At 57.4% G+C, this 57,671-nt stretch carries 51 protein-coding genes (1 of these 51 running past the window's edge); 17 read left to right on the plus strand and 34 right to left on the minus strand.

Translation table 11 applies throughout. The annotated features are described in order from the left end of the window. The 18 genes from BLO80_RS20580 to BLO80_RS29545 form a co-directional block, all read right to left on the minus strand. Positions 1-131, minus strand: a 131-nt coding sequence (locus BLO80_RS20580) for an Asp-tRNA(Asn)/Glu-tRNA(Gln) amidotransferase subunit GatC (protein ID WP_139197074.1), incomplete at its 3' end; no start/stop codon positions are given. Between the two features lie 567 nt (positions 132-698). Next, positions 699-1,448: a metallophosphoesterase family protein gene (locus tag BLO80_RS20585; protein ID WP_092334253.1), complete on the minus strand. Its 750-nt coding sequence runs from the start codon at positions 1,446-1,448 to the stop codon at positions 699-701. 41 nt (positions 1,449-1,489) lie between these two features. After that, entirely contained in the window at positions 1,490-3,154 is a 1,665-nt protein-coding gene (locus BLO80_RS20590) for a CTP synthase (protein ID WP_092334224.1), read from the minus strand. A gap of 44 nt (positions 3,155-3,198) precedes the next feature. Beyond that, positions 3,199-4,485 (minus strand): diaminobutyrate--2-oxoglutarate transaminase, encoded by a 1,287-nt coding sequence (gene ectB, locus BLO80_RS20595; RefSeq protein ID WP_092334227.1) that lies wholly within the window; start codon positions 4,483-4,485, stop codon positions 3,199-3,201. Positions 4,486-4,539: 54 nt separating this feature from the next. Beyond that, positions 4,540-5,211: a metallophosphoesterase family protein gene (locus BLO80_RS20600; RefSeq protein WP_092334229.1), complete on the minus strand. Its 672-nt coding sequence runs from the start codon at positions 5,209-5,211 to the stop codon at positions 4,540-4,542. After that, positions 5,208-6,812, minus strand: a complete 1,605-nt coding sequence (locus BLO80_RS20605; protein WP_092334231.1) for an alkaline phosphatase family protein — start codon at positions 6,810-6,812, stop codon at positions 5,208-5,210. The genes BLO80_RS20600 and BLO80_RS20605 overlap by 4 nt, the downstream gene beginning before the upstream one ends. Then, the gene (locus tag BLO80_RS20610) at positions 6,809-7,390 is read right to left on the minus strand and encodes an AAA family ATPase (RefSeq protein WP_092334233.1); all 582 of its coding nucleotides are present in this window, start codon (positions 7,388-7,390) and stop codon (positions 6,809-6,811) included. The genes BLO80_RS20605 and BLO80_RS20610 overlap by 4 nt, the downstream gene beginning before the upstream one ends. 2 nt (positions 7,391-7,392) lie before the next feature. Next, positions 7,393-8,439: a hypothetical protein gene (locus BLO80_RS20615; RefSeq protein ID WP_092334235.1), complete on the minus strand. Its 1,047-nt coding sequence runs from the start codon at positions 8,437-8,439 to the stop codon at positions 7,393-7,395. Between the two features lie 63 nt (positions 8,440-8,502). Continuing rightward, on the minus strand, positions 8,503-9,657 hold the full coding sequence (locus BLO80_RS20620; RefSeq protein ID WP_092334237.1) for a hypothetical protein: 1,155 nt from the start codon (positions 9,655-9,657) through the stop codon (positions 8,503-8,505). Continuing rightward, a complete protein-coding gene (locus BLO80_RS20625) occupies positions 9,650-10,873 on the minus strand; it encodes a hypothetical protein (RefSeq protein WP_092334239.1) in 1,224 nt (407 codons plus the stop codon). The genes BLO80_RS20620 and BLO80_RS20625 overlap by 8 nt, the downstream gene beginning before the upstream one ends. A 29-nt stretch (positions 10,874-10,902) precedes the next feature. After that, the gene (locus BLO80_RS20630; RefSeq protein ID WP_092334241.1) at positions 10,903-12,774 is read right to left on the minus strand and encodes a PEP/pyruvate-binding domain-containing protein; all 1,872 of its coding nucleotides are present in this window, start codon (positions 12,772-12,774) and stop codon (positions 10,903-10,905) included. Between the two features lie 17 nt (positions 12,775-12,791). Further along, positions 12,792-13,337 carry a dCTP deaminase gene (locus tag BLO80_RS20635; RefSeq protein WP_092334243.1) on the minus strand — a complete coding sequence of 182 codons (546 nt, stop codon included), beginning with the start codon at positions 13,335-13,337 and terminating at the stop codon, positions 12,792-12,794. After that, positions 13,334-13,852: a dCTP deaminase gene (locus BLO80_RS20640; protein WP_092334245.1), complete on the minus strand. Its 519-nt coding sequence runs from the start codon at positions 13,850-13,852 to the stop codon at positions 13,334-13,336. Before BLO80_RS20640 ends, BLO80_RS20635 begins: the two co-directional genes overlap by 4 nt. Before the next feature lie 177 nt (positions 13,853-14,029). Next, positions 14,030-14,953 carry an EamA family transporter gene (locus tag BLO80_RS20645; protein ID WP_092334247.1) on the minus strand — a complete coding sequence of 308 codons (924 nt, stop codon included), beginning with the start codon at positions 14,951-14,953 and terminating at the stop codon, positions 14,030-14,032. 64 nt (positions 14,954-15,017) lie between these two features. Further along, positions 15,018-15,758, minus strand: coding sequence for a sulfite exporter TauE/SafE family protein (locus tag BLO80_RS20650; protein ID WP_092334249.1), 741 nt, complete (start codon positions 15,756-15,758; stop codon positions 15,018-15,020). Between the two features lie 50 nt (positions 15,759-15,808). Continuing rightward, entirely contained in the window at positions 15,809-17,080 is a 1,272-nt protein-coding gene (locus BLO80_RS20655) for an ATP-grasp domain-containing protein (protein ID WP_092334251.1), read from the minus strand. Between the two features lie 837 nt (positions 17,081-17,917). Then, positions 17,918-18,771, minus strand: a protein-coding gene (locus tag BLO80_RS20660) for an IS5 family transposase (protein WP_092340972.1) whose coding sequence is annotated in 2 segments (ribosomal slippage) — positions 17,918-18,427 and positions 18,430-18,771 — 852 coding nt in all. Because the reading frame shifts where the segments join, the coding sequence is not laid out codon by codon here. A gap of 225 nt (positions 18,772-18,996) precedes the next feature. Then, the gene (locus BLO80_RS29545; RefSeq protein WP_139197076.1) at positions 18,997-19,491 is read right to left on the minus strand and encodes a hypothetical protein; all 495 of its coding nucleotides are present in this window, start codon (positions 19,489-19,491) and stop codon (positions 18,997-18,999) included. Between the two features lie 863 nt (positions 19,492-20,354). Between BLO80_RS29545 and BLO80_RS20675 the strand changes: the two genes are divergently transcribed. Both BLO80_RS20675 and BLO80_RS20680 read left to right on the plus strand, forming a co-directional pair. Continuing rightward, the gene (locus BLO80_RS20675; protein ID WP_092330788.1) at positions 20,355-21,812 is read left to right on the plus strand and encodes a hypothetical protein; all 1,458 of its coding nucleotides are present in this window, start codon (positions 20,355-20,357) and stop codon (positions 21,810-21,812) included. A 359-nt stretch (positions 21,813-22,171) separates the two neighbouring features. Beyond that, positions 22,172-22,813 (plus strand): TetR/AcrR family transcriptional regulator, encoded by a 642-nt coding sequence (locus BLO80_RS20680; protein WP_092330791.1) that lies wholly within the window; start codon positions 22,172-22,174, stop codon positions 22,811-22,813. A 6-nt stretch (positions 22,814-22,819) separates the two neighbouring features. On the opposite strand, the gene BLO80_RS20685 is transcribed toward BLO80_RS20680, so the two are convergent. The 4 genes from BLO80_RS20685 to BLO80_RS20700 form a co-directional block, all read right to left on the minus strand. Continuing rightward, positions 22,820-26,383, minus strand: coding sequence for a molybdopterin cofactor-binding domain-containing protein (locus BLO80_RS20685; protein WP_092330793.1), 3,564 nt, complete (start codon positions 26,381-26,383; stop codon positions 22,820-22,822). Next, positions 26,376-26,885: a (2Fe-2S)-binding protein gene (locus BLO80_RS20690; RefSeq protein WP_092330796.1), complete on the minus strand. Its 510-nt coding sequence runs from the start codon at positions 26,883-26,885 to the stop codon at positions 26,376-26,378. Before BLO80_RS20690 ends, BLO80_RS20685 begins: the two co-directional genes overlap by 8 nt. A 107-nt stretch (positions 26,886-26,992) precedes the next feature. After that, positions 26,993-27,433, minus strand: coding sequence for a MarR family winged helix-turn-helix transcriptional regulator (locus tag BLO80_RS20695; RefSeq protein ID WP_092330798.1), 441 nt, complete (start codon positions 27,431-27,433; stop codon positions 26,993-26,995). 101 nt (positions 27,434-27,534) lie between these two features. Beyond that, entirely contained in the window at positions 27,535-28,587 is a 1,053-nt protein-coding gene (locus BLO80_RS20700; protein ID WP_092330801.1) for a 2,5-dihydroxypyridine 5,6-dioxygenase, read from the minus strand. Positions 28,588-28,900: 313 nt separating this feature from the next. On the opposite strand from BLO80_RS20700, the gene BLO80_RS20705 reads away from it, so the two are divergent. The 5 genes from BLO80_RS20705 (at position 28,901) to BLO80_RS20725 (ending at position 33,710) form a co-directional block, all read left to right on the plus strand. After that, a complete protein-coding gene (locus BLO80_RS20705) occupies positions 28,901-30,049 on the plus strand; it encodes an FAD-dependent monooxygenase (RefSeq protein WP_092330803.1) in 1,149 nt (382 codons plus the stop codon). After that, positions 30,046-30,855, plus strand: coding sequence for an alpha/beta fold hydrolase (locus BLO80_RS20710; protein WP_092330806.1), 810 nt, complete (start codon positions 30,046-30,048; stop codon positions 30,853-30,855). The genes BLO80_RS20705 and BLO80_RS20710 overlap by 4 nt, the downstream gene beginning before the upstream one ends. A 15-nt stretch (positions 30,856-30,870) precedes the next feature. Continuing rightward, on the plus strand, positions 30,871-31,623 hold the full coding sequence (locus tag BLO80_RS20715) for a maleate cis-trans isomerase family protein (RefSeq protein ID WP_092330808.1): 753 nt from the start codon (positions 30,871-30,873) through the stop codon (positions 31,621-31,623). A gap of 11 nt (positions 31,624-31,634) precedes the next feature. Continuing rightward, positions 31,635-32,258, plus strand: coding sequence for an N-carbamoylsarcosine amidohydrolase (locus tag BLO80_RS20720; RefSeq protein ID WP_092330811.1), 624 nt, complete (start codon positions 31,635-31,637; stop codon positions 32,256-32,258). 144 nt (positions 32,259-32,402) lie between these two features. Continuing rightward, positions 32,403-33,710, plus strand: coding sequence for an MFS transporter (locus tag BLO80_RS20725; protein WP_092330813.1), 1,308 nt, complete (start codon positions 32,403-32,405; stop codon positions 33,708-33,710). Positions 33,711-33,958: 248 nt separating this feature from the next. Here BLO80_RS20725 and BLO80_RS20730 read toward each other — a convergent pair whose 3' ends face one another. Together BLO80_RS20730 and BLO80_RS20735 are read right to left on the minus strand one after the other, a co-directional pair. Further along, positions 33,959-34,666 (minus strand): NUDIX hydrolase, encoded by a 708-nt coding sequence (locus BLO80_RS20730; protein WP_092330816.1) that lies wholly within the window; start codon positions 34,664-34,666, stop codon positions 33,959-33,961. Beyond that, positions 34,656-35,213: an adenylyltransferase/cytidyltransferase family protein gene (locus tag BLO80_RS20735; RefSeq protein WP_092330819.1), complete on the minus strand. Its 558-nt coding sequence runs from the start codon at positions 35,211-35,213 to the stop codon at positions 34,656-34,658. Before BLO80_RS20735 ends, BLO80_RS20730 begins: the two co-directional genes overlap by 11 nt. Positions 35,214-35,395: 182 nt before the next feature. On the opposite strand from BLO80_RS20735, the gene BLO80_RS20740 reads away from it, so the two are divergent. The 4 genes from BLO80_RS20740 to nudK are packed head-to-tail and all read left to right on the plus strand — an operon-like array spanning position 35,396 to position 38,756. Next, positions 35,396-36,043 (plus strand): nicotinamidase, encoded by a 648-nt coding sequence (locus BLO80_RS20740; RefSeq protein WP_092330821.1) that lies wholly within the window; start codon positions 35,396-35,398, stop codon positions 36,041-36,043. A 9-nt stretch (positions 36,044-36,052) separates the two neighbouring features. After that, positions 36,053-37,282 (plus strand): nicotinate phosphoribosyltransferase, encoded by a 1,230-nt coding sequence (gene pncB, locus BLO80_RS20745; RefSeq protein WP_092330824.1) that lies wholly within the window; start codon positions 36,053-36,055, stop codon positions 37,280-37,282. 1 nt (position 37,283) lies between these two features. Next, a complete protein-coding gene (gene nadE, locus BLO80_RS20750; RefSeq protein ID WP_092330826.1) occupies positions 37,284-38,117 on the plus strand; it encodes an ammonia-dependent NAD(+) synthetase in 834 nt (277 codons plus the stop codon). A 42-nt stretch (positions 38,118-38,159) separates the two neighbouring features. Beyond that, the gene (nudK, locus tag BLO80_RS20755; protein ID WP_092330828.1) at positions 38,160-38,756 is read left to right on the plus strand and encodes a GDP-mannose pyrophosphatase NudK; all 597 of its coding nucleotides are present in this window, start codon (positions 38,160-38,162) and stop codon (positions 38,754-38,756) included. Here the strand turns inward: nudK and ftrA are convergent. After that, on the minus strand, positions 38,713-39,738 hold the full coding sequence (ftrA, locus tag BLO80_RS20760; protein ID WP_092330831.1) for a transcriptional regulator FtrA: 1,026 nt from the start codon (positions 39,736-39,738) through the stop codon (positions 38,713-38,715). The genes nudK and ftrA overlap by 44 nt on opposite strands. 131 nt (positions 39,739-39,869) lie before the next feature. On the opposite strand from ftrA, the gene BLO80_RS20765 reads away from it, so the two are divergent. Beyond that, positions 39,870-40,859 (plus strand): aspartate-semialdehyde dehydrogenase, encoded by a 990-nt coding sequence (locus BLO80_RS20765; protein ID WP_092330834.1) that lies wholly within the window; start codon positions 39,870-39,872, stop codon positions 40,857-40,859. Positions 40,860-40,910: 51 nt separating this feature from the next. Here BLO80_RS20765 and BLO80_RS20770 read toward each other — a convergent pair whose 3' ends face one another. Continuing rightward, positions 40,911-43,124: an LTA synthase family protein gene (locus BLO80_RS20770; RefSeq protein ID WP_175459529.1), complete on the minus strand. Its 2,214-nt coding sequence runs from the start codon at positions 43,122-43,124 to the stop codon at positions 40,911-40,913. Between the two features lie 336 nt (positions 43,125-43,460). Here BLO80_RS20770 and BLO80_RS20775 point away from each other — a divergent pair, with 336 nt between their 5' ends. Then, positions 43,461-44,363 (plus strand): LysR family transcriptional regulator, encoded by a 903-nt coding sequence (locus BLO80_RS20775; protein WP_092330839.1) that lies wholly within the window; start codon positions 43,461-43,463, stop codon positions 44,361-44,363. Positions 44,364-44,488: 125 nt separating this feature from the next. Beyond that, positions 44,489-45,115: a glutathione S-transferase family protein gene (locus tag BLO80_RS20780; protein WP_092330842.1), complete on the plus strand. Its 627-nt coding sequence runs from the start codon at positions 44,489-44,491 to the stop codon at positions 45,113-45,115. Between the two features lie 152 nt (positions 45,116-45,267). On the opposite strand, the gene BLO80_RS20785 is transcribed toward BLO80_RS20780, so the two are convergent. The 8 genes from BLO80_RS20785 to BLO80_RS20820 are packed head-to-tail and all read right to left on the minus strand — an operon-like array spanning position 45,268 to position 54,271. Further along, positions 45,268-46,398, minus strand: coding sequence for a glycosyltransferase family 4 protein (locus BLO80_RS20785; RefSeq protein ID WP_092330844.1), 1,131 nt, complete (start codon positions 46,396-46,398; stop codon positions 45,268-45,270). Beyond that, on the minus strand, positions 46,399-47,529 hold the full coding sequence (locus BLO80_RS20790; protein ID WP_092330847.1) for a glycosyltransferase family 4 protein: 1,131 nt from the start codon (positions 47,527-47,529) through the stop codon (positions 46,399-46,401). Further along, a complete protein-coding gene (locus BLO80_RS20795) occupies positions 47,520-48,887 on the minus strand; it encodes a glycosyltransferase family 4 protein (RefSeq protein WP_092330849.1) in 1,368 nt (455 codons plus the stop codon). The genes BLO80_RS20790 and BLO80_RS20795 overlap by 10 nt, the downstream gene beginning before the upstream one ends. After that, a complete protein-coding gene (locus BLO80_RS20800; protein WP_092330852.1) occupies positions 48,884-50,149 on the minus strand; it encodes an ABC transporter ATP-binding protein in 1,266 nt (421 codons plus the stop codon). Before BLO80_RS20800 ends, BLO80_RS20795 begins: the two co-directional genes overlap by 4 nt. Then, entirely contained in the window at positions 50,149-50,946 is a 798-nt protein-coding gene (locus BLO80_RS20805) for an ABC transporter permease (RefSeq protein ID WP_092200260.1), read from the minus strand. The genes BLO80_RS20800 and BLO80_RS20805 overlap by 1 nt, the downstream gene beginning before the upstream one ends. Beyond that, complete coding sequence (locus tag BLO80_RS20810) at positions 50,946-52,388, minus strand: mannose-1-phosphate guanylyltransferase/mannose-6-phosphate isomerase (RefSeq protein WP_092330855.1); 1,443 nt, start codon at positions 52,386-52,388, stop codon at positions 50,946-50,948. The genes BLO80_RS20805 and BLO80_RS20810 overlap by 1 nt, the downstream gene beginning before the upstream one ends. 3 nt (positions 52,389-52,391) lie before the next feature. Further along, a complete protein-coding gene (gene gmd, locus BLO80_RS20815) occupies positions 52,392-53,360 on the minus strand; it encodes a GDP-mannose 4,6-dehydratase (protein WP_092330857.1) in 969 nt (322 codons plus the stop codon). Next, positions 53,357-54,271 (minus strand): GDP-mannose 4,6-dehydratase, encoded by a 915-nt coding sequence (locus tag BLO80_RS20820; protein ID WP_092330860.1) that lies wholly within the window; start codon positions 54,269-54,271, stop codon positions 53,357-53,359. Before BLO80_RS20820 ends, gmd begins: the two co-directional genes overlap by 4 nt. Before the next feature lie 426 nt (positions 54,272-54,697). Here BLO80_RS20820 and BLO80_RS20825 point away from each other — a divergent pair, with 426 nt between their 5' ends. The 3 genes in view from BLO80_RS20825 to BLO80_RS20835 are tightly spaced (each overlapping or abutting the next) and all read left to right on the plus strand, a layout consistent with a single transcriptional unit that may run on beyond the window. Next, positions 54,698-56,329: a glycosyltransferase gene (locus BLO80_RS20825; RefSeq protein WP_092330863.1), complete on the plus strand. Its 1,632-nt coding sequence runs from the start codon at positions 54,698-54,700 to the stop codon at positions 56,327-56,329. Next, on the plus strand, positions 56,323-57,615 hold the full coding sequence (locus BLO80_RS20830; protein WP_092330865.1) for a glycosyltransferase: 1,293 nt from the start codon (positions 56,323-56,325) through the stop codon (positions 57,613-57,615). The genes BLO80_RS20825 and BLO80_RS20830 overlap by 7 nt, the downstream gene beginning before the upstream one ends. Then, positions 57,612-57,671, plus strand: the beginning of a protein-coding gene (locus BLO80_RS20835; RefSeq protein ID WP_092330868.1) for a class I SAM-dependent methyltransferase. It continues 810 nt past the right edge of the window; only the first 60 of its 870 coding nucleotides appear in the window; its start codon is at positions 57,612-57,614; its stop codon lies off the right edge, out of view. The genes BLO80_RS20830 and BLO80_RS20835 overlap by 4 nt, the downstream gene beginning before the upstream one ends.

The raw sequence follows: 57,671 nt of genomic DNA on the forward strand, positions 1-57,671 counted from the left end.
ACCGCCTGCATCTCGTCGACCAACCCTAGAATGCTGTTCAGGGCAGAAGTAATGTGTGGAAGATCGGCTTCATTGAGGCCCAGACAGGCCAGATGCGCGATTTTTTCCACGTCGGAGCGATCAAGTGCCATGATTTTTTCCAATGGAAAGCGAATGGAATGAGCTGTATGTCAGATTGCGGACCGCTGAACCCCTGGAAATGCTCGCAAGAGCGCATCTTCGAGGGCCGACCTCGGAAACACAGAAAATTTAGCACATTGGCCTCTTGCCCAAATTTCTGTCTTTAAAGGTGCTCGCCCCCTTCAAGCAGCAGGCTCCCTGGCAGTCGGAATTTCTTGTTCCGGTTTTAGAAGGCTAAACATCCTGATCAGTTTTTCACGATGCTTCTCTATCCAACGATTGCCATCTTAAGAGGGTCGTCAGGTACTGCCAACCTTGAACAACTCACTGTCGCCACAGTGTGAGTGTTGATCGTCAAAGCGAAAGCACTCGCCGCTTTGAAACTGCTCCAACGGCCATCCGGAGCCTGTACTGCATCAATTTCCATCCAGGATGATCCGGGATAAAATGGCCTGACAAACAATCGCCAATCCGGATGATCGCGCTTAATCTTGTACTCTCGAATACCTACTTCACGAATCATTATTCTGAGTTCGTCCTCACTTATCCATATCGCCATCCTACACCTCACTATTGGCTCAGCAAGACGCACTTTTCGTCACCTGGCCCGTCTGTAGCCACAGAGCCCAATCATCCCGTCCATTGCTACGCGCAGTAGCTACCGCTGCATCGACGCGATATTCGACCAAACGATGCTGTGCAACCCAGCCGGAGTTTCTTTTTTCGAGAAGACAATAACGAGCATGCGGGCTTCCGGTCTGAACGCTGTAATCATAGGGGGGGCCCTCTGTGTAGGCCTGCAGACCGACACTGCCGGGATTCACTACCAAACTGTTGCCCAACGCCAGAACCCTTGGGATATGGGAGTGCCCACACAGATAAAGGTTGTAGGACTTTCCGTGAAGATGCCTATCAACATACGCACCGTCTGCGCGAACCAAGGCTCCTCCATTCCAATATTCGAGCAGACAGGTTGTATCGCTCTGCGGCGTACCATGAAACATCAATACGTCCTGAACAGGCGAGACAATCGACGGCAGGCTTCTAAGCCAGTTATGGTGCCGATCTGTGGTATGCAGAAACGCAAAATAATCGGAGTGCCCACCCGGCGTTTGAGCGCAGTCAAGCAATTGCCTTTCGTGATTTCCCTTTATATGAACGCCATCCATTGCCATGAGAATATCGGCTGTTTCTGCCGGTTCCAAGGGTCCTGAAAGTATATCGCCCAAGTTAAGTATCAGATCCACGCCCTGCCGACGTATGTCGTCAAGCACTGCTTCCAGCGCCCACACGTTACCGTGAATATCAGATATTGCAGCAATTCTCATAGCGCCCCCACCCGTATAAACGAAGCGATCGCTGCGTCCCTTCATGCTACAACCGCGCACTGCTCGACCTGATTAAACCGCTTGTGAACTAATGCAGCCTCAACGAAGGACCTGAACAAAGGATTGGGAGTCGAGGGTGTCGAGCTGAACTCCGGGTGGAACTGAACGCCAATGAACCACGGATGATCAATCAATTCCACGGCCTCACAAAAGCGTTTGTCATCAGCAGAATGTGCCGATATACGCAGACCTGCCTTGACCAGGTCAGGCAAATATGACGGCGTCACCTCATACCGATGGCGATGCCGCTCTAACGCTTCACTGCGACCATAAATCTCACTTAACAAACTTGAAGCCTCGATGGTGAATTTATGTGCCCCTAATCGCATGACACCATTTGTATCAACATCCGGCGTCAATACCGAATTAGAATCAGCTCGAGCTCGACTAATCAGGGACACAACGGGGAAGCACGTATCCGCACATAACTCGGTGGACGAGGCTCCCTTCCAGCCCGCTACGTTCCTGGCGAACTCAGTGACCGCAAGTTGCATACCGAAACAAATGCCAAAAAACGGTTTACGGCGGGTTCGCGCATACTCAATGGCGCGGAGTTTACCCTCAACCCCCCTTGGCCCAAAGCCACCGGGCACCAGTATTGCGTCCATCCCGTCGAGGACATGGAGGTTATCTTCGTTGAGCTGTTCGGAGTCTACAGGATGGACATTGACTTTAGCGCGGATATGAATACCCGCATGAATCAACGCTTCGTTAACAGACTTATAGGCATCGGTAAGGCTGACGTACTTGCCCACCATCGCGATATTGACTTCATGTGTGAAGTTTTCTTTTTTATAAATCAGAGTCTCCCACTTAGAAAGGTCTGAGTGCATGGTGGTCAGGCCAAGCTTTTTGCAGACCAATTCATCGAGACCTTGCCGATTAAGGAGACCAGGTACTTTGTATATGGAATCAACATCAGTACATGAAATAACTGCTTCGCTTTCGACGTTACAAAAGAGTGCAAGCTTTCGCCGTTCCACTTCCTGGAGCGGATGGGACATCCGACAGATCAAAACATCTGGTTGAATGCCGATTTGTCGGGCTTCTTTCACGCTGTGTTGAGTCGGTTTGGTCTTGATCTCACCCGCGGCCTCAAGGTAAGGCACATAAGAAAGATGCACAAAACACGTGTCCATACGTCCGCAATCCAAGCGTATTTGCCGAATAGCCTCCAAGAAAGGCTGCGACTCGATATCTCCGACAGTGCCGCCGACCTCGACTAGCGTCACCTCCGCATCGCCAGCGCCAGCATATATCCAACTTTTAATCTCATCGGTGATATGGGGGATGACCTGAACGGTCATCCCCAGATAATCTCCACGCCGCTCTTTGGCAAGCACCGAATTATAAATCTGCCCGGTCGTAAAGTTATTTCGTTTACTCATGCGGGCAGTAATAAATCTCTCATAATGGCCCAAGTCCAGATCGGTTTCTGCGCCGTCTTCAGTAACAAAGACTTCCCCATGCTGCAAAGGGCTCATCATTCCTGGATCGATATTGATATACGGATCCAGCTTCACCAGCGTCACGCGGATGCCACGTGACTCCAGAAGCGCCGCTAACGAAGCCGCGGCGACGCCTTTACCGATCGACGAAACAACCCCACCCGTAATAAATACAAATTTCCGACTTGAATTATCCATACATCACCTCGGCATGCAGTTTAGGTATCAAGGTCTGAGTCGACTCAGGAAACCGTCGCTGATATCTCTCGCACGGAAAATTGATGCTGAACATTCTTCAAGGCGGCCTCCAGAATAACCAGTCCCTGCTTCAGAGCCTCTTCTTTAATGGTGATACACGGCAACAACTTGACGACTTCGTCTCGAGGTCCACAGGTTTCGACAATCAAGCCATTACGAAGGGCTTCAGCTTGAACGAGAGCCGCAGTTTCAGGATTGTCAAAACGCAATCCCCGAAGCAATCCACGCCCTGCCAGTTCGAATGAAAATGTTTTAGGCAATGCCACGCGAATCTCTATCAGCAGTTCATCAAGCAGATTGACTCTGGTCGTCAACCCCTTCACAAAGTCGGCACTTTTCCAGTAAGTTTCAATCACTGCCCTGGCCGCTACGAAAGCAAGGTTATTACCTCTGAAAGTACCGTTGTGCTGCCCTGGCTTCCAGATATCCAACTCCGGTTTCATCAGGACAACAGCGATGGGCAATCCGATACCGCCCAGTGATTTAGAAAGGGTCACGATGTCTGGCACAATCCCGGCCTCTTCAAAACTGAAGAATCGACCACTTCGGCCACAACCCGTCTGGATCTCATCTGCGATCAACAGGATACCGCGCTCATAGGCAATACGGCTCAAGCGCTGCATCCATTGGATGCTGGCGGTATTGAGTCCTCCTTCCGCCTGAATTGACTCAAAAATGATTGCAGCGGGCAAATCCACGCCACTGCTAGGGTCATCCAGCATTTTCTCAAGCAATCCCAGCGTGTCGACTCCAGGCATATAACCTTCGAAAGGCAATCGCGTCACTCCACCCAGAGCGATGCCCGCTGCATCACGCTTTTCACGATTACCGGTCAGCGACAATGCCCCTAGGGACAGGCCGTGATAAGCATTGGTGAACGCAATGACGTTGCTCCGCTTGGTTTTCATACGAGCTATCTTAAGAGCAGCCTCTACGGCATTAGCACCGGTCGGCCCGGTAAACTGTATCCGATAGTCAAGGTTCCTGGGAGCCAGGATGACATCATTGAATGACTTCAGAAAATCTCGTTTTGCAGTGGAGTACATATCGAGGGTAGATACGATACCGTTCGATTTCAGGTAATCGACAACAGCCGAAACTGCGCACTCCGGATTATGACCATAGTTGAGAGAGCCTGCGGCGGAAAAAAAATCTATGTAATGTCGTCCGTGTTCATCCATAACCTGATGGCACTGCGCCGTATGCAGAACCATCGGAAACGAACGGCAGTAGCTACGAACATTTGACTCAAGCGTTTCAAAAATTTCCATGCACTCAACTCCACTGAATTAACTTAATGACTCCGAAGTATCGGAGCGCTGTATTTAACGCTGAAGAAATCGATCGTGAACAACGGAGATCCCGGATGGGGTTTCATTTAATAGTGCGTAATCAATAATTCCGTCATAATCGGCACCATGACGACCAATGGCTCCTACGCAAACATGTAGAACGTCATTCACTCGGTGTGAAAATGGCCGATGCAAATGTCCTGTTATGACAACATCTGCTGACACCTGAGCCATACGCTGCCCCCATTCTTCGGCTGTACAAGTAAGAGTGAGACCCTTTTCGATATCGCTAGGAGAAGCATGCGTCACGAAGCAAGATGATCGTCCATATTCAAATAACAAAGTTCTTGGCATGCCTTGAATGAACGCGATCTCGGAATTACTTAAGCTCGACCGAAATGCCAGCATGGTCGCCTTTTCCCGAAGGTTCTCCTCATCTGCGGGCTCCCACGCATCGAGCCAGCCAGAAAAGAGATAGTCCTCGGTATTACCTTTAATAAAACCGGTGGCCGGTAGACTCATCACCAGCTCAAGTACGGCTCGTGGGTCCCGCTCCTCCATCCCTGTCCAGAACAGGTCGCCCAAAAAAAGGGGGGGGCACTGTATGCCGTTGCACTTGATCCGCTCCAGAGCCTGCAGCAAGCCATCAACATTCCCATGGACATCGCTGAGCAACGGGATTGCATTTTCAGAGAGCCATTTCATGCGCCCCCTCCAATCAGGCTGCGCCTGGCCGTCACGCCTAGTTCCCAAGTCTCAAAAACCGAGCACTGTTGCAGCAACCCTCCACGCATATCACCAATAAAACCGAAAAGTGCTGCATCGGCCCCGTATACACAGTGATCCCCTGTTTTGCGACTGGGCACAATCGGCACATCTTTGATGTCAGCCTTGGCTTGGGTCAGAACCGGTGACTGAAGATAATTCCGGCTGTCCCAATGCCTTTTGTTTGCCTTTATTCCAAAACTAATGAACTCGACAGGTGTACCCAGTACGCCAACAAACAACTCTTTCACTTGTGTCAATAAGTCGTTTGCATCCATACGCTGTTCATCAAGCCATTGCTGATTAAGCACAAACAGTCCATTTTCAGCAGGGTGATAAAAACACCGTGAGCGCTGTACATCAATTGAGCCATTATGAGTAAGGTTCAACCAACCTTTTTGGGCAAGTACGGTATTTGGGTAAAAGACTCTATGTATCGCCGCCATACCATGATCAGCGCTGACCAAAACTTCTATATCAGGCGCCGCATATTTCAAAATACTAGCAATGAAAGAATCAACCTCTTCCAGCACTTCAAGAATCAGCGGCTCCACGAGTTTGCGAGCATGCGTCGTAGCATAAGTTGAACCTGGGTCGATGAAACCCAGTAGCTCGTGAAGTACAAGGTCGACCGTTGGAAGATAACCCATGACTAAATCCGCGTCGTTGGCCTGGACGCTATGGAGCAGCTCCGCCTGAAAGCGCCGGGCCAGGCTCCTGACGGCAAAAACCAAGTTCTTCTCAGCAGTTCCGTCCCCACCATCATGCAGTGTCTCGCCCAGTCCGGACTCTCTATATAGACGCGAATAAGTCGCACCCTGAAAAGGCAGATTTCGGCAAAATTCGTGAAGTTCACGAACAGGTTCCGCATCGCCAAATACAGTCGGCCGCCACAGTCCGTGTTCCAATAACAACGCCGATCCGTCGACAAAAACCAGGGACACCTCGGCACTGAGATTTTTCCCCAGATCCAGCAGCTCAGTCGTATAGGGGGCAAGTTGGATTTCGCGTTGATTCATATCATCAGAAAGAACGACATTTCCATCGCGCAAGCTGGCAGTCCAAGTAGCACCAACCCGTTCATACAACCGCGCAATACAGCTCGCCTCAAGCGAATGGACTGTGGGCCCTGACAGCGGTTTTCCAAAGCCTTGGGTAACCGTGACAGCGGCACTTGCGATATCCCGTTCTTTAGCGAACGGAATGTGGCAAAGCCGTAGACGGCCGCCGTTTCTCGCAACCGCCCCCCAGATGTATTCGGGACAACCAGCAGGATCCACGGAAAATGCATCATCAAAGGAAAGCGGATCCTCACTGTCTATTCGAGGTAAAAAATACCCAGTGACGCCTGTCATCTCTGGAGCCAAACCGCTATAGAGCGAATGCAATGAAGGTGGCGTCTGGCAATTGGGTCGACAAGGCTTTAGGCGTGCGACATTGCCGTTTGCAATCGCCTTACCCAATGTTGGCAGCAGCGTGGCAAATCGCTCCACAAGCTCGAAGGGCAGACCGTCGACCAGTAACCAGATAAGCCGCTTCATGACAGGTACTCATAAGCGGACAAGTAGGTATCAAAGAGTTCATCAACAGTCTCCATCAACTCTTCGAGCGACTCCGAACTATTGTCAATGGTGAAGTTGACCGGGATGCGCTTGATAATGGCATCCAACTTGCTGGTTGCGCTCACCTCGAGATCACCGCGGCCTTGCAGCCGCGTATGTCGAATTATCTCCGATGCTTCGACATACAGCACACTGAACCCCAGTTCCTGAAGTACCGGCCAGTCAATGTCAGAATCACGAAGGTCATCATTGATGACAACGTCGGCTTCACTGGCTAGGTATCGTTCTTTGAAATGATTGGCAATTGACCACTTATCGATAGATCTCAGATGGTCTGCGATCGATTCAAGAAGACGATGATTCTGTTGATATCTCCCGATAGATACTCTGGCGGTGTCATAGAACTTGGCTTGAATATCGTACAACGGCTCTGCCAATTTGATGACAGCACAGCTTAACCCGCGTTCCTGAGCACGCTCACTGATCAGCCTGGCTACCGTCGATTTCCCCGACCCTGCTGGAGCGATAATGCACAATTTGATTTTGGGTCCAGGCATGATCAGCTCACCGTTTCAATGTGCAGTGGAGCTCCGCCTTCACAGATCAGCCAAGGGAGTTCACACAAGGGTTTGAGTATTTCAATATCCAGAGAGGGAGAAACCTGAGCCGGGTTGCTGAACAAGCCGTGCCAGTGCCCTGGTGTGAATTCAGAGGGGTATTCAACAAACTGAGACAGATATTCGACATTGACCTCAGACTCTGCCATCTGTCTAAACAATTTCCTCTCAGACGATATATTGGGAAAAACTATTCCCTGTAACGTATCGACCGTCCCCGTACTCGCATGCGGAATCACTTCTCGATAAATATCAGGGTCCACCAGCTCCTTGTCATGGTCAGCACGGGCTGTTCCCGATGTTGTCAGGGGGTTGACGCCGAGCTGCTCAGCCAATCCTTGATATTGGCTCAATGTACCCATGCCGATATGAGGATAGTCTGGCCAGCCGCGGATCCATAGCTCTCCATCTCTTAAACGGACCAATACTTTGTCGCCAGAAAAAAGTTTATAGGCTGAACCTAATACGGCGCTAAGCATCGTGGTGGTTTTGCCGGCATGTTTTTCACCGAGGATAAGAAAGGCTCCCTGCTCGTTGGTAACTGCGCTGGCATGCAAAAGCACCGTGCCGTTCGACTCCTCCACCAAAAGCGTCCCATATCGAATAAACTCGATTAGATGAACGAAAGAGCTGTCGCTTACATACGCCTTAACGAAGCGCTCTTTTCGATCTACGACAAATGCGGTGTGCGTGGAGACGTCCAGCAACGCGACCGTCTCATCTTTAATTTCACCATACAAACCAGATAGATCAAAAGAGCTTTTAGTACTACGGCGGACGATCAGAGGTTGGCGACAGCAAACAACAACCTCAGACGGCAACTCATCATAGGGCAGGAACTGCATACTGAAAGACGGTTTATCTTCCTTGACGACGGAAAAAAAGGGATGAAGAAAACGCAAGAGCTTTGAAACAAGCTTCGTTGTATCGGTGGTTTGACGAATCGCGAATGTGACAACGCCATTAGAGAGAACAATATCTCTGGACATAAGAGTACCTTGGGCGATAAAGGACTTTTGCTGTGAGAACCCACAGCAAAAGTAACGAATAACTTATGCTAAAGCCGGTTGGTCGGCCACGTACTCACGAAGGAATGTCAGCTTCGAATAGTTTGTCCGCTGATACTTCAAGCCCAGTTCGCCCATAAACTTCTCGACTTCCTGGGTAATACGCTCGAAATCACGGTAAATAAGGGACTCATCCGGAGTACCTCGAGTTTTCAGGTATTCGATCTCGCACTGCTGCAAACGCCCCTTGTGCATTGCATTTTCATCGGCGCCGTGAACACGGCAGTCTTCAAAATTGACCATAAATAGATTGCCTGTTTCGGTAATTTCACAAGCGAGGTCCAACCGGGTACGCCGCCAATCGGGCAAACGTTTGAGCGGATAATCGAAATACTTGGAAAGCGCGGTGACGGGATCACCTTGCAACCATTGATTTTCGTAGTTTCGCTCCCACCGTTCTAATGCATCTTCGTTGAAAACTTTTTTCTTGAACGTGAACAATGGATCGTCCCAGCTGCTCTTCCTTTTGCAATATTGCATCACCGACACATACCCATTGTCCCCTTTGGTGTTCTCGGTAATTTCGCAAAAATGGTTGTCGTAACTCCAATATTGAATCTCATCACCCAACTGCGGCACTACGCCGGGGATTTGACGCCCGTCGACGCGCTCCCACCAAGCTTTGCAGACAGAGAAATATGGAAAATTCCCTTCAATATGAAATTTCTGCTCCAGTTCGGTATCCGGCAGGCCCTTGATATAGAAGCACTCCCAGTTATTAAGCTGGAGATGGTCTTTATCGAAGGACGACGCCAAGGTTTTCCACAAGGTGCGTTCCGGCACGGATACTGGAGAGCCTATGCGAATCAGGTGTACGATCCAAGGATCTATCCGAGTCAGTCGATGATGAATCCGATAATGCTTATCTGAAGAGAGCTCTACGACCGCCAGCGGAATTTCATCACCGAACAGATTACTCGTCTTCACAGGTTGGGATCCGACAGACTCGGCTCCATCCGCCGAGATCTCGATGCAGTAATTCGTGTCGATCTGGGCGGCAAGGTCCTCCAGCAGGGTATGGGACGATGCGTCGAGATCCGCCGGCAGGCGATAGAGACGAAGCAAACGCTCACTGTCATCTAATGTAGGCTGAGCAAACCTGAGTTTCCAATTGCCATAGGCCACGAAATAGTTAGACATGGGCAACCTCCTTATCCTTGCTGATTGATTTATCCAGACTTCTGACAAAGTCCAATTTCGAATAAAGGTCCTGTACATAGTTAACACCCTGCTCGGTCAAAAACCGTTCAGCATAAGCACAGGCCACTTCATACTCTTCAAAAATATTTTGCAGCGGCCCCCAGGTACGCGACCGACAATATTCAACTTCGCATTGGCTGAAAGCCAACGTTTCAGGGGCATCCACAGAGCGGCAGATATCAAAAAAGATACCGTATACATTACCGGTTTCCAGCGATTCAAAATTGACATCGAAACGTGTGCGACGGTAGGCAGGTAGTCGTTTCACTTTTCCACCGCACAGTTGATTCGCATACTCTTCTTCGTCTTGAGAAGTAATGGTTTCATTGAAGCGCAGTGTTTCTTTACGGACCTCTGCGTTTTCCTTGAACCACTTCTGCTTCACGCAGACTTTCCCGTTGGACTGGGGTATGAATGCGATATAACCGGCTTGGTCTTCAGGCTCGAGTACTTCGAAAATTTTGGCCTCGTAGTCGTAAACCTGGAAATCAAGGTTAAACTCGGGAACAAATCCCGGCAAATCGCCGCCAATAATATTTTCGTAGAGCTTGTTAATCAGCTTCCAGGTATCTGGGATACCATCAAATGTGAATTTTCGCTCGACTTCCAGATCCGGACGCCACCGGCCGTAGTTGCAAGAGTCGTTAGAACTACGGCGCGCAATTTTCAGAGCTTCATGGCCATTTTTAATGGCTTGGACAATGACCTCCGGGGTCGGAGTTGTGCAGCTTTCAGAATGGTAATTGACATACACGACGCCCCACGGCCCCATGTCAGCAAACTGATAGACATTGATGGTTCCCGCTTCTGCAATTGCCACCACCAATGGAAACAAATCGGGCAGCTGTTTCGCACTGGCGACAGGCAGATGCTGCAGCAATGCATCCCGGGCGCTATCGGCTAGAGCTCGTTGTTGTTTCGAGAAGAATGCAAAGTCATAGTTAAACGGTTTGAATGACGTATCGTTCCATTCGGTTTTGCTTCCCGGTAAAGAAAATTTTTCTGCCTTGAATTTTCCAGTCTCAAAAAAAACGGTGTTACGGCCATAATGAATTGGCTGCGCAGGCCCACTGACAATCAGAACAGGAGAAGCCTGAAGAGCATTTGGATTGTTGTGCTCTTCGGGTTGCATCATCGCTAAAAAAAGAGTGCTCATGGTATTCACCTTGTTTCGTTTTTGGGGGATCAAGGCCGTGCATCGAGCGTGTAAGAAACGCCGTCATACAGGCTTTCGAATATGGATTCCGATGCCACTGCAGGTACGCCTTTCTCCCTGAGCAAGATCGCCAGATGACAAAGAACCGCTGCACCGGAAAACACGAAGCCGGCCACGTGAGGTATCAGGGGCGCGAGAGCTGCATATGGCCGCGACACCATGACAATCGGAGGTACTTTGTGATCCTGAATACGCCGCATGATTTCATCGAAAGTTTTGCCCATCGTCTCGATATCCGGAACACCGGTCAGACTCACGGCAGGGCCATCGCTGAGTTCAAGTAACTCAGGGCTGTCTTCAATCAAACAGATCGGACCGGTTGCATGACCTACAGATACAACCAGTTCGCCTGACTGATTGCTCATGACTACGCCAGCATCACTGAGCGAGGACATATCAATCAGGAACAATCGATCACCCGAAAATACCCATTCCAACTGGACCGGTCCGAATGTCTGTTGCGCAACGTGTGTCGCTGAAATGAGAGATGCAAGTGCAGAAGGATTGAACGGTCCCACCGGCTCTGCGTGCTTGTTAACGATTGCCACGTCGGTTTTTGCGCCTCCACGGTTAAGCGCGAGGAGGCCTTCCTTCGTGTACTCGACAAGAACGTCGTCATTCGCCACGACTCGGGTAATGACACCCACGTCACCCCGCAAATAGTCACGAATAAGCACGCAATATCGCCGGCTGGATGCCGACGAAATCCGGCGTAATTCCTCTAGTAATTTCGCCTTGGGCAAGACGATCTGACGCATATTGTCGTTGACGTCCAGGATTACCTGGTCAGCCTGAAAGTGCTCGAGAATTGATACATCGTCAGGGTTAGTGGTGAGGAATAAATTGTCGAAGTAAACGAGCTTCGCACCGCCGACAGCAACATCCCGATTCGCTGCAAACTTGAACAGCGGGCCGCGCTTGGAACGAAAATACTCGACATAGGCAGGCAATGGACGAAGCGTCTGCATTTCTTGCTCAGACATTCCAAACAAATCATGAATGCGCAACTCACCGATGTCGTCGTCGCTGTCCCGAACGAGCGTGGTGATAGGTCTGACCTGCAGAACGTAAAGTTGATCGTCCAGGAATGCCCATTCGACATCAACTTCATAACCAAAAAGGTCACGCAACTGATGAATCGCTTCAAAAACCTGCCGACAGGCTACCTCTTGGGCTCCCGTCAACTCACTGAGTCGTTCTTCATTGACCAGTACCGGCGTTTTCCAACCGGAGACCAGAGCATCTCCAGTACCTTCCACAAACTCAAGCTGAGCTCCAGCGCCAAGCTGGGGTGACGCAGAGAACGCAACGCCAGCGATGGTCGCGGGAATAAGCGGTTGCACCATCACATTCATCCTGAGCCCATCGACCAGACTCCCGGCCGATAAACGCTCTGCAACCGCGGCATACTCGAAATAAGAAGTCCAAATCTCCAGGACGGCCTTCCCAATCGATCCAATGTCAGAAGGAACGCCTAGGAGAGTTTTATATAAGCCGGCGTAGCTGTGGTTTCCATTGTCCTCGCTAACCGCCGCAGAACGGACCGCCAAACCAGAGGACGCCTTGAGTAACAATTGGCCAACGGCTTGCGCAACGGCATCGTCAAACGCGGTCGATGGTTTCAACTGAGCCGCCAGTTTCCGCAACTCTGCCACATGATCTTGCAGAAACGCACCGGAGGTAGCCTGGATTTTGTGCAGCACACGCTCAATCAACTCGTTGACAACGTGATAGTTCTCAATCGACGTTGCAAAAAAACTCTCACCCAGCAATATCGTGGGCGGTACCGTAGTGCGCTCGGAAGCGACCATCAAGTTCTGATATTTCCCTGGAAGTGGCATATCTATTCTCGCGATTCTCAATTAAACTCAGCTTCTGTTAAAACTGCTGGAATATCCCGATAGATCTGGGACTTCATAGGCCCACTTGCACCTTGGTATTTGCCGTCATAAATAAGGCGTTCACCCTGGGGTTGCCAAAACATCATTTGACCAATTCGCATGCCCTCATAGACTTTTACAGGATGGATTGCGAATAACTGGAGCGTCCAATTCCCGATAAATCCAATATCCCCCAGCGGTGCGGATAGATTGATAAACATTCCCAGGCGGGCCACAGAGGAACGTGCGGCATAAGTTGGGGCGTAGTAATTACTTCCGATCCGCTCGCGAGTGGCCGCCAGATAAAGTCTGAAGGGTTCCAGGGTTATTTCGCCATCAACCATTTTAATGACTGATGTCTTGTTGTCGGCCTTCGTATCGAGCACTCCAGATTCGTAAACCAAAAACGTGTCCGACAACGTAAAATTATAACTATTGGGATTAACGCAACTTTCGTCGAACGGTTCGATTACTATTCGCCCGTTATACGTTTCCCTCGTAATTTCATTGCCTGTAAGAATCATCGATTTAACTCTGTAAGTTTCGAATAGAGGACCGTGTTTGAGTTTTTGTAACGCCCTGAATAGGTGGTGGGTTCACCGCAGTTTTCCCAAAAGCAAATTTTGCCGATTGGCATACCTGCATAAACTCTGACGGGCTGTGCCACCAAGATTTCTAGGGTCCAGGGAATGATGGCGCCGGTGTGTCCAAGCGGGGCACTTGTCTGTATGAATATGCCCGCCAGACTAGTCGACAAACGAGCATATAATTCAGACGCATGGTTAAAACTTCCCATCCGCTCCAGCGTACAACCTAGATAGAACTTTTTTGGATAAAGAACCATCCCTTCGGGCGGTATCTTGAACGTTTCGACATGTTTTTCATCATAGGCATCTACCACGCCCTCCTTGTAGACTAGAATCGTATCGTTCAAATGAAACCGATATGAATTAGGCTCAATATATTCATCATTGAAAGGTTCAATAACGATGCGGCCTGCCGTTACTTCTTCTTTTATTTTATGGCCAGTCAAGATCACCGCAGTTTCTCCAGCAAATGGATGTAAACTTCGAACGGACCAGTGCCCCTCCCTAGCAGGGCGACACCGAATTTAGCAGAAGCGAAACAAGACAATCCAACGTCAGTGCGGCAAAGGACTCACCGCACCCAACTATCTCTTATAATGTTCATCGACCAACACTGCAGATTGCACCCCTTAAAAGGGCGCAACTTTGGATGCAAGGTGCTTTACATAAACACCATATACAATAAACACCATTGCAGTGAGAATCGTAATTAATGAAAACCAGGAAAATTGAAGTCGTGCATCGAACATCTGAATGACGATGAAGACGAGCGGAGCCAAGGCCATCGAAAATGACGCTGTCAGTGGCTCCACCAATTTCAAACCTACCTGCAGTGCATACATGGGAATCAAGTAGCCCAGCACTGTAACGAATGCCAACGGCACATAATAGTCCGCGACCGTCGACGATATTGAACTACCGGTGGTCATCATCAATGAAGCCACTATGAGTACAAAGAACCTGAACGCCATAATCTGATGTGGTTGAACTCGCTCGTTGGTCAGGCCCTTTGAAATAACTGTATTCAGAGATACCGACAGACCACAGAGTACGGACATAGCGATTCCCACATAGAGTCGTTCATGATCCATATCACCCACCGCCGAATGACCAGTGAGAATAACTGCACCGCTCATGATCATGGCGATCAAAACACCGATCGACGCAATAGCCTCTTGCAACTTCACCGGACCTTTCTTCAGAACGCTGGCATTGAGCATTAATATAATCACAGGCCCTACCGAGTTCAACAAAGCTGATGCTATTGCCGGTTCTATATATTTTATTGCCCACATAAAACCAAACCAGTTCCCCAACGTGGTGAGATTGATAAGGAATAGATTAATCGCGACGGAGCGACTCCATACAAACTCTGAAGATCGCATCCAAGTCAAAAAACCGAAAAGAATTGTCAGCACCAAAAATATCACGATGATAACGGAGTAGATGTCCGCATGCTGCAGCATCCCGGATAAATAAACACCTTGAGCCGCCGAGGCCACTATAAAGAAAAGTATTAGATATACCCCTTTCAACTCACCGAACTTCAGCATGCAACACCCATCCCTTATAATAAATATCGATGCAAACCGAACGCCAGAAAGCTACTAAGCAACACTAACTATGCACGGTAGGAAAAAGCTGAAAATATTTGGCTGTCAGTACACTGGCGCAACACAGCATGAATATAGACAGCGCGACGCTATAGCGCTGCTGCGAGAATTTGAAAAATACGTGCCTTCCCAGTGCCATGTAAATTACACCTCCCAGCACGGCATAACCCAGGCTTGTGATCGACCAGGTGGAATAACCTTTAAAGATGGTGATCAAGACAATTTGCGTGAAGGCAAAAATTGCATAACCAAAGGCAATGAACTGACGGCAGCGTTTCTTGTCCTCCTCACAGGTGGAGGCATAGTCCGTTAGTAAGCTGCCACCTAGGTTTGTCAGCCCGTGTACTAAACCTATGACGGCCATCGCTACGCGATTGCTCCTACGCATCAAGGCGCGGACTCTTAGACTAACCCCGCCGGACAAACGCAATGTAGCACTGATTACTAGCAGAATCGCCGCAATGAGTTCGAGCTTGATATCAAATCCGCTTTCGAGTGCGATCCAGAGACCTATTGCGAGCCCCGGCAGAGGCCAAATGGCCAAAGAGGGCTTTACGGTGTCGTTCATACCATCAGCCCATAACTGCAGAATACTCAATGTTAACGAAGCGGGTAGAAGAACCTGAAGTGCCTCTTGGAAAGAGAGCCCCATCAGCAGCAACGTTGGGGTACCGAAAAGCAACAACCCCACGCCGAACAACGACTGCACAACCGCAAGTAGACAAACTACTAATGCTACGTACATCGAGCGCCCCTTCTATGGAATCATTTATATAAAGAATAATAATTTATAACTTAATGCTCAGGCTGACAGGTGACTGGAACGTACTCCTGCAGCCGCTCAAAATCCGATCTGAGTTCATCATGATTGTCGTTATAGAGGGTCAGAATACCGGCAGCATCAGCAATTGTATTGGCATTCACCACAGCCCCCCGTTCCACCATCCATCGTATATCGTAACGACTGACTACATCAGGCTCGTTCAATGAAACAATGCGTCCATGACCTACCGGCAACAGTGCCGCTACGACATTATTTGCTTGCGTGAGCCTGATTTCACCCAATCGGTCAGGCAATGTATTCTGGTAAAGATAGGCATCTATCAAGTTAAAGTTCTTATTCATGATATGAAAATAAACGCCTACCCCTCCCGGGGAGCGACATGCAATTTCCAGGAATGTAGGCTGCCCTGTAGCAGGATTTACAAAAAACTCGTGGTGCGTACAACCGTTTTGCATTCCCAACGCCTTGATGACTCGTGCGTTATACTCCTCAAGCGTCTTTAGTACGTCAGGATCGAGCGTCGGAAAACCTGTAAGAGGTCGCCCTTGCACAAAGTCGAAGTTAGTGCACCCGAGTTCAAAGGTGCCGCAGAACTTTACCTGACCATTTTGCACAAAGGAGTCACACTGAAACATGTCACCTTCAATGAACTCATCGACCTCATACTTAAATTTATTTTCAAATAGACGAATAGCCTCGATCGCGGCGACAAAGTCGCCTGCGTTTTCGACTACAAAAACATTAAGGCTACCCGCCGCATCAACTGGTTTGATGACTAGTTTAGTCCCCATCTCACGTTTCAATGCCAGATAGTACTCAGTGGGATCAATAACTGCCAATTGCAGATCAAGTACGACATGCAAGGGGATTCTGATTCCGGCAGCGCTCACCCTCTCTTTCATGAGTATCTTGTCCCGAAATCCCGATACCAGTTCGGGGCGGTCTCCGGGAATACCAAGAGCTTGTCGAACGGCCGCTGCGTCCAGCACATGCCCTTCCTCTTGGCAAAACAAGCGCACCGCTTCGGGCGCTCCAGCCGTGCGCACTTCTTCTTTCACGACAGTCAGAATGTCCTCATATGGAAGTACCGGCCTGATGTTTGTACCCAATCGCCCCGTTAATGGCACTATTTTGTCGAAAAAACAATCCAGCGATTTTAGTATTGGCTCGCCAGCGTTTACGAGCAAAACAAGTCGTATGCCAGAGCTTTTTACATCTTGTATGGCTTCATCGGAAAGCCATTGCAAGTAAGTCTGAGTTACAAATATTACTGTCTTTATCATTTGGAGTGCTCCGGACCGAAACAAGAATTGCTACACTACTTGATAGCCAAACATTCGATTTTTTAAAACACAGGCACTCATTCTTAGACCGGCTTGCCAATAGCAAGGTCAGCAGAAGTCAAACCAATATGTTTTGCGCACTCTTAAGGAGGGCAATAGATAATTATGGAGGCGAGCACCCAGAGCCCATGAACATGAGACCACAAATATCGAACGGCGAACGTAAATACACCTCTATTCGCGGTATCAATGAACAGGTATCTGGCAAAGCTGAGAATTGAGTAATGCTGATAAAAGCAGGTCGAGAAGACCTATTTTTACTGGGGGATAGCGTCCGATGCTTTATTATTTTGCGCATAATCACTCCTTGATTTATTGATAAATTATCCTAACGATTTACCAACTGCAACATTTTTTTACTAAAATAGTTTGCCCCAAAAAAGCGCAACCCAGGCACTAATTTTGTGCGTTTTTTAACAGCAGAATTCTGTCATAAATGTCATGTCAATGAACCGCCTCGGGTTTTCCTAGACACTCTTCAGGCTCGCTGCTTAACGTCTTTCAAGTGGAACGCTTTGATCGCTGCGGATGAAGGCGCCGACGTGGCACTGATTGACCGCCGCTACCCCTTTTTTTGGAGGAACCACTGTACGCCGGCAATTAGCATTCGGTGCAGCTGAAATTTTGCCTTGGGTGATTCACGTTCACCGTCATTCAATTACACCTTCACGGCATAAGCCGGTCGCTGTGCCCACCCTGAGGCGGGGTGTCTGTAAGTAGTCCGCAGGCACCCTTTTTAATCGTGGCGAAGCCGTGAGCCATCTCCCCAGTCGGATCCTAGGCACTGTACGAAAAATACTGTCTCAAACACCGCATGGCGCAAGCCAGTGAGATCATCGCCGCATAACTTTTCGCGAGCTTGTCGAAGCGCGTGACGATGTGGCGGTTCTCCTTTAGCCAGCCGAACATGCGCTCAATAATGTTGCGCTGTCGGTATTTGGGGCGATCAAACAGTCTCGGTAATCCTGGCTTGGGTTTGCGCTTCATCGTGCGCAGCGGGATAACCGGCTGGATCCGATAGCGGTCGCAGTAGCGCCGCAACGCTTCGGCGTCGTAGCCTTTGTCGGCCAGCAACCATCGGCAGCGCTTGCGAGGGCGCCCTCGCGAACTTGGGATGTAAGCGTTATCCAGCAGCGGCTGTGCATAGGCAATGTCGCTAGCTTGCCCGCCGGACAGTAGAAAGTTCAGCGGTACGCCATTGGCATCGCACAGCATGTGAATCTTCGTCGTCAGGCCGCCCCGGCTTCGTCCGAGGGCATGGTCTTGCGGTTCTTCGGGTCCCCTTTTTTCCCAGCACCAGAAGAGGCCCGGGTTGCGCGTACCGCCATGGAATCGGTCATCCAGGTCTCCAGATCAATTAACCCTTGCTCGTTCAATCTAATGTGAAGCCGCTTAAGCATCTGGTCGAATGTCCCGCGATTGCGCCAGTCTCGAAAGCGCTGATACACCGTCGACCATGGGCCGAAGCGCTCGGGCATGTCGCGCCAGGCAGCGCCCGAGCAGAGCACCCAGAGCACGCCGTTGAGCATCAGCCGATCATCTGCTCGTGGGCGTCCGTTCCGGCGGGGTTCACTGAAAATGTCTGCAACCAGATCCCAGGCTGCGTCGGGAAGTTCGTAACGTTTGGCCATCGTGGGCTCCTGCCTTCGATGGACGCGGACTTTACTGAGTCCCGACGATTGCTGGGTTCAAATGAGTTTCATCTGATTTCGTACAGAAGTTGGACTCGCAACGCTGCATTCTCGATATCCTTGGCATGCTGAGTCGCAATGAAGTTTACGGCTATGACGTAGAGCTCAGGTACTCGTTAAGGAAAGTGATCAATTCCTACCGTGCAGAAGGATGCCTGTGTGGAGTCAGGCGCTACGATTTTTAGGAATGTCCAAGATTTCCTCCCCGAGGATCATCTCCTGCCCTTTAGGACAGTTCGCGTTCGTTGCCTTGCAATGAATCTGAAATTTCGCTCGGCCGGCATAACCGTCATTCACAATCTCAATGCGCAGCGTCTCTTTTTCACCGGCCTTGATCGTCGCATGCGCGGCGGTTGTATGAATTTTGAGCGGGTGTTCAAGATCATGAAACACTATTCCTCCTTCATAGTGAACGGCTACATCAACAGGAACCTCACCTGCGTTTCTAATTTCGAGCTCTGTTAGGTGTCCACCATGATTCCATGCCCCCAGCCGGCAATCATATTTCAGAGAAAATGTGTATTTCGTATCATGGCTTTTTATCGTTTGGGCAAGAGCTCCAGTCGAGTTCAACGCAGACTTCTTTGTCCATCGGTAAGCCATAAAAGCGATTAAAGCGACTACAACGGGTACATAGGGAAGATAACTTTCTGGACTCATATTGCGGTCTCGATGAGCATATGTATGGAAATTTTACCTTCACCAGAAGGGCGATTAAGGATACCAGCCGGCTTTTGTGGCGTGTACAGAATTGTTCTATATCAACATTCATCTCGCTGTAGCCGCTGAAGCAAGATTGCCCCGCTTGCTGCGTTTCACTGACCCAGGCTTTTTTACGTGAATCATTACCGGCGCTGGCTTTTGGGTTCCGTAGTATGGGGCAGCGATGTGTCTCCAAGTGGTTCAATCCGGCATCTGTAAACAGTCAGATAGAGAGAGTTCGCGGGAATTGATCTGTACGCAGATAGGCTGAACTGAGATTCGCGTCAAGCGACGCAAGCGTGCACTGACACTCGACTGCGGCATGGAAATTGTCGGAATTTTGCACTCCGTGACTTTGTCCTGAAACAGGCAAAACCGTCTTCCGTAAGATTCCGAGCAGGTGACCACATTGGATCACCGTTCTCGGAGAAAAAACGAATGACATCATTGAACCAAGTAAGCATGACCCGCCGCTGCTCCCTATGTAATGGAAGCGGCGGCCCGATCGTGATCGAGTGCAGGGACTGCGGTGGGACAGGCTTCGATCCTACTGAGGAAAAGCCCTTCGCTCAATGTCATACCTGCTACGGAGATGAAGAAGAAGAGGTGGAAGTTTGCACTCGTTGCGGAGGCACGGGTGAGGTTGACGATGAGGACGGCGATGGGGACTTTTAGCGGCGAGTCCTGAGAGCAGGTCTTTTCCACGGTGACCTCGATAGTCACGCTGGAAAGGACCCGCAATCACTGCATTTACCGTCGTATCAATGAAACCATTTATCCTGTGGTATGAGCCACGGGAGTCTGAAAGAACCGGAGTGATAATGTCCCATCGAGTTCCCTACCTCACCAGTGATCTCGAACTGGTGAAGAGCCGGTTGCAGGGGATCCTGACCTGCGATGAGCCAACGGCTGCGAAGCTTGCAAAATCTGACTTTCCTACCGAAGTGCTTGTCGTAGCAAAAATCTTCAACGAAACGACAGAGTCATTGCATCACAAATGGGGGCCGGCGATTCTCGGCAGTGTGCCGCCTGAAGCTTGGGTCTTAGGTTCTCACGGGGAGGAAGAGGTCAGACCGACCAAGGATGCATCACTTCGTCTGTGGTCACTCGAGGGATCTGAGCAGTCAAAGGAGAATCTCCGCATTGGCCAAATACGTCAGCAGGTCTTCACTGAGTTGCAGGTGGCCATGCCTGCATCACTGCAGAAGCATTATAAGTCAATGCTATCTTGGGTCCGTGATCAGTCTGAGGCGCCTCTGAAGCTCGCGAGCGGGCCGTTGGGCTCCGATACAGTTTTTGGACATCTTATCGCGTGTCTTGAGAAATGGATGGATATGCGATTGCAGGAAACCGAGAAGCTTTGGTTGCAGCAGCATGACTGGCCTATCAGCACTAGCGTACCCCCTAAGGTTATTCAAGAGCTGTCTCGGGAAGCACGGGATTACTTGAAAGGGGTTCTAACACGTTGGTTCGATAAAGATTCTTCTGCGGCAAAACCTATTCCAAATAGTCTTCTGGCGCTGGTAAGTGTGAATCTCTCTGCTAATCGTGTCCTGCTCGAATACGCTGCAAAGGAGGCTCGGGGTCGCGAAGCTGCTGATCTCGCAATTGGAATCCTTGAAAAGCTTAACAAACGGGGCATCACCGAAGTTCCAGTCGTAATGGATGACCTCAGTCCGGATCGTGCGAGGCAGATGCTCAAGGAGGGTCTCACTAGCTGGTTTGGACCCGGCGGGAGCCTCATCGGTCCTGACTCGGATTTCAAGCGACCAATGAACCACACCGACATCGATCTTGCGGTGCGGTGGAGTACCGAGCTACAAGAGCGATATATCGTTTCGCGGGGCCAACGAGGCGGCCTGCATGAGGCAAGAGAAAACCATGGTAAATCACCTCATACCTTCATGTTTGCGATGACCTTGGTCGGAGCATTTTACAACAGCGTCAAAACAGACAACGAGTTCAAGGGGAGGAGCAATTCGAGCTATGCAGTCTTTCCCGGACGAAAGCTCATATCGAAAGGGGCGACCCATACTCCACCTTCCCACGCGGCTGAGCTTCTGATGCAAGCATACGGCCAAATTTTTTTCGGAAATTCTGGCTGGGATATAGTCGCCGATGGGGTAAAGGCTTACGCCAAAACGACGAGTATAAAGCGCGCTCATATCCAACAGCTGATTCGCTTCGCCATCAAAGACCGAACATCCAGCAGCTTGCTAGGGATAAGCAAACACCTCGATGAAATGAAAGATCGACCGCTCAGTGAGCTCGAAGATTGAAGTCGCACGGCTTATATCCCTCGAAGCTTTCAATCAGCGTCATCATGGGGGGCGTAGGCTATTTATTCCCGTAGGCTGGTCAGGCTGCGGTGCTCTGGACACCGCAAAGTAGTGTCATTACTGGCTGCGACAGTTTTAATTCTCAAAATCAGAACACCGGCGATCAAAAGTTCCTGCGGGGCACCGATGCGTCCCCCGCAGGCATTGACCAGAGCCAGACCAGATCGGCTGTCCGTCGCGTAGACGGGCCAGCGTCTGGCGGATCGCCTGCAGATCAAGTTGCTGCATTATCACCTCTGCTCATACCGCACAGCTTCATGGCGTATCATTGCCCCAGCACTCTCCGCCACAGGATCCTCATGGCCACTCCCAATTCCGGGTTGCGCAGCCAACAAGCCGAAGAAACCCGCGCACGCATCCTCAAGGCCGCCACCAAAGTATTCAGCCAGGACGGCTACTCGGGCGGGCGCATCGAGAAAATCTCGCGGCTGGCGAAATCCAACGACCGCATGATTTATTACTACTTCAAGAGCAAGGAGCAGTTGTTCATCCGCGTGCTGGAAGGCATCTACGCCGACTTCAACGAAGCCGAGAGCCGCCAGCGCTTCGACCTCGAACAGCCGATCGCGGCGGTGCAGCAACTGCTTGGGTTCGTGTGGGACTACTACGGGCGCCATCCCGAATTCATCAGCATCCTCAACAGCGAAAATCTGCACAAAGGCAAGCACTCGCGCAAATCGCCCCACCTTTTGGTGCTGTCAGGGGCGGCGCTCAATACCCTGGCGCCGATCATCCAGGCGGGGCAAGCGAAGGGGGTGTTTCGGACCGACGTGGACGTGCTCCATACTTACCTGCTGATTGCCTCGCTGTGCTACTTCTACAACTCCAACCTGCACACCCTGGGTGCCTTCCTGGGTGTCGATCTGGACAGCAAAAACGCCCGCGACCGCTGGCTGGACTACGCCCGCGACCAAGTACTGCGCGGGCTGGCCGTTGGCTGACAGGGCTCAATGGCTGCCAGGGTTGGCACGCAGCCACGCGACCTGCTTGGCGAGGGGCGGCCATGGCGCCTTGTCGGCGGCGAAGTTGCTGCGCAGGTAGGCCACCAAGTCACTGACTTGGGTGTTCGAGAGGCTGTCCTTGAAGGCCGGCATATAGCCCAGCTCGCTCACCGCGGGGTGGCCGATGCCGTGCAGAATGACCTTGATCAGGTTGTCGGGGCGGTCGCTGTGCACGTTGGTATTGGTGGCCATGGAGGGGCTCACGCCGAACAGCTCGGGGCCGCCGTCCAGGGCGCTGTGGCAACCGGCGCAGGCGCCTTCGAACACCCGTCGGCCATTGGCCAGGTTGGCCGTACTCGGTGCGCTGGCGACTGCCTGCTGCGCCCGGGCGGCGGGCTTACCTTCGAGGGTGCCGAGGTAATGGGCGATCGCCCGCAGATCATCGTCCGGCAAGGTCGACAACTCGCTGACCACCGGCCCCATGGGCCCGGCCGCCACGCCGTGCTCGGCGCTGAAACCGGTGCGCATGTAGGTGAATAGCTGGTCTTCGGTCCAGGGCGTAGGCGCCTTGGACAGGCCGGTCAGTGCCGGCGCCTCCCAGCCATCAACCATCGCCCCGGAAAGAAACTTCGCCCCGCCCTGTTCCGCGCCCATCAAGTTGCGCGGCGAGTGGCAGGCAGCGCAGTGGCCAAGGCCATTGACCAGATAATTTCCGCGGTTCCACTGGGCGCTGCGGGTCGGGTCGTCCTGGTATTCACCCTGCTTGAGGAACAGCGTGTTCCAGCCCGCCATCAGCGCCCGCACATTGAACGGGAAGCGCATCTGGTTGGCCGGTGGCGTGCTCGGTACTGCCGGTTGCGACATCAGGTAGGCGTACAGCGCCTGCATGTCGGCTTCCTTGATGTTGCGAAAGGCCGTGTAGGGAAATGCCGGATACAGATGCCGGCCATCGCGGCTGATGCCCTTGCGCATGGCGCGGTCGAAGGCGGCGAAGGACCAGTTGCCGATGCCTGTCTGCGCGTCAGGGGTGATGTTGCTGCTGTACAAGGTGCCGAACGGCGTGTCCATGGCCAGGCCGCCGGCGTTGGTCACGCCATCGTGGGCGGTGTGGCACACGGCGCAATCCCCGGCGGCGGCCAATTGCCGGCCGCGCTCGAGGGTGGCGGTGCTCCAGGTACCGGCCGGCGGCGGCGTGACCGCGGCGATTTCCGCGCGCCATGGCATGGCGCTGATCCCCAGGCCCAAGGCCGTACCGAATAGCCCGGCCAGGCCGCCGAACAGCCATTTGCGCTTCTTGCTTTTCACCGGTGCGGCATAAGGCAGCCCGAGTGGGTCTTGAGGCTCGGCGGCCTTGAGCGCGGCCAGCACCCGCTCGGCGGTGATCGGCAGTTCACGAAAGCGGATGCCGGTGGCGTCGAACACGGCGTTGGCGATGGCCGCGGCGCTCGGCACCGAGGCCGATTCCCCGGCGCCCAGCGGCGGCTCGTTCTGGCGCGGCATCATCAGTACATCGACTTCGGGCACCTGCGGGAAAGTCAGGATCGGATAGCCACCCCACTCCTTGCTGGCCACCCGCGATTCTTCGAAGGTCACCTGTTCCTTGAGCACGCGGCTGGTGGACTGCATCACATTGCCGTGAATCTGGTGTTGCACCCCGGCCGGGTTGACCATCATGCCGGCGTCATGGCCGACCACCACGCGGGTCACAGCGACTTCGCCGGTGTGCTTGTCGATGGCCACGTCGGCTACCCAGGCGGCCCAGGCGGCGCCGAAACCGGGGAATTTGCTGTGGATGTAGCGCGCATAGGCGAAGCCGCGGCCACGCAGCACGCCATCTTCGCTGGGCGTTTGCCCAGGCTGGGTGTGCGGTGTCCATTGCGCGCGCTCGGCAGTGGCACGCACCAATTCGGCGGCGCGTTCGTCGGGCAGGTAGCGCAGGCGGTATTCCACCGGGTCGATGCCGGCTTCGTAAGCCAGTTCGTCAATATAGGATTCATGTGCGAATACATTGGGCAGCGCTGATACGCCGCGCAGCCAGGAGGCGCGCACGATGGGTGCCATGTCTTCGATGCTCACCCGCAACTCGGGGTAGCTGTAATGGGGCACAGCGGTGCGGTCGCCCATCTCGTAGGCCACCGGCACCGGCTCGACGCGTCCGGTAAGCAGGAGCGCCAGGGTGGGCGCGCCGTTGGACGGGTAGCGGGTGCGAAAGTCGTACACGGCCAGGTCGCCGGCAGCATCGATACCGCCGTCGACGTCCATCAGTTGCGCAGTGCCTTTCGGTTCCCAGGCGTGCTCTTGCTCGCGAGTCAGTTGCACGCGCACCGGTTTGCCGACCGCGCGGGACAGCAGCACGGCATCGGCGCATACGTCGTCGGCGCAGTTGCGCCCATAGCAGCCGGCGGCTTCCATGCGGATGATTTCGATGCTGGTTTCATCGCACTCAAGCAGCCAGGCGAGGTCGGCGCGCAGGGCATGGGGGTTCTGTGTGCCGGACCAGATGCGGGTGGCCTGCGGTTGATAGTCGGCCACCGCGCAGGCCGGGCCGATGGAGCCGTGCAGTTGATAGGGCCACAAGTAGCGGCGGGTCAGCCGCGTCGCGGCACTGGCCAATGCCGTATCGACGCCGCCGGTGTCGTGCACGACCCGTTCAATGGACGGGTTGTCGCGCAACGCCTGTTCGATATTGTCGAGGTTTGGTAAATGCTGCTGCCAGGGCCGCCATTGCACCTTGAGCTCGCGGGCGGCTTTGATCGCTTGTTCTTCACGCTCGGCGACCACACCGATGAAGTCGCCGATCACCACCACGCGGACGATGCCGGGGAGATGGGCGATGGAGCTTTCATCCACGGCGATCAAGCTGGTGCCGACGAACACACCGGTATCGTAGCCGTCATAAGGCGGACGTACGACCCGCCCGTGGAGCATGTCGGGCACGCGCATGTCTTGCACGAACGTCAGTTCGCCGGTGGCCTTGGCCGGAATATCGACGCGCGCCGAACTTTGCCCCACCAGTTTGTAATCGTCCAGCGGCTTCAGGGGCGCAGTGCCGCTGATGCTCAGCTCGATGCGCTGGCCCTGGATCAATTCGGCGAAACTCAGCGCCTGGCCATCGCGGCCATGCACCACACCGGCCTCGATGCGCAGGTCATCGCTGCCACAGCGCTTGGCGGCGGCGGCCAGTAACCAGCGACGGGCTTCGGCGGCGGCATTGCGCAGCGGTATCGCAGAGATCTGCAAGGTCGCGCTGGCAATGGTTGCGCCCTGGTTCGGCGTGCGGGCGGTATCGCCCAGTACCACACGCAGTTGGTCCATGCGCAGGTCGAGTTCTTCGGCGACGATCTGCCCCAGAGAGGTCTGGATGCCGGTGCCCAGGTCGACGTGGCCGTTGAAGGCGTAGTATTCGCCGTTGTCGCACAGGGCGATGAACAGCCCCAGTTCCTCGGGCTTGACGACTGGAGTCTTGCCCTTGGGCACCAGGTCGGGCGGTGGCTGGATCCGGTCGACCACCAGCAGTACGCCCTCGCGCGCCAGCAGTTCGGCCTGGGTGGGAACGGGTCGGTCAGTCATTGCAGTGGCCCTCACGGTATAGCTGGGCGGCGCGACGCACCGCAGCAAGGATTTCCAAGTGCGTACCGCAACGGCACAGGTTCGCCGACAGTGCGCGGCGGATCTGTTCTTCGCTAGGGTCGGGGTTGCGGTCGAGCAAGGCCTTGGTGGTCATGATCATGCCGTTCAGGCAATACCCGCACTGGGCCGCCTGGGCATCGATAAAGGCTTGCTGCACCGGGTGCGGGTGGTGACGGTCACCGAGGCCTTCGAGGGTGGTGACGTTACGATTCGCCACCCCGCTCAAAGGCAGCACGCAGGAACGCGCGGCCTTTGCGTCGACGATCACCGTGCACGCCCCGCATTCGCCCAGGCCGCAGCCGAACTTGGGACCATTGAGGTGCAGGTCGTTGCGCAGCACCAGTAGCAAGGGCGTGTCGGCCATGGCGCTGCAGGTCACCGGCTGGCCGTTGACGATGCAATTGACGCTGACCGTGGTGGTGGACGAAAGAGGTTTGTTCATGCCGCTCTCTATTTTCGTGTAGTACTTACTACATCAAAAGGCAAGAACGGTGCCAATTGCCTGGCTGGCGCGCGGAGCCTCGCGCCAGGTGTGGCAAAGCAGGTGAGTCAGGTCGGGTCGTCGATCATTTTGCGCAGCAGGAACAGCATTGCCACCCGCTCGCCGGGGTTGAGGTTGCTCAGGGTCAGCTCGCTGATCTGCCGGGCACAGGGTTCGGTCTGCTTTACCGCCATGCGGCCGGCCTCGGACAGGTGCACGATTACCTTGCGCCGGTCTTTGGCGTCGTGGCCCAGCTCGATCAGTTCGCGAGCCTTGAGGCGCTCGACGATGCCGCGGATGGTGGCCTGGTCGACGGCGGTCAGCGCCACCAGCTCGGTCAGCGAGCTGGGGCCGTTGTCGCGCACCGCGCAGAGGGTAATGAACTGCACCGCCGTGAGCTGCGACTCCCCAACGTTCTGCTGGAAGATCGCCATATGGCGCTGGTAAGCCTTGCGCAGCAAGTGCCCCACCTGTTCGGTGAAAGCGTAGGAAGAATCGGGGGAACTCATGGGCAGGACGGGTCCGCAGCAGCTGGAAAATACATACGATAACTCAAAGTTCACCACCGCCGCGCGCCCGGACCTTGCGTCACAGGCGCCAGCGATGCAGGTCAACGGGCGATGGAGTCGGCCGGGGCGACCACGTCACCAGCCAGTACCACGGCCTGGTCATCCAGGTAGATATCGCAGTTGCGCAATGGGATGTCCATATGGCACGGCGTCTTGCGCTTGCCGCCTACCTCGGTGTTAGGGCCGGTGGAGAACAGGAAGTTGCCATAGAACGCGCGGGCGTCCATGCACATGCCGTCGTTCTTGTCGTGCAAGCCCATGGCGGTCCACTGCGCGCGAGGCTGCAGGCCCCAGCCGATATGGGAGATACCGTACACCTCGGGGTCGTTGAAGTACTTCATGTACTCGCGCAGGTACTCGGCCTCGAAACCGCCGTGGATGCGGGTGATGAAGCCCTTCTCGATCTCCAGGGTGATGCGCTCGCGGCAGTAGGTCTTGAACGGCAGCAAGATATCGCCTACGTCCAATACCAGGGTGCCTTCGGCGGTTTCCTCGTTCGGCCAGGTGAACAGAAAGCCGCTGGGCCAGTGGTCCCAGCGGCCCGGGGCGTCGGCGTAACCGTATTCGGTCACGGCCGGGTATTGGCCCAGCGCGGCGCGAAATTCGCTGCCGGCGGGGGAACGTACGGTCATGGTGCGGGCCTGCTTCAGCACCGCTTCGGCGGCCATCACGCGGGCTTTGTCGGCCTCGGTGGGCAGCATGCGCGCCAGTACTTCCGGGGGCTCCACGGCCAGTAGCATGCGCGTGCCGGTCTTGAGAATCTGCTCCTGCTCGGGCGAGTGCAGCAGCATCATGGTGTCGATGATCAGGTCGGCGGCCTCCAGCGCGCGCTGGGCCGCGAGGTTGCCGGTGAGCGCGGTGTCGCCGCAGTAGGCGGTCATGTCATTACCCATGGCCACCGGCGCGTTGAAGGCCGGCAGCTCCACGGCGTAGACCTTGGCGCCCAGGCGCTGGGCGGCCTCCATTGCCGCGCGCACGGTGCGCGGGTTGGAGTAATGGGCCTTGAGAATGGCCACACTCTGGGTGGCATCCACTTTCGAAAGCTTGAGCACGTGCTCGAACATCTGGGTCAGTTCACCGTCGCTGACAGCCATTGCCTCTCTCCTTCGCTGAATTGGAACTATGCACCGCGATGGCGCGCAGCGCTTCGTGATGGTGCGTATTTGTAATGTGTGCACTGTATATTTGCAAGCGCCGACACTATTCAGGCGGCTCAGCAAAGGGCGAGCCAATTACTTTAAATCGTATGCAGCCTATGTTTTATTGGGTAAACCAGCGCTTATTCAACAGATGAAATTTTTTAAATATTTTTGAATAGGCTCTTCACAGGAAAAATAAATAGTGCATACACTGTAAATGCGTTCCGGTCCCGCGCTTTTGAGATCGGTCATCGAGGAGACACGTCCCATGGGGGCAACACAACGAATCGCTATCGTCGGCGCTGGCCTGGGTGGCGTGGCAGCCGCCGCTTCGCTGCAACAGGCAGGCTTCGAAGTCGATCTCTACGAACAGGCGCCGCAATTCTCGCGCTTGGGCGCCGGGATCCACATGGGCCCTAATGTGCTGAAGATTTTCCGCCGCCAGGGTATCGAGAAGCAGGTCGAAGCCATGGGCTCGCACCCGGACTTCTGGCTAAGCCGCGACCAGGATGGCGAATACATGTCGCGCATCCCACTGGGCGATTTCGCCCGCAAGGAATACGGCGCAGCCTACATCACCGTGCACCGCGGCGACCTACATGCCCTGCAGATGACCGCCGTCAAGCCCGGCTCGGTGCACTTCAACAAACACCTGGCCAGCCTCGATGAAAGCGGCAGCGACGTGCTGCTGAAATTCGCCGACGGCACCCAGGCCCGCGCCGACATCGTGATCGGCGCCGACGGCATCAACTCCCGGGTCCGCGAGCACCTGCTAGGCGCCGAAGCACCCACCTACAGCGGTTGGGTTGGCCACCGCGCGCTGATCCCGGCGCACAAGCTGGCCAAGTACGATTTCAATTTCGAAGACTGCGTGAAGTGGTGGTCGGGCGATCGCCACCTGATGGTCTACTACACCACCGCCAAGCGCGACGAGTACTACTTTGTCAGCGGCGTGCCCCAGGCCGAATGGGAAGGGGGTCATGCCAGCTTCGTCGACTGTAGCCGCGAGGCCATGTTCGACGCCTTCAAGGGCTACCACCCGAGCGTGCAGGCGCTGATCGAGAACGCCGAGAGCATCACCAAGTGGCCACTGCTCAACCGCCAGCCGCTGCCGGTTTGGAGCAGGGGCCGCATGGTGCTGCTGGGCGACGCTTGCCACCCGATGAAACCGCACATGGCCCAGGGCGCGGCCATGGCCATCGAAGACGGCGCCATGCTCGCCCGCTGCCTGATGGAAACCGGCCTCAACGACTACGCCACCGGTTTCCGCCTGTACGAGGCCAACCGCAAGGAGCGCGCCTCCCGTGTGCAGGCGGTGTCCAACGCCAACACCTGGCTGCGCACCCAGGAAGACCCCTCGTGGGTATTCGGGTACGAGTTGTTCGACCATCCGCTGAAATCGGAGAACGCAGCGTGAGCAACCTTCTCTACGGTGCCAACGTGCAAGCCAACGGTATCCGCCAGCACTACCTGCGCTACGGCGGCAAGGGGCAGCCGCTGTTGCTGATTCCGGGGATCACCAGCCCGGCTATCACCTGGGGGTTCGTGGCCGAGCGCCTGGCCGAGCACTTCGACACTTATGTTCTCGACGCCCGCGGCCGCGGCCTGTCTTCCACCGGGCCCAACCTGGACTATGGCACCGACGCCTGCGCCGATGACATCGTCGCCTTCGCCCAGGCCCTGGGGCTCCAGGATTGTCTGCTGGTGGGCCACTCCATGGGCGCGCGCTTCATTCTGCGCGCCGCCACCCGCCACCCCGACGCGCCCTTCAGCCGGCTCGCGCTGATCGACCCGCCGGTGTCCGGCCCCGGCCGCCGCGAGTACCCGGGCAAGCTGCCGTGGTACGTCGACTCGATCCGCCAGGCCGAACACGGCATGAACGCCGACGACATGCTCGCGTTCTGCCCGACCTGGACCCAAGAACAACGGGCCCTGCGTGCCGAATGGCTGCACACCTGTTATGCGCCGGCAATCCTCAAGGCGTATAGCGATTTCCACGAGGTGGATATCCATCAGGACTTTCCCCGCAACCACCTGCCCACCTTGCTGATGATCGCCGGCAAGGGCGGCGTGATCGGTGCCGAAGACGAAGCCGAGATTCGCGGCCTGCAGCCGTCGATCCAGACCGTGCACGTGAAAGACGCCGGACACATGATTCCCTGGGACGATTTCGAAGGTTTCTTCGCCGCCTTCGGCACCTTCCTTGGCCGCCCCCTCAGCTGATTCCGGAGACACGACATGACTAAGCTCTACCGTATCGGCCAGATAGTGCCGAGCTCCAATACCACCATGGAAACCGAGATACCGGCGATGCTCACTGCGCGCCAGTCGATCCGCCCCGAGCGCTTCACCTACCACTCGGCTCGTATGCGCATGAAGCACGTGAAGAAGGAAGAGCTGGCGGCCATGGACGCCCAGTCCGACCGCTGCGCTCTGGAGTTGTCCGACGCCCGCGTCGACGTGTTGGGCTATGCCTGCCTGGTGGCGATCATGGCCATGGGCCGCGGCTACCACCGTGAATCCCAGCAGCGCCTGGGCCAGGTGGTGATGGACAACGACTCCCAGGCCAAGGTGATCACCAGCGCCGGCGCCCTGGTCGACGGCCTCAAGGTGCTGGGCGCCAAGCGTATCGCCCTTGTGGCGCCGTACATGAAGCCGCTGACCGAACTGGTCGTCGACTACATCCAGCACGAAGACATCGAGGTCAAGGTATGGCATGCCCTGGAGATTCCGGACAACCTTGAAGTGGCCCGTCATGACCCGGCTAACCTGCCGGGCATCGTCGCAGGCCTCGACCTGACCGACGTCGATGTCATCGTGCTCTCGGCCTGCGTGCAGATGCCTTCCCTGGGTGCCGTCGCCAAGGTCGAGGCGCAAACCGGCAAGCCGGTGCTCACCGCCGCCATCGCCACCACCTATGCCATGCTCAAGGCCCTGCAATTGGAGCCGATCGTGCCCGGCGCCGGTGCCTTGCTGTCCGGCGCGTACTGAGGAGTTCCGCCATGACCACCGCAGAGGACAACTACGCCGGCGTCTGGGGCAACCGCGTCGGCTTCGGCCAACGCCCCGCGCTGCTGCTGATCGACTTCATGCAAGGCTACACCACCGAAGGCGCGCCACTGTACGCGCCGGGCGTGGTCGAGGCCGTGGCCCATAGCGTCGAACTGCTGGCCGCCGCGCGGGCCAAGGGCATTCCGGTGATCCACACCAACATCCGCTACCACCCCGGGCATTTCGCCGACGGCGGCATGTGGGTGCAGAAGGCGCCGGTGATGAAGGACATGGTCGAGGGCAATCCCCTGGCCGCCTTCTGTACTGAAGTGCTGCCGCTGCCGAGCGAAGTGGTGCTGACCAAGCAGTACGCCAGCGCCTTCTTCGGTACCAGCCTGGCACCCATGCTGCAGGCATTGGGCATCGATACCTTGATCATGGCTGGCTGTTCCACTAGCGGCTGTGTACGCGCTACTGCGGTGGACGCCGTACAGCATGGTTTGCGCGGCATAGTGGTACGTGAATGCGTAGGCGACCGACACCAGGCGCCCCACGAGGCAAATCTGTTCGATATCGACAACAAATATGGTGACGTTGTCACTAGAGCCGAAGCCATTGATTACTTGCACCGATAGATCGAGTGACCCCAAGCGTAACAGCCGTCCAAAAAGAGACGGGTTCCGATAATAGACAGGGCCGCTAGAGCCTCGACTTCCTGACTACCGATTCAAACATATGCCATTGCGCGCCGCTGCTGCGGCAGAATCAGGAGTAGCATCATGTCACTCAGCAATACACAAGCCCCCGGTGCGATAGACCTCAGTCATTCGGACACCTATCGCAAGATCGTCTGGCGCATCATCCCGTTCCTGTGCTTCTGCTACTTAGCGTCCTATTTGGACCGTATAAACGTCGGCTTCGCGAAATTACAGATGCTTGACTCGCTCCACATGAGTGAAACCGTCTTCGGTCTGGGAGCAGGGCTGTTTTTCGTCGGTTACATCCTGTTTGAAGTACCCAGCAACCTGGTCCTGGAAAAAGTGGGCGCGCGTCTATGGATTGCGCGGATCATGATCAGTTGGGGGTTGCTCTCCGGCCTGACGATGTTTGTCTCCAACGAGTGGCAGTTCTACACCCTGCGGTTTCTGCTCGGGGCTGCCGAAGCCGGCTTTCTGCCGGGCGTGCTGTATTACCTGAGCCAGTGGTTCCCGTCATATCGGCGCAGCCGCATCATTGCCCTGTTCATGATCGGTTTGCCTTTGTCGACTCTGGTCGGCAGCCCGCTGTCAGGCTGGATCATGGGCAACTTCAACAACGTCGGCGGCTTCGCTGGCTGGCAGTGGCTGTTCTTCATTGAAGCGATTCCCACAGTCGTATTGGGCTTTTTGTGCTTCTTCGTCCTGCCCAACAACATTCGCGAGGCCAAGTGGCTCAGCGAGACTGAAAAGACCGAGCTCGAAGGCGTGTTGCGTCTGGACAACAGTGAGAACAAAGGCGGGCATTCGTTTCGCGAAGGTTTCTTCAACCTTAAAGTCTGGATGCTCGGCGGTATCGACTTCTCGATCCTATTAAGTGCCTATGCCATGGGCTTCTGGATGCCGAGTTTCATAAAGACCGCGGGTGTCACCAACCCTAGCCAGATAGGTTTGTTGGTTGCCATCCCAAGTCTTGCGGGGCTGATCGGTATGCTCGCCATCGGCGCAAGCTCCGATAAGCATCGCGAGCGTCGCTGGCACATCATCGTTCCATTCATAATTGGCGCTGCGGCGATGTTCCTGAGCACTTTTTTCACTCAGAACGTCGCTGTTACGGTGCTGCTGTTTTCCGTTGCCTCGCTGACGATCATTGGCGCAGTACCTGTGTTCTTCAGCCTGCCGGCTACCTTTCTCAAGGGAACCGCAGCGGCTACCGGCTTTGCTTTGGCTTGTTCAGTGGCCAACATCGCTGGGCTGGTCAGCAATTCGCTGATGGGCGTGGTCATGGATCATTTTCATAGCCCGCAGATCGCTATGTGCATCTTTGCCGGATGCCTGTTGCTTAGCTCTTTGCTGGTGATCGCGCTGCCAGCGAAAGTGGTGAACCGCTAAAAGCCTTTGTTCCGGACGTGCTGTTGATCGCGCGGGCTTTGGTGCCAGGATTTCAAGCTCGGCTTCGATCCTACTTCATCATTCGTCCAGCCATCTGCGCAGATTCCTGAGAAACCAGAATTTGGACGAGAAGGTATTTTTCGATTTATTTCTTAAATATGAAAAAATACTTTCACGTTCTCTTGTAAGGAGTCGGTTTCAGGGAGCAGCAGCGAATGGCGCCAGCATTTGCGCTGGCCCCCTAAGCCTTACTCGAGAAAACAACGATCGAAAAGGTAAACGCTGGCCGGCTTGAGGTTTTCCACCGTGCGTTGCGGGCGGCCGCCGTCGCCGCTTTTCTTGCGGCCGGTTTCCTGCAAATAACCCGCCTCGGTCATCTTCAGCAAACGCTGGCGCATGCTGGTCTTGAGCACCGGGCGGTCGAGCACCACGGAGAAAATGCTCACCGCTTCCGGCGCGCTGAATTCCGGGCCCAGGAACATCAGCGGCAGGCTGCTGTAGAGGGCTTTGGACAACAACCGCTCCTGGACCGCCGCCACCAGGCTGTTGTGGTCGAAAGGGAGTTTGATCGAGGCGTCGGCGACATCCTTGAGGGGGAAAAACCCCTGGTGTTCGGCGAGCTGGACCGCCTCGCTGACAATCGCCAGGTAGAACGTCGAGGATGACCAGCAGCGCGGATCGCGGAACGCGTCGCCGACGGTGCCGACCTGTTCGATCCAGGCCAGCGGCATGCCCACTTTGCTTGAGCTACGCAGGCGCTCCACGGCGTCGTTCAGCGTGAGATCTTCGACACCGCCATTGACCACGATCCCGGGCAGCGCCCAATGGCCGGCGAACGGCTCGGTTTCCCGTCGGTTCAGGAGGATTTCCAGCGCCTGGGTCTCCCGGCAGAAGCGCAGCACACAGAGGTCGATGGTGTGCAGGTAACCGCGGGTGGGGGCTGTGCTAGTGGGCATGTCGATTTCCATGGGTAGCGTAAAGGTCATAGTTTAACGGGTTCATGCCGGGCGCCATCCAGTCGCTGGGAAGCGGCTCGCCCAAGGCCAGTCGTTCGCGAACCACCGTGCTGCGCACGTGGATCTTTTCCTCCACGCGAAGGATGGAAAAACGCTCCAGCAGTTCCTGCCCGCGATAGAAGGTCGGTAGCTGATCCGCGACATCCTGGCCCACCACCAACGCGATCCGCTTGCCGTCCAGGGCCAGGCTGTCGGCGAGATGAGCGAGGAGGGTGTAGCTGTAGATCGCGCCTTCAACGCCGCGGGCCACGACCTGTTCCACCCGGCTTGCACGCACTTCGGCGCGGCACAGCGGCTGAACGTTCTCGACGATCGCTTCTAGCCAGTTCAGGCGCACTTCATAGTCGACCATTTGCTTGCCGCAGGGATGCCGCAAGCTTGGGACCACCAGCACGCGCCTGGCCTGGCATGAGGCCTCGATCATCACCTGGGCATGACCGGCGTGAGGTGGATTGAAGGCGCCGCCATAAAGGGCTATCTCGAACATGGCTCATTCTCTGTTAGTACATGACATGTACTCTATCAGTAAAATCTTTTCTGTGGAAACCTGCTTTCTGTCGCGCTATTTGGATTGGATAGAAAGAACGCATCAAAAATATTTTCTACGAATGCTTGTTATGAAAGTACACCTTGTGTACTCTCGTGACCATGAAAGAGGAGAAAACCAGCATGAACAGCCTGACCCGGAAAACCGCTTCCTTCGATGTCGATGCGCAAAAGAGCTTCACGCCGCTATGCCCCGATGAGCTGCCGGTGCCGGGGGGTGACCAGATTGCCGGTGAGCTGAACTTCATCGCGTCCCTGGCCAGCCTCCGTATCGGCAGCAAGGACGCTCATTCGCCCCTGGCCCCATGGGTGGTCGCCGATCACGCACAGATGTTCGTGCCCACCGGGCTCGAGCACGCCGACATCACCTGGGTCAGCCACTGCGTTCCTGGTACCGAAGGTTTCGCCCTGCTGGATCAACTGCCGACCCCCTACGACTACGACTATTTCGTCTGGAAGGGTGTCGAGCCGGATTTGCACCCGTACGGCGCCTGCTACCACGACCTGCACGGCAAGCTGTCCACCGGGGTGATCGAATACCTGAGGGGCCTGGGGGTCGAGCAGGTCATTGTCGGCGGGCTGGCGCTGGATTTCTGCGTCAAGACCACCGCTCTGCAACTGGCCGCCGCCGGCTTCAAGGTGATCATTCACCTCCCGGCTTGCCGGGCCATCAGTGAGGAGGGGGCCGTTCAGGCCATCCAAGACATGCAGCAAGCGGGGATCTCGGTTGCCGCGACCCGCGAAGAAACCATCCGCCTGGCAAACGCATAAGGAAAAGACATGGACAGTGCATTCGATTCAAGCAGCGGCACCATCCAGAGTCTTCTGGATACCGACTACTACACCTTCACCATGATGCAGGCGGTTTTGCACCAGCACCCGAATGTCGAGGTGGAATACCAGTTCATCGTGCGTTCCAAGGAGCGGCTCGGTCACCTGATTCCGGACATTCGTGTCGAGCTGGAAAAGCTCGCCGGGTTGCAGTTGCGCGAAGGAGAGCAGCGGTTTCTGTTCAACAAGCGTTTCCGTGAGTACCTGACCCCGGACTTCGAACAGTTTCTCGGCCTGTTTCGCTTCAATTTGCGCTACATCCACGTTTCGGAAGTCGATGGCCAACTGCACATCCGCGTCCGTGGGCCGATGCTGCACTGCATCATGTTCGAGCAACCGGTATTGGCGATGGTCAGCGAATTGCGCAACCGCGAGAAATACCCCGAGGTCGAGTTGGCCGACGTCACCCGCAAGCTGTACCAGAAGTTCGAATGGCTGGAGAAAAATGCCAGTCGTGAAGAACTCACCGAGTTTCGCGTTTCAGACTTCTCCACCCGGCGGCGGCTGTCGTTCAGGGCCCAGCGTGAAGTGGTGAATGTGATGCGCAGCGATTTTCCTGGGGTCTTTGTCGGCACCAGTAACGCTCACCTGGCGTACGAGTTCGATCTGCCCCTGATTGGCACAATGGCCCACCAGTGGCTGATGGTGCACCAGCAACTCGGGCGCTTGCGCGAGAGCCAGAACGCGGCGTTGGAAAACTGGGTACACGAGTACCGCGGCCGGCTTGGTATCGCCCTGACGGACTGCATCAGCACCGACTTTTTCCTCAAGGATTTCGACCTGTACTTCGCCAAGCTCTATGACGGCCTGCGCCAGGACTCCGGTGACCCGATCGTCTGGGCCGACAAGGTGCTGGGGCGCTACCAGGAACTCGGTGTCGACCCTCGCACCAAGGACCTGATGTTCTCCGATGGCCTCAACTTCGAAAAGTGCCTGCCGATCCTGCGGCATGTTCGTGGCAAGGCCAAATTCGGGTTTGGCATGGGCACCAGCCTGGCTTGCGATGTCGACGGTGTCGAACCGCTGAGCATCGTCATGAAACTGGTGCGGGTCCATGGCGAGCCGGTGGTGAAGTTCTCCGACGATCCGATCAAGAACGTCTGCGAGGATGCCTCGTTTCTGCGGTACGCCGCCCAAGTGTTCAACGTCACCCTGATCAATCCACAGTTGGGAGCTTGATATGACTTCGTTTCAGCAAGAGAGCATTGCCCGGGAACTGGGCATCGACCGCCAACTCACTCGGGGCGGCGAAGCAACCGAGATTGCCCGCCGCGTCGAGTTCATAAAGCAGATCTTGCGCGAGTCGGGTTGCCAGTCCCTGGTCCTGGGGATCAGTGGCGGCGTCGACTCCCTCACTGCCGGCCGCCTCTGCCAGTTGGCGGTGGAGCAACTGCGGGGTGAAGACTACGCGGCGCGGTTTATCGCCGTCCGGCTGCCGTACAAGGCCCAGGCCGATGAGCAGGACGCCCAGGCTTCCCTGGACTTCATCCGGCCGGACGTGATCACCACCAGCAACATCGCCGCGTGCGTCGATGGGCTGATGGGCAGTATCGCCATCGATGGCTTGCAGCCTTCGGCCGAACTCACCGACTTTGCCAAAGGCAACGCCAAGGCCCGGGCACGGATGCTGGCGCAATACGCCATTGCCAATCTGAGCAACGGGTTGGTGGTGGGCACCGATCATGGGGCAGAGGCGGTGATGGGATTTTTCACCAAGTTCGGCGACGGCGCGTGCGACCTGGCACCGTTGTCCGGGCTAACGAAGACCCAGGTGAGGTTGTTGGCCGACGCGATGGGTGCCCCCGCGCACCTGGTGCGCAAGGCGCCGACCGCGGACCTGGAAGACCTGGCGCCCGGCAAGTTGGATGAAGTGGCGTATGGCTGCAGCTACGAGGAAATCGATGCGTACCTGATGGGCGAAGAGGTGTCGCCCCAGGCGCGCCAGATCATTGAACGCGCCTACCTCAAGACAGCCCACAAGCGCGCATTGCCACGCGTCCCTGCATCGTTGTAATAGGGTTCTAATGGGACCTTTGGCTTTGAACGGAGTGGGTAAATGACACAGGCAATCAGCATCAAGGATCGCGTACGCATCAAGCACGTCGAAGTCCTCTCGGACGATTGGTACGTGCTGCGCAAGACCACCTATGACTACCTCGGCCGCAACGGCCAATGGCGCGAACTGACGCGCGAGACCTATGACCGGGGCAACGGCGCCACCATCCTGCTGTACAGCAAGGCCAAGCAAACGGTGGTGTTGACCCGGCAGTTCCGCTTCCCGGCCTTCGTCAACGGGCACGATGACCTGTTGATAGAAACCTGCGCCGGCCTGTTGGACAACGACGACCCGCACACCTGCATCCGCAAGGAAACCCAGGAGGAAACCGGCTACATCGTCCAGGACGTGCGCAAGGTGTTCGACGCCTTCATGAGCCCGGGCTCGGTGACTGAGCGGGTGCATTTTTTCGTCGGCGAATATTTCGACGAAGACAAGCAGCACGAAGGCGGTGGCCTTGAAGCCGAGGGCGAAGAGATCGAAGTGCTGGAACTGTCCCTCGACCAGGCCCTGGGCATGATCGAGAGCGGAGAGATCTGCGACGGCAAGACCATCATGTTGTTGCAGTACGCCAAGCTGCATCGCTTGCTGGATTAGCCCAGGCTTGCTGTGGGCGGACCGCACCGCTGCCGAATCTTTCGCGATAGGCGGTGGGCGGCAAACCGACAGCGTTCCGGAACGCCGCCCGGAAACTCTCCACCGACCGATAGCCGCAGGCCTGGGCGATGCCGGCCATGCTCTGGTCGGTGCTTTCCAGCAGCTCCCGTGCCCGGTTCAAGCGCTCTTGCTGCAGCCAAGTCTTGGGCGGCAGGCCGGTGGTTTCGACGAAGCGCCGCAGGAAGGTGCGCTCGCTCATGGCGACGCGCGCGGCCATGTCGCCGACGCTCAGGGGCTGATCCAGATGCTCGCGAAGCCACTGCAGGATGCGGGTCAGTTCGTTGCGTGGCGACTTGCTCACGGGAGCGATGATGAACTGGGCCTGGCCCCCGGTCCGTTGCGGCGCCATGACCAGGCGACGGGCCACGGAGTTGGCGATATGCGTGCCGAAGTCCCGGGCAATCAGGTGCAGGCAGGCGTCGATGCCCGCTGCGCTGCCGGCTGAGGTGATCAATGGCCCGGAATCGACATACAACACGTTCGGGTCGACCTTGATCAGCGGGAATCGCTCGGCCAGTTCTGCGCAGAATTGCCAATGGGTGGTCGCGCTCTTGCCGTCGAGCAGCCCGGTGGCGGCCAGGGCAAATACCCCCGAGCAGATCGACAGCAGGCGTGCGCCGCGGGCGTGGGCGCGGCGCAGTGCTTGTAACAGCGCTTCAGGGGGGGCTGCATGGTGGTTGCGCCAGCCGGGGATGATGATGGTTCGCGCGCTGTCCAGTGCTTCGATCCCCGCGTCGACGGCGATCCGAAGGCCGCCCAGCGCATGCATCGGTCCTGGATCGACGGCGACGATTTGATGGTCATACCACGCTACATTCAGCTCCGGACGAGGCAGGCCGAAGATCTCCAGGGCGATGCCAAACTCGAATACGCACAGGCCTTCATAAACGAGGATCGCCACGGTTCCGGGGTGAGCGTGCATTTGGCGTGATTCCACCGTTTGTTGTCTTGCGCTGCACTGTAGCGGACGGGCCCGTCTCCCTACAATCGATCGCAGGCAATCAGGAAAACCAAGACGGTTAAGCCTTTGCAAAGGTGGATAAGGGACGTGAAATGAAGAAAGTCGCCGTGGTGGGCTGCACCGGTGCAGTGGGCATGACCATGCTGCAATTGCTTGAAAATACCGATTACAAAGTGGTCTGCATGGCCTCTGGCCGTTCGGCGGGCAAGCGCTTGAAGGTGGGTCGGGTCGAGCACCTGATCGAAGCCTTTTCGGTCGAGGGTTGCGCCTCGTGCGATATCGTCTTCCTGTGTGTCTCCGGGGCCTTCGCCCTGGAGTATGGCGAGCGTCTGGCTGAAAACGCCTACGTCATCGATAACTCCTCGGCCTTCCGTTATCACCCGGCGATTCCGCTCCTGGTGCCGCCCATCAACGGTCAGCGTTACAAGGACGAAAAACTGATCGCCAACCCCAATTGCTCCTCGGCCATTGCGCTGATGGTGCTGGGGCCGCTGCATCAGGCCTTCGGGTTGGAGAGCGCGATCATTTCCACTTATCAGGCGGCCAGCGGTGCGGGGCAGCCGGCGATGCTGGAGCTGCGAGAGAAGGCCAAGTCCTTCAGTGATTATGGCGACCGCGATGACAGCGAGCACTTCGCCCATAACCTGGCCTTCAACGTGATTCCCCAGGTCGACTCGTTCGAAGCCAATGGCTACACCCGTGAAGAAATGAAAGTGGTCTGGGAATTGCGCAAGGTGCTCGATGAACCGACGTTGGCGATCAGTACGACCGCGGTCCGGGTGCCGACCCTGCGCTCCCATGCCGAGAGCCTGAGCCTGCGGTTCAAAAAGCCCATCCAGTCATTGGCGCAGGTGCGTGAATTGTTGCGTGCGGCACCGGGGGTTGAAGTGGTGGATGAGCCCGAGTTCGGCGCTTATCCGATGCCCATGACGTCCACCTACAAGCATGCGGTGGAAGTCGGGCGGATTCGCTACAACCTGATCTACGGCGAGCACGGGCTGGACCTGTTCATCAGCGGCGATCAGTTACTGCGGGGGGCGGCATTGAACGCATTCGAAATCATGCAATTGATCAAGTCTTGATCAAGCCCGGGCTCGAACATTTGGAACGCGCAGCCATGGTTGCGCGTTTTTTCAACTGGATTGGGCCTCGCGGTCTTCCTGCATATCGTCCAGGTATTGTGGCTGGTCCGTCTGGTCCGGCAGTTCGGTCACGACGCTGAAGTCGCTGATCTCGATGGCGCCGACGCCATGACCGAGCAGATGGAAGGAGAACGCCTTGCGCTGCTGTGGGTTGTCGAAACTGATGTTCATCACCAACGGCTGGTCGGGTGTCACCGCCACCTCGGTCGGCAGGTCCATTGGCACATCCTGCTCGAACTCCTTGGCCTTGAGGGAAATGTAGGCGGCATGGTCTGCTTCCACCGCGCGGATGGTCAGGCTGACGCGGGTCTGTGAACCCTTGGGCATTTCCAGGTATTGGGCGCCGATCAGGTTGTCGGTCCAGTCATTGGTGACCTGGGCCGGTAGCGGGATTTTATCGGCGCTGCCGAACTGATAGTGCTGGTTCAGGGGCGTGCGCAACAGGGTCTGGTCCAGGGCCGTGGCCCGGGCGCTGATCAATCGGGCGCGCTGGCCGCTGTATTGCCCGCCATAGGTGGCGCGGTCGGCGATGAAACCTTCGCTGCTGTAGTAACGGCAATGCTGGAGGAAATCGCATTCGGTAAACGTGCCCTTGCCGTCGTGGTAGCGCAACTTGCCATTGGTGAACGACATGATTTCCCGGCCCGTCGGGTAGTCCCTGAACATCGAGCGTCCGGATATCGATGTGGGCACCGTGAAGCCGAAGTAGTCGAGGATCGAGGCGGTGAGGTCCACATGCCCGTAGGTGCCTGACTTGATCCGGGGCAACGGTTCCGGCGCCAGCGTCAGGTTGAACCCCCAGGACGAGGCCAGCCGCACATCGTCGATGCCATGGGATTCGTCCGAGGTGATAACCACCAGGGTGTTGTCGAGGATGCCCTGGCGCTCAAGGCCTGACAGGAAGTTGTCCAGCGCATCGTCCAGGTAACCCACCGCCGCCTGCTTGGCGGTGTCGTAGCGTTGCAGATAGTCATCCGGTGCCGAGTAGGGTTGGTGGGTGCCCACGGTCAGCAGGGTCAGCATCCACGGTTTGTCCGCCTGCTGCAGTTGCCCGACGTAGTCCAGCGCCCCTTCGAAGAACGTCTTGTCGTCCTTGCCCCAGGGAAACTCCAGGTAGGCAGGCCGGGTGAACCACTCCATGCCCAGGGTCGTGTCAAAGCCGATGTGCGGCATGATCCGGTCCTTGGCCATGAACCGCAGGCCCGCGCCCTGGAGGAAATGCGTGGAAAAGCCGTTCTGGCGCAACTGGGCCGGCAGGCAAGCCTGGTTGCGCTGGGTCTGGTTGAGCATTTCGACGCCTTTGGGTGTGCCGTCGTCGAGCTTGTCGTAGTCGCCACACAGCATCGCGTACAAGCCACGAATGGTCTGGTGGCTGTGCAGGACGTAATCGGGAGTGTTCATGCCACGCTCGGCCCAGGCGCTGAGGTTGGGCATCAGGTTTTCCTGGTAGCGGCTGTTCAGGGCCTGGCGGTTGGCACTCACGTAGGCGCCGGGAATCCCCTCCAGGGCGATGACCAGAACGTTGCGCGCACGCCCCGGTTCGGCCAGCAGCCTGTTGCCATCGAGGTCCAGGCGGGTCAGCCCTGCCATGGGCGGGGCGGGGTCCACGGCATCGCCGTCGAGCCATTGCCGGGCTTGGTCCTGCCCGGCGGCGATACCTGCGGTGACGAGTTGGTGAGGCAGGTTGAACACGTTCCATTGGTCCGCTTCACTGGGACGCCAGGCTTGCAGCGCGCCATGGCTCAGCAGGAGCAACACGGGCACGGCCCAGGCGTGACGAGGCAAGCGTGGTGCCGGGTGTGGGCGACTGGTCCATTGGGCCATCAGCCAGAGCGCCAGCGCGGCCAACTGGACCGCGGCCAGCCACGGATGGGCGAAGCCGCCGCTGGTGGAGTTTTCAACGAACTGCGGGTCGGTCAGGTAATGAATGTCCGAAGGATTGGGCATCCGCCCCACCGCACTGACCAATTCGATGCTGGCCAGCGTCAATGTGCTCCAGGCCAGCAATACCGGCAGTACCAGCCACCAGGGGCGACGGTAAAGCAACGCGATCAGTAACCCACCGACGCCCAGGTCCGACAGATAGCCCAGCGGGTCGGACCAGCCCAGGGCGAGACGCAGGCCCATGGGAACGAGTAATACGCAGCCGATCAGGGTGATGAGGGCGGCGCGGGGGTGGGTTGAAGCGCGATAAATGATATTCACGAGAAACGGGCCTTTCAGTTGAAGCCAATCCATTGAACGACACACCTACCCTGTGGGAGCGAGCTTGCTCGCGATAGCGGTGTGTCAGTCCATATGGCGTGTGACTGACTGACGCCATCGCGAGCAAGCTCGCTCCCACAGAAGGTTCTTCCTTCGGTCATGAAACTGTCATGAGCAGGGATGGTACCAAGGGCTATCGCCGCGGGTCGGGCCAATGTCCCGGTGTCCGGCTGCGCTAGGCTGTGGTTCACTGGCGCAGGCCTCTACAATGGCGGCGCAGCGCTGCTTTTGAGGTGCGCGGAAAAACTTGTATCAGGATTTCTCATCGGGGGATGGATGGACAGGTTCCAGGAAATGCAGGTTTTTCTCGCCGTGGCCCAGGAGTCGGGGTTTTCGGCGGCGGCGCGGCGCCTGGGCCTGTCGGCGGCCAGCGTCACGCGGGCGGTGGCAGGGTTGGAACAACGCATCGGCACGCCATTGCTGGTACGCACCACCCGCAATGTGTACCTGAGCGAAGCCGGTCAGCGCTTTCTCGATGACTGTCGGCGGATCCTGAGCGATTTGCAGGAAGCCGAGGATTCAGCGGCTGGCAGCCACGTCCAGCCCCGGGGGCAATTGACGATCACCGCGCCGGTGCTGTTCGGTCAGTCGTTCGTGACGCCGCTGCTGGTGGATTACCTGCATCGGTTCCCCGAGGTCAGCATCAACGCTTTGTTGTTGGACCGCACGGTCAGCCTGGTGGAGGAGGGCATCGACGTTGCCCTGCGCATTGGCGAGCTGCCGGACAGCAACCTGCACGCGGTACGGGTCGGCGAAGTACGACGAGTGGTGTGCGGCTCCCCGGACTTCTTCGCACGCCACGGGCGGCCCCGGCATCCGGATGACCTGGAGCGAATGCCCGTGGTCGCGTCGTCGGCCATTGGCCAGGTCAAAAGCTGGACCTTCATCGACTCAGGCCAAGCGTTGGCCGTCCGGCCCGTGCCTCGGCTGGTGGTGACCGCCAACCAGGCGGCGATCACCGCCGCTTGCCAGGGGTTGGGAATGACGCGAGTCCTGTCTTACCAAGTGGCGGGCAACGTGGCCGCCGGCGAACTGGAAATCGTCCTGGCCGATTTCGAATTGCCGCCTCTGCCGATCCATGTGGTGTACCAGGGCGGACGCAATGCGCCAGCGCGGGTCCGCAGTTTTGTCGATTTTGTCGTCAGTGCATTGCGCGAACATCCGGCCTTGAGCGGCTGAAGCATTGTTTCTCTGGTTGAAATAATGGATTGCATTTCTGGGTGATTCTCTTGTTTTGGTCCGGAGCGGAAGATGACTCCATCGACGCCGTTGTGCTGATGGCGTCACTTCCTGCGGAGTCGACCATGAACCCTATCAAGCACTATCACTTCCCGCTGTCCGGCCATTCCCATCGCGTTCAATTGATGCTTTCGTTGCTCGGGCTACCGGTCGAAGAGGTCTTCGTCGACTTGGCCAAGGGCGCGCACAAACAGGCGGATTTCCTCGCGCTCAATGCGTTTGGCCAGGTACCGGTCATTGACGATGACGGCGTGGTGCTGGCGGACTCCAACGCGATCCTGGTGTACCTGGCACACAAATATGGCAAGGGCCGCTGGCTGCCCACCGATCCAGTCGGCGCCGCGCGGGTGCAGCGTTGGTTGTCGGCGGCGGCCGGGCCGATCCATGCGGGGCCGGCCACGGCGCGACTGATCACGGTGTTTGGCGCGGCCTACAACGCCGAGGACGTGATTGCCCGTTCCCACGCTGTGCTGAAAGTCATTGATCAGGAATTGAGCCGTCGTGATTTTCTGGCGGGTGATACGGCGACTGTCGCGGACATCGCCGGCTACAGCTACATCGCCCACGCACCGGAAGGCAATGTGTCGCTGCAGGACTATGCCCATGTGCGGGCCTGGCTGGCGCGGATCGAAGCCTTGCCCGGGTTCGTGGGCATGCCGCGTACGGTTGCCGGGTTGCAAAAGCACGCCTGAAACAGACCCGGTGGTGAGGGGGATCTTCACTGTCGGAGCAAGGCTTGCCCGCGATGAAGGCACTGCGGTCTTTCAGGGATCGAGGCGCCTGTTTCGCGAGCAAGCTTTGCTCCCACACGGCAGAGATTTCGTCGCTCTGTCGTGAGTGGGTATCAGGCGTAGGAAAGCGCCTTTTCCTCCAGCAGTTCCTCGTACAACTGCACCCACTTTTGGCCCATCTCTTCGGAGGTGAACAACTGGCGATAACGGGCTTCGGCCTTGATGCCCATTGCCTGGGCCTGAGCCGGGTTTTCCCACAGGGTGCGCATCGCCTCGCGGAAAGCCTCGGGGTTACTGGGTGGCACCACCAGGCCGGTTTCGCCGTGGATGTTGATGTAGCTGGTGCCGGTGCCGATTTCGCTGGAGATCATCGGCTTGCCGAACATCGCGCCTTCAAGCAGGGAGATGCCAAAGGCTTCGGAGCGCAGGTGCGAAGGGAACACGATGGCATAACTCAGTTCCAGCAATGCAACCTTGTCTTCGTCCCCCAGACGCCCGAGGAAGTGCAGGTTGCGCAGACCCAGTGCCGCGGCCTGGGCATGCAGTTGTTTTTCCAGCGGGCCGGCGCCCACGATGACCACTGGGTAATCCACGCTTTTGAGGGCGTCGAGCAGGATGTGCAGGCCTTTGTAATAACGCATCACCCCCACGAACAAAAAGAAGCGCTCGCCCAGTTTTGCCTTCCACTGCGCCATGCGCTCGGCGTCAGGCTGTGGATAACTGGTCTTGTTCAGGCCGTAGGTGATGATCCGGGTCTTGGCGCTGTATTCATTGAGCACATCGCTGGTATGAACATAGTTCGGCGAGGCCGCGACGATACGATCGGCGCCGTCCAGGAAGCGTCGCATCAGCGGGCGATAGAGCTTGAGCAGGTGCCGTTGGCGAACGATGTCCGAATGGTAGGTCACGACGTAGGGTTTTTTCACGGCACTGCAAAAGTGCACCAGATCCATGAACGGCCAGGGGAAGTGGTAGTTGATCACGTCCGCTTCGGCGGCCAGCTCACGGAATTTCTTGAAAACGCTGTAGGAGAAGCCGGTGGACGCCAGTTGGAAGTCCATCCGGGCTTGGTGGACGACATGCTGTCGAAGCTGGATCGGTTCTGGTGATGGCTGCCCGCTCAGGGCCAACACGGTGTTATCGATACTCAGCCGATCAGTGCTGTCGCAGAGTTGAAAAATCACCTGTTCGATGCCGCCCATGGAGTCAGGTAAATAACTTTTGTAAAAGTGCAGGACTCGCATTCAACCTCCCAAGACCTGGCGATACGCGTGGGCAGTGACCTTTGCACAGCGTTCCCAGGAAAACAGCGCCGCTTGTTGCAATCCCGCCTCCCGGCACGCCTGCCAGTGCAGGCGATCCTCAATCAACCGCTCCATGGCGTCGCGCATGCCGTGCGGATCGTCGGGTTCGCAATAGATACCGGCCGGCCCGGCCACTTCCGGCATCGCCGAGCAGCGGGTGGTAATCACCGGCGTGCCACTGGCCATGGCTTCAAGCACCGGCAGGCCAAAGCCTTCGTAATACGACGGGAACACCAGTGCCCGTGCTCCCGCCAACAATTGGGCGACCTGTTCGTCAGGCAGGTAACCCGCCAGACAAACATGACCGCCAGCCAGGGCGCGTTTCAACTCATCATTGAGCTGCGCCTGTTGCCATCCGCTCATTCCTACAATGAACAAAGGAAAAGCCTGACGCAGGGATTCAGGGAGCCCGGCATGGGCGCGCAGGGCCAGCGACAGGTTCTTGCGTGGCTCCAGGGTGCCGACACAGAGAAAGTATCGGCCATGCTCCAGGCCATGGGCCTTGAGCACGGTGTCGATCGCTTCCGGTTCGCGCGGGTGGAAACGTGCCGCGACCCCCAGCGGCGCGACCCTCAGGCGCTCGGCGGGCAGGCCGAAATATTGCTGGGCTTCATCGGCGATGAACTGCGAGTCGGTCAGGATCAGCTGCGCCTGTTCCACCGCGCGGCTGAGTCGTCGCTCGATTTCCTTCAGGCGTGCCGGTGGTTGCGTCTCGGGGTAGCGCAGGTGCGTAAGGTCATGGAGGGTGATCACCGTCGGCCCTTCGAAGGCCAGCGGCCAAAGGCTGGGCTCATGATAAAGGTCGATAGCCTTTGAACGGCCCTGATCGAAGCGTTTCTGTTCCAGCCAGCGCCGCGCCTGATAGGCGCCCGGAACCCGTCGCAGCAATGGGCTCAGCCTTGAATAGCCAGGCTTGGCTGTTGGCGGCAATTGCGGGCTCCAGCCCCAACCGTGGAACAGTGACAACTGTACATCCGGCTCTTGGGCCAAGGCCGTCGCCAGTTCCGCTACGTAGTGGCCGATGCCGGTGCGTGGCGCCTGGAGAATGCGTGCGTTGAGGGCTATCCGCATGCTGTTTCCCGGTCGACGATGACTTTGTTAACGTGGCCCTCGATCCTTTCTACCAGTTGCGCACTGGCTTGGCGCCAGCTCAGCCATTGCCATTGATCCAGGTTGCGCCTGGCCGGGAATACCCCGGTGTGTTCCATGTCGATGACCAGGTTCGCCAGGCTTTGGGGATCGTCGAGATCGAAGTAGACCATGAAGTCACCGCCGATTTCCCGAAACACCGGGATGTCGCTGCCCATCGCCGGCAAGCCGCGTTGCATGGCCTCCACCAACGGCAGGCCGAAGCCCTCCACGTAGGACGGGAACACCAGCGCGGTGGAGTGCCGATAGGCATATTCCAGGCTTTGGTCCGCCAGGTTGTTGAACATGAACAGGCGGCTGCCGAGCTGTGGATGACGTTGGATACGTTCGATCAGGGCTTCGCATTTCCAGCCGATTTTCCCGACGATGCATAACCGTGCTTGTGAACCGGCGGCCCAGGCCCGCTCGAACGCATCGATCAGGTAGGCATGGTTTTTCCGCGGTTCGATGGTGCTGACCATCAGGAACACCGGCTCAGGGCGCTTGAACAGCCGCAGCAAGTTCGGGTCGACGGCGTCAGTGGTGTCGATCAGGTCCAGTTCGCTGCCCAAGTGGAAATAGTCGAACCAGCGCTCGCGCACCTGTTGCTCGCCAACACGCCGGACCATTTCCTGGCGAAGCTGGTCGCGGATGGTGGTGGAGATGGCGATGTAGCCGTCGGCGGTGCGGGCGATCCAGTCGAACCAATGGTTGAACACCTTGACCAGTCCGGCATCGCAGAATTGTGGATGGGTCAGGGGAATCAGGTCATAGATCACCGAGATGATTCCGACGCCATCACGCTTGAGCTGTTCGGCCAGGGGAAAGAAACCTGAGTGCCAGGAAGAGTCCAGCAACACCAGTTGATCGCCGGCTCGATGTGCCAGCGGTACGCTGCGCGCCGGGGCAGGCTTGCGTTTGAGCAGACGATCGAGGATTCGAATGGGGAGGCTCAGGCACCCCAGGGCGAACAGTCGGCAAGCAACGTACAAGAAGCGACGCGCCCAGATCGACTGGCTGAAGGGGCGCTGCTGTTCGAGGGACCGATGTCTGACCCAGAACAGGTTGGCGAACTGTAGCAGCCGTACTCGCAGGCCGGCCAGATCCAGTCCGTCCGTGGGCAGGGGAGCCAGGCTTATCACTTCATACAGCTTGCCCTGCAGCATCACCACGGGAATGCATTCGCGGTCCTGGTCTTTGGCCGGCAATTCGCGAATGACGTTGCGCACCACTCGCTGAATGCCGGAGTTGTCATGCGGGTGGTCGTATACGTAGGTGCAATCCACCAGCAAGCGGCTCATGGCAACTCCTTTTGCGGCAAAGCCTCGACGGCCGTCTGGCTCGAACGCTGGATACTGGTCCGGGCCTGGAGCCAGGAACAGCCGACGAAATCCTCCTGGCGATTATTGATGACGTGAAACACCAGCCCGTAGTCGCGCCATTCGAAATTACGGTCCAGGTGCGAGTCCAGTCGCGACAGGCTGAGCGCGACGGAGTAATTGCCCTTGCCCAGGCGCATGTCGAAACTGAAACGGAAGGTGATCTGTTCGCCGGCCTTGAGGTCGGTCACGGCTTTGTCCTGGCGATGGGTATTGATGCCGTACATGGGCTGGCCAAGGCGGTCCTTGATCAAAAAGCCCAGCACCAGCCGCTCGATGTCCTGGCGGATTTCAACCCGCACTTGCAACACCATCGGCTGGCCGATCTCGGCGACTTCCACCGACTGGCCCTGGCTGTTGAGCAATTGCACATCGACGATGCCGGCCTCGCCGGTGCCGGAAATCGTGCGTATCTGGCCGTTGGCGAGCATCTCCTGGCGAACCACCTGGCCCTCGCGCTGGGCCAGCATCGCGTTGTAGTAATCCATCACCTCTTCCGGCTTGCCGCGCATGGCCATGCGCCCGTGTTCGAGCAGGATGGCGGTGTCGCAGATCGACTGGATCGCCGAGCGATCGTGGGACACGATCAGCAGCGTGGTGCCGGCCTTGCGGAAGCTGCGGATGCGCTCGAAGCTCTTGTGTTGGAAGTAGGCATCGCCCACCGACAGCGCTTCGTCGACGATCAGGATGTCCGGGCGTCGGGCGGTGGCAACGCTGAACGCCAGGCGCATCTGCATGCCGCTGGAGTAGGTGCGTACCGGCTGGTCGATGGCCTCGCCGATTTCGGCGAACCCCTCGATTTCGGGCATCAACGCTTCGATTTCCTCCACGTGCATCCCCAGCAACTGACCGGCCATGAACGCATTCTGGCGGCCGGTGAAATCTGGATGAAAACCCATGCCCAATTCCAGCAACGCGGCGACGCGGCCTTGCAAGTGGATGTGGCCGCAGGTGGGTTGGGTGGTGCCGGTGATCATCTTGAGCAATGTGCTTTTGCCGGCACCGTTGACCCCGACGATGCCGACGGCTTCCCCGGGCTGGATCTCGAAGTCCACACCTTGCAGGATCCAGTGCAGTTGATGGCGCTGGCGAGAAAAGGGGACCAACCACTCGAACAGCCGGCTCCAGCGGTTTGGATACTGCTTGTAGGCCTTGCCCAGGCCGGTGACGCGCAAATGTCCCATCAGAGTTCATCCACCATTTCACCGCCGCGCCGGCGAAACATGCGCAGGCCCAAGGCACACAACAACAGGGCCACCACCAGCAACGGCACCAGCGAACTCCAGACCGGCCACTGGTTGTAAAGAAACAGGTTCTGGTAGCTCTGCATCAGGGCGGTCATGGGGTTGAAGGCGAGCAGTCGCTGGATCGATGGCGGCAGGATCGTCATCGGGTAAACGATCGGCGTGAGCCAGAACCAGAATTGCAGGCAAATGCCGAACAACTGCCCGACATCGCGGAAAAACACATTGAGGATCCCCAGCAGCATGCCCAGCCCGGCGGCGAACATCACTTGCAGGGCCAGCAGCGGCACCAGGGCCAGCAAGGTCATGCCTGGCCAGCGTCCGGTGATCAGCAGGAAACCGAGAAAGAGCCCGAGGATGATCGCGAAGTTGATCCCCGCGTTGAACAGCACGATCACCGGCAGGCAGATCCGGGGGAAGCTGATTTTTTTCAGCAGGTTGGCGTTTTCCAGGAACATGCCCTGGCTGCGGGTGGTGATTTCCGCGAACAACCCCCAGGTCAGCAGCCCGGCACAGAGGTAGACGCTGTAGGCCATGCCATCTTCAACCCCGGGCAGGCGGGCACGCATGATGTGGGAAAAAATCACCGTGTAGACGAGGATCATCGACAACGGGTTGAGCACCGTCCACAACGCGCCGAACAACGAGTTGCGATAGCGAGCCTGAAACTCGCGCTTGACGCTGCCCAGGACGAAGCCGCGGTAGCTCCACAGTGAGCGTTGCAAGGCCAGCAGCATCAGACGGCCCTGCCGTAGTGGTCTTCGAAGCGGACGATGTCGTCTTCCCCGAGGTATTCGCCGCTCTGGACCTCGATGATGACCAGGTCGATGACACCGGGGTTTTCCAGGCGATGCTTGTGGCCGGCGGGAATGAAGGTCGATTCGTTCTTGGCGACCAGGTGCGAGCCCGAGCCGTTATTGGTGACCTTGGCCATGCCTTCGACGACTACCCAATGTTCGTTGCGGTGATGGTGCATTTGCAGCGACAGCGATGCGCCAGGCTTGACCACGATGCGCTTGATCTTGAAACGTGGACCTTCTTCGAGGACGGTATAGCTGCCCCATGGACGGCTGACCGTGCGATGCAGGCGATAGGCTTCGTGGTCCTTGTCCTTGAGTTGCCGGGCGACGCGACGAACATCCTGGGCGCGGTCGGCATGGGCCACCAGCACGGCGTCGGCGGTGTCGATGATGATCAGGTTTTCCACGCCCAGGGCGGCCACCAGGCGGCTGTCGCTCTGGACGAAGGTGTTCTGGCTGTCGATGAACAGGGCTTCACCGGTGGCGCGGTTGTTTTGCCCGTCGGCGGGTACCAGGCTGGCGATGGCGCTCCAGGAACCGATGTCGCTCCAGTCGAAGGCGGCCGGGATCACCACGACATTGGCTGAGCGCTCCATCAGGGCGTAGTCGATGGAGATATCCGGCATTTCGGCGAAATGCGCCGGGGACAATTCCTGCTGCACACAACCTGAGGTTTCCACCGCCGTGCTGGCCGTGACACAAGCGCGCGCCTGTTCCAGCAACTCGGGGGCGTGGGCGTGCAGCTCCGCCAACAGGGTCTTGACCGAGAAGCAGAACATCCCCGAATTCCACAGGAAACGTCCACTTTCCAGGTACTGGGTGGCGGTCTGCAAGTCGGGCTTTTCGACAAAGCGCACGACCTTGGCCGCGCCCTTGGTATCCAGGGGCTGGCCCCGTTCGATGTAGCCGAAGCCGGTTTCCGGCGCCGAGGGCAGCACGCCGAAGGTCACCAGATGGCCGTTTTTGGCCAGCTCCACGGCGTGCTCAACGGATGCCTTGAAAGCCGCCTCGTCCTTGATCAAGTGATCGGCAGGCATGACCACCAGGATCGCCTCGTCGCCGTGCAAGGCCTGTACCGCGAGGGTGGCCGTGGCAATGGCCGGCGCGGTGTTGCGGCCCGTGGGTTCAAGTACGAAGTGACCGCGATAGCGCTCCAGGTGGGCGCTTTGATAATGATCGCGGCTCTGGAAGTAGTACTCGCGGTTGGTGACGGTAACGATATCGCCCCGGCCGTCGAACAACCCCGCCGCACGCCGATAGGTCTTGCTCAGCAGCGACTGGCCGTCGGGCAAGAGCATGAAGGGCTTGGGATGGCCCTCGCGGGACACCGGCCACAACCTCGTCCCGGCACCGCCGGAGAGAATCACGGGAATGAGCATGGCCTACTCCTTGGCGACGCGTTTCATGTCCGCATCCATCATCATGCGGATCAGGGTGTCCAGGTCGGTCCGAGGCTTCCAGCCCAGGACGCGTTGTGCCTTGGCCGGGTTGCCGAGCAACACCTCGACTTCGGCCGGGCGGAAAAACGCCGGGTCGATCTTGACGAAGTCACGGTAGTCCAGGCCCACGTGTTCGAAGGCAATCTTGCACATCTCGCGCACGGTGGTGGTGACGCCGGTGGCCACCACGTAATCGTCGGGGCTGTCCTGCTGCAACATGAGCCACATGGCCTCGACGTAGTCGCCGGCAAAGCCCCAGTCGCGCTTGGCGTCGATATTGCCCAGGCGCAATTCCTGCTGTCTGCCCTGCTTGATGCGCGCAGCGGCATCGGTGACCTTGCGAGTCACGAACTCGATGCCGCGCAGCGGTGATTCGTGGTTGAACAGGATGCCGCTGCTGGCATGCAGGCCGAAGCTTTCCCGATAGTTGACGGTGATCCAGTGGCCGTACAGTTTCGCCACGCCATAGGGGCTGCGTGGATAGAACGGGGTGTGCTCGTCCTGTTGCTCGGCCTGGATCAGGCCGAACATTTCGCTGGTGGAGGCCTGGTAGAAGCGGGTCTGCACACTGAACTGGCGAATGGCTTCGAGCAGGTGGGTAACCCCCAGCCCGTCGACGATGCCGGTGGTCACCGGCTGGTCCCAGGAGGCCGCGACGAAACTTTGCGCGGCCAGGTTATACACCTCGTCCGGCGCCGATTTGATCACCGCCCGTTGCACCGAGCAGGCATCGGCCATGTCACCGTCCAGGTAAACGATGTCCTGTTCGATGCCCATCTCTCGCAGCCGCCAGCGCGAGTCGCTGCTGCGTCGCGCCACCAGGCCGTGGACTTTGTAACCCTTGTCGAGCAGCAATTTGGCCAGATACGCGCCATCCTGGCCGGTGATCCCCGTGATCAATGCACTTTTCATTCTTGTCGTACCCGTATCTCCCAGTCGGACAGGATCGCCCGCAAGGATTGTTGTGTTGTTGTTTCGGGCGTCCATCCGGTGGCCTGTCGTAGCTTGGCTGGGCTACCACAGACGCGACGCTGTTCTGCGCGGCGAAGACGCGCAGGGTCCTGGATCAGTTGCACATCGACCTGGGCGAGATCGCCCAGTTGTTCGATCAGGCTGCGAATGCTTTGCTCGCGCCCCGAGCAGATGTTGTAGACCTGCCCCGGGGCGCCTTTTTCCAGCAGGGCCAGGTAGGCCGAAATCACATCGGCGACATCGAGGAAGTCGCGGGTCACGTCGATATCGCCCACTTGCAGCCGGGCCGGTTGCAGGCCCAGCTTGATCCGGCTGATCTGCCGGGCGGCGCTGGCAATGACGAAGCTGTCCTTCTGGCCGGCACCGATGTGATTGAACGGGCGGGCCACCAACACCGGCCAGCCTTCGCTCATGCCCCACTGCAGGCTCAGCAGTTCGGCCGACAGCTTGCTCACGGCATACGGGTTGCGCGGGGCGGGCGGTTGCAGTTCGGTAATTGGCAGCCGGTCTTCGCCGACCTGGCCATAGACATCACCGGAGCTGACATACAGGAATGTGCCGGTGAAACCCCGGGCCTTGAGGGCCTGGAGCAGGTTCAAGGTGCCCAGCAGGTTGATGTGCAGGGTGCGCGCCGGATCGCGAAAGGCTTCAGGCACAAAGGTTTGCCCGGCCAGGTGGATCACAGCGTCGGGAAGCTCGGGCCAAAGGCCCTCCAGGGTCTTGGCCTCCATCAGGTCGTAGCGTGCGGCGACAGGCATCACCTGCCACGCTGAATCATGACCGTTCAGTCGAGATTTGAGGTGACGTCCAACGAAACCGCTGAGGCCCGTAACGAACAGACGTTTTTTCAAGCTCCAGCCCCCTTGACGGTTGCTTCGTCTATTGCGGACTGAGTGGGAAATTTCCGTAAGATCGAGGAAAAGTCACTCAACGATCAGCCTTAGAGAAGCGTTTGTTGTAGTTGTTTGGTTGCCAATCTGTGCCAATTTCGCAGCAATTTCAACCGCGCAAATCGTGACTGACCAGTTCTCATATTTATAGCGGGTTTATTCTTGCCGGGCGGTTCACGAACCCTCGGCGGATGTGTTTAGAATGCCCCTCGTCACGCTGTCCCTGGTTTCGATCTTCGAGATGAACCCAGGGGCGGGACCATAAAAAAACAAGAACGAGACGGGTAGCGAGATGAACGATGCGTGGCGGCCCCCGGGCCGGCGCGATGCGTGACTCGACCGTCATGAAGTGGGGCCGCCGGGACGGCGGCGCCATGATGGGATGCCATGAATTTCATTCTTTACTCGGACGTAAACGATCACTCCATCAGCCAGAGCCTCGGCCGCCCTGAGTACAGCTATTACTTCGTGCTCAAGGCCTATCGTCCCGTGCTGGAAAGCCTGGGGCCGGTGCATGTGGTGTCGTCGGTCGCCGAGGTCGATCCGCTGTATCAAACCTTGCAGCAGGCCGGGCAGGACTGCTTGTTCCTTTCGTTTTCACCCCCGCACAAGACGCCGCTGGACCTGCTTTGCCCGATGGTCTGCGTGGTGGCCTGGGAGTTCGATTCGATCCCGGCCGAGCACTGGGACGACGACCTGCGGCATGACTGGAGTCGCACGCTGGCCCGTCATGGCCGGGTGATTACCCTGTCCAGCCATACGGCCGAGGCGATCCGCCGGACCTTGGGCGAGGATTTCCCGGTGCTGGTATTGCCCACGCCGCTGTGGGAGCGTTTCGCGGCGGTTCGTGAGCAATACCCGAGCCTGCCGATCAACCCGGGAACGACCTTGCAGATCAAGGGCTGCATCATCGACAGCCGGCCCCTAGGGCTGTCGGCCGATGGCTTGATCGCGCCGATCCTCGAAGAAGTGCCGGAACCAGAGCCGGAACCGGAACCGGAGCCGGAGCCGATCATGGAGCCACCCCCTCTGTCTTGGCGGCGGCGCGCATTCATTTCCCGCCATTACCTGCGCGAAGTCATCCGCGCCTTCACCGGCAAGCGCGAGCAGGGGCCCGTGTGGCTGTGCAAACACAACCTGCTGTGCTGGTATCGCGAGGCGGTCCGCGACCTGATACCCGTGCCGGTGCGCGTTGCCACCAGCAGGATCCTGAGGGGGCCGGCACCGCTGCCGGTGGCCGTCGAGCCCGTTCCAGAGCCTACCCCCGAACCGGCGGCACCGGCCCATCCCCAGGCCGTGCTGCCGGACACCCACCAAGTGGTGGAAACCGAAGTCAGCGGCGTGGTGTACGTCAGCGTGTTCAACCCCGATGACGGGCGCAAGAACTGGCATCAGTTGGTTACCGCATTCTGTTGGGCCCTGCGTGACGTGGAGGACGCCACGCTGGTGCTGAAGATGACCCAGAACGACTTGTCGACCTACTACGTCGAGCTGTTGACGCTGCTGTCCCAGCTGTCGCCGTTCAGTTGCCGGGTGGTGGTGATGCACGGTTATCTGGAGGACGAACAATTCGCCCGGCTGTATGGCGCCGCGAGTTTCTACGTCAATGCGTCCCGCTGCGAGGGCCTGTGCCTGCCGTTGATGGAGTTCATGTCCTGTGCACGCCCCGTCATCGCGCCGGACCACACGGCGATGCGCGATTACATCGACGCCGAGGTGGCTTTCATCGTCAAGTCCAGTCGCGAACCGACCATCTGGCCGGAAGACTCGCGCATTTTGTATCGCACCCTGCGCCATCGACCCGACTGGGGCTCATTGAAGCTCGCCTACCAGCAGAGCTACGCCATGGCCAAGCACCAGCCGCTGGCCTACCAGGCCATGGCCGTTGCCGCGAACGAGCGGATGCGCCGCTATTGCGCGTTCGCCCCGGTGCAGCAGCGCCTGGCGGATTTCCTGGCGGAGCCAGGCTGTGACGAAGGGCTGCCGCTGGCGGTCCAGGCAGGTACCGCCTCATGTTGATCATCATCTATTCGGAAACCAACCAGAGCAACATTCTGGAAAACCTCGGCAAGCCCGAGTACAGCTATTACTTCGTACTCAAGGAGTTTCGCCCGGTGCTGGAGCGGTTGGGGCGGGTGGTCGAAGTGACCCGGCCTGACGAAGAGGTCGATCAGCTGTACGCCGATTGCCTGGGGCGTGGCGAGGATTGCGTATTCCTGTCGTTTTCACCACCTCATCGCACCGCTGCCCACTACGCCTGCCCGACGATTCCGGTGTTCGCCTGGGAGTTCAGCACCATCCCTACCGAAAGCTGGCAGGGCGAGGCCCGGCACGACTGGCGCGTGGTCTTGGGCGCAACCGGCATGGCAATCACCCATTCCAGCTTCACCGTCAACACCGTTCGTGAGGTGATGGGCGCGGACTTTCCCATCGCCGCTGTCGCCGCGCCGGTATGGGACCGCTTTGCCGCCCGCGGCGCGGTGCTTGCCCAGCGGCCGACTGTGGATCACATGCGCCTGCAATTGCGTGGCCTGCTGATCGACAGTCGCACCACCGACCTGCGGCCTTATGGCCCACCGGTGCATCAGGCCGGCACGCCGCTGGTGCTGGACGGCCCGGCCGAGGACTGCGAGTTACTGCTGGATGGCGTGATCTATACCTCGGTGTTCAATCCCTACGACGGGCGCAAGAACTGGAAGGACATGATCAGCGCATTTTGCGCGACGTTTCGCGATGTTCCTGACGCCACCCTGGTGCTCAAGCTGACTCACCACGATGTCACCGCCGCGCTCACCGACATGCTCCACCACGTCTACAAAAACCAGTCGTACCGCTGCCGCATCGTGCTGATTCACGGTTACCTGGCGGACGCGGACTACGAACGGCTGGTGGAAGCCACCCGGTACGTGGTCAACAGTTCCTATGGCGAAGGGCAGTGCCTGCCGTTGATGGAGTTCATGTCCTGCGGCCGTCCGGCGATTGCGCCGTTGAACACGGCGATGGCCGACTACATCGATCACGACAATGCCTTCGTGGTGGATTCGACCGAGGAACTGACCGCCTGGCCCCACGACCCGCGTGCGGCTTACCGGACCCTGCGTTATGTCACCGATTGGGACTCGCTGTGCTCGGCCTACCGCGCCAGCTACGACGTGGCTAAAAATGACCCCGAGCGTTATCGCCGCATGTCGGCCCATGCCGTGCGCAGCCTGGAGAAATTCTGCAGCCAGGCCAACGCCGAGCAGCGTTTGCGGGCATTTTTCGAACAACTGTCCGAGCGTCGCCGGAACGCGGCGCAGCCATGATCCGGCGATGGTTGGCCGGGCGCAGGCCAGTGGCGCCTCCGCCAGTGCCACCGGTG

It is taken from the genome of Pseudomonas sp. NFACC56-3 (assembly GCF_900100025.1).
GTDB classification, from domain to species: Bacteria; Pseudomonadota; Gammaproteobacteria; order Pseudomonadales; family Pseudomonadaceae; genus Aquipseudomonas; species Aquipseudomonas fluorescens_AA.

Bases quoted from the DNA above. Each gene is read 5' to 3' on its own strand.
- BLO80_RS20585 (WP_092334253.1), bottom strand. From the start codon at position 1,448: ATGAGAATTGCTGCAATATCTGATATTCACGGTAACGTGTGGGCGCTG.
- BLO80_RS20590 (WP_092334224.1), bottom strand. From the start codon at position 3,154: ATGGATAATTCAAGTCGGAAATTTGTATTTATTACGGGTGGGGTTGTT.
- ectB (WP_092334227.1), bottom strand. From the start codon at position 4,485: ATGGAAATTTTTGAAACGCTTGAGTCAAATGTTCGTAGCTACTGCCGT.
- BLO80_RS20600 (WP_092334229.1), bottom strand. From the start codon at position 5,211: ATGAAATGGCTCTCTGAAAATGCAATCCCGTTGCTCAGCGATGTCCAT.
- BLO80_RS20605 (WP_092334231.1), bottom strand. From the start codon at position 6,812: ATGAAGCGGCTTATCTGGTTACTGGTCGACGGTCTGCCCTTCGAGCTT.
- BLO80_RS20610 (WP_092334233.1), bottom strand. From the start codon at position 7,390: ATGCCTGGACCCAAAATCAAATTGTGCATTATCGCTCCAGCAGGGTCG.
- BLO80_RS20615 (WP_092334235.1), bottom strand. From the start codon at position 8,439: ATGTCCAGAGATATTGTTCTCTCTAATGGCGTTGTCACATTCGCGATT.
- BLO80_RS20620 (WP_092334237.1), bottom strand. From the start codon at position 9,657: ATGTCTAACTATTTCGTGGCCTATGGCAATTGGAAACTCAGGTTTGCT.
- BLO80_RS20625 (WP_092334239.1), bottom strand. From the start codon at position 10,873: ATGAGCACTCTTTTTTTAGCGATGATGCAACCCGAAGAGCACAACAAT.
- BLO80_RS20630 (WP_092334241.1), bottom strand. From the start codon at position 12,774: ATGCCACTTCCAGGGAAATATCAGAACTTGATGGTCGCTTCCGAGCGC.
- BLO80_RS20635 (WP_092334243.1), bottom strand. From the start codon at position 13,337: ATGATTCTTACAGGCAATGAAATTACGAGGGAAACGTATAACGGGCGA.
- BLO80_RS20645 (WP_092334247.1), bottom strand. From the start codon at position 14,953: ATGCTGAAGTTCGGTGAGTTGAAAGGGGTATATCTAATACTTTTCTTT.
- BLO80_RS20650 (WP_092334249.1), bottom strand. From the start codon at position 15,758: ATGTACGTAGCATTAGTAGTTTGTCTACTTGCGGTTGTGCAGTCGTTG.
- BLO80_RS20655 (WP_092334251.1), bottom strand. From the start codon at position 17,080: ATGATAAAGACAGTAATATTTGTAACTCAGACTTACTTGCAATGGCTT.
- BLO80_RS29545 (WP_139197076.1), bottom strand. From the start codon at position 19,491: ATGAGTCCAGAAAGTTATCTTCCCTATGTACCCGTTGTAGTCGCTTTA.
- BLO80_RS20675 (WP_092330788.1), top strand. From the start codon at position 20,355: ATGTCCCATCGAGTTCCCTACCTCACCAGTGATCTCGAACTGGTGAAG.
- BLO80_RS20680 (WP_092330791.1), top strand. From the start codon at position 22,172: ATGGCCACTCCCAATTCCGGGTTGCGCAGCCAACAAGCCGAAGAAACC.
- BLO80_RS20685 (WP_092330793.1), bottom strand. From the start codon at position 26,383: ATGACTGACCGACCCGTTCCCACCCAGGCCGAACTGCTGGCGCGCGAG.
- BLO80_RS20690 (WP_092330796.1), bottom strand. From the start codon at position 26,885: ATGAACAAACCTCTTTCGTCCACCACCACGGTCAGCGTCAATTGCATC.
- BLO80_RS20695 (WP_092330798.1), bottom strand. From the start codon at position 27,433: ATGAGTTCCCCCGATTCTTCCTACGCTTTCACCGAACAGGTGGGGCAC.
- BLO80_RS20700 (WP_092330801.1), bottom strand. From the start codon at position 28,587: ATGGCTGTCAGCGACGGTGAACTGACCCAGATGTTCGAGCACGTGCTC.
- BLO80_RS20705 (WP_092330803.1), top strand. From the start codon at position 28,901: ATGGGGGCAACACAACGAATCGCTATCGTCGGCGCTGGCCTGGGTGGC.
- BLO80_RS20715 (WP_092330808.1), top strand. From the start codon at position 30,871: ATGACTAAGCTCTACCGTATCGGCCAGATAGTGCCGAGCTCCAATACC.
- BLO80_RS20720 (WP_092330811.1), top strand. From the start codon at position 31,635: ATGACCACCGCAGAGGACAACTACGCCGGCGTCTGGGGCAACCGCGTC.
- BLO80_RS20725 (WP_092330813.1), top strand. From the start codon at position 32,403: ATGTCACTCAGCAATACACAAGCCCCCGGTGCGATAGACCTCAGTCAT.
- BLO80_RS20730 (WP_092330816.1), bottom strand. From the start codon at position 34,666: ATGCCCACTAGCACAGCCCCCACCCGCGGTTACCTGCACACCATCGAC.
- BLO80_RS20735 (WP_092330819.1), bottom strand. From the start codon at position 35,213: ATGTTCGAGATAGCCCTTTATGGCGGCGCCTTCAATCCACCTCACGCC.
- BLO80_RS20740 (WP_092330821.1), top strand. From the start codon at position 35,396: ATGAACAGCCTGACCCGGAAAACCGCTTCCTTCGATGTCGATGCGCAA.
- pncB (WP_092330824.1), top strand. From the start codon at position 36,053: ATGGACAGTGCATTCGATTCAAGCAGCGGCACCATCCAGAGTCTTCTG.
- nadE (WP_092330826.1), top strand. From the start codon at position 37,284: ATGACTTCGTTTCAGCAAGAGAGCATTGCCCGGGAACTGGGCATCGAC.
- nudK (WP_092330828.1), top strand. From the start codon at position 38,160: ATGACACAGGCAATCAGCATCAAGGATCGCGTACGCATCAAGCACGTC.
- ftrA (WP_092330831.1), bottom strand. From the start codon at position 39,738: ATGCACGCTCACCCCGGAACCGTGGCGATCCTCGTTTATGAAGGCCTG.
- BLO80_RS20765 (WP_092330834.1), top strand. From the start codon at position 39,870: ATGAAGAAAGTCGCCGTGGTGGGCTGCACCGGTGCAGTGGGCATGACC.
- BLO80_RS20775 (WP_092330839.1), top strand. From the start codon at position 43,461: ATGGACAGGTTCCAGGAAATGCAGGTTTTTCTCGCCGTGGCCCAGGAG.
- BLO80_RS20780 (WP_092330842.1), top strand. From the start codon at position 44,489: ATGAACCCTATCAAGCACTATCACTTCCCGCTGTCCGGCCATTCCCAT.
- BLO80_RS20785 (WP_092330844.1), bottom strand. From the start codon at position 46,398: ATGCGAGTCCTGCACTTTTACAAAAGTTATTTACCTGACTCCATGGGC.
- BLO80_RS20790 (WP_092330847.1), bottom strand. From the start codon at position 47,529: ATGCGGATAGCCCTCAACGCACGCATTCTCCAGGCGCCACGCACCGGC.
- BLO80_RS20795 (WP_092330849.1), bottom strand. From the start codon at position 48,887: ATGAGCCGCTTGCTGGTGGATTGCACCTACGTATACGACCACCCGCAT.
- BLO80_RS20800 (WP_092330852.1), bottom strand. From the start codon at position 50,149: ATGGGACATTTGCGCGTCACCGGCCTGGGCAAGGCCTACAAGCAGTAT.
- BLO80_RS20805 (WP_092200260.1), bottom strand. From the start codon at position 50,946: ATGCTGCTGGCCTTGCAACGCTCACTGTGGAGCTACCGCGGCTTCGTC.
- BLO80_RS20810 (WP_092330855.1), bottom strand. From the start codon at position 52,388: ATGCTCATTCCCGTGATTCTCTCCGGCGGTGCCGGGACGAGGTTGTGG.
- gmd (WP_092330857.1), bottom strand. From the start codon at position 53,360: ATGAAAAGTGCATTGATCACGGGGATCACCGGCCAGGATGGCGCGTAT.
- BLO80_RS20825 (WP_092330863.1), top strand. From the start codon at position 54,698: ATGAATTTCATTCTTTACTCGGACGTAAACGATCACTCCATCAGCCAG.
- BLO80_RS20830 (WP_092330865.1), top strand. From the start codon at position 56,323: ATGTTGATCATCATCTATTCGGAAACCAACCAGAGCAACATTCTGGAA.